This is a genomic window from Pseudomonas allokribbensis (assembly GCF_014863605.1).
Lineage (GTDB): Bacteria > Pseudomonadota > Gammaproteobacteria > Pseudomonadales > Pseudomonadaceae > Aquipseudomonas > Aquipseudomonas allokribbensis.
Map to the genome: position 1 here is coordinate 6,242,505 of NZ_CP062252.1, position 55,354 is coordinate 6,297,858.

The following is a 55,354-nucleotide window of genomic DNA, read 5'->3' on the forward strand; positions in this document are numbered from 1 at the left end:
GGGTTGCCGGTGGACATGGAGCGCCTGTACGCCATCGCCAAAAAACACAACCTGCGCATCGTCGAAGACGCCGCGCAGGCACTCGGTTCGAGCTGGAACGGCCAGCGCATCGGTGCCACCGGTGATTTCGTGTCGTTCAGCTTCCAGGCCAACAAGAACGTGACCTGCTCCGAAGGCGGATGCCTGGTGCTGAATACGCCGGAAGAAGTGCGTCTGGCAGAGAAATATCGCCTGCAAGGCGTCACCCGCACCGGGTTCGACGGTCTGGATGTCGATGTGCTGGGTGGCAAGTTCAACATGACCGATGTGGCGGCCGTCATCGGCCTCGGGCAGTTCGCCCACATCGAAGCGCTGACCGCCCATCGTCAGGAACTGGCTCGCCACTACTTCAAATGCTTTGGCGACGACTTCGAAGCCACGTATGGCGCGCAACTGCCACCTGCCGACTTCACCAACAGCAACTGGCACCTGTTCCAGCTGGTGTTGCCGGAGCGCAAGGACGGCTTGCCGGCGCGGGCCACGTTCATGGAGCAGATGCAGGCGCTGGGCGTCGGCATCGGCTATCACTACCCGCCGATCCACCTGCTGAGCCTGTACCGCGAGCGCGGTTTCAAGGAAGGGATGTTGCCGGTGGCCGAGCGCGTCGGGCGGCTGATTGTGTCGTTGCCGATGTTCACCACCATGACCAAGGCAGATGTCGAGCGCTCGGTGGCGGCGGTCAAAGCGGTACTGGGCAACGCCTGAGCCGCGCAATAGAAAGCTGCGGCCACAAAAAAGCCCCGACGGATCGGGGCTTTGCGGTGTTGCGTGAAGCTTATTCGCCGATGGCGGCTTTGTAGCCGGCAGCGTCGAGCAGCTTTTCCAGGTCCGCAGCGTTATCTGGCTTGAGTTTGAAGATCCACGCGCCGTAAGGGTCGGAGTTCAGCAGTTCCGGCGAGGCGCTCAGTTCTTCGTTGACAGCGATCACTTCACCGGCAATCGGCGAATAAATGTCGGAAGCGGCTTTCACCGACTCCACCACACCGGCCTGATCTTCAGCTGCAAACTTGTTACCCACTTCCGTCAGCTCGACGAACACCACATCACCCAGCGCTTCCTGCGCGTGATCGCTGATGCCCACGGTGACGGTGCCATCGGCTTCCAGGCGCGCCCATTCATGACTTTCGGCAAAACGCAGTTCGGCTGGGATGTTGCTCATGCTCGGTGTCCTCAAGAAATTGTCAGCGGTCGTGCCCGCCGGAAAAGGTTAGATCAAGGTTTTGCCGTGACGGACGAAGGTCGGTTTGACCACTCGTACCGGATACCACTTGCCACGGATTTCCACTTCGGCGCGGTCGGCAGTCGCCATCGGCACACGCGCCAGGGCAATCGACTTGCTAAGCGTAGGAGAGAAACTACCACTGGTGATCTCTCCTTCGCCAACATCAGCGATACGAACCACCTGATGCGCACGCAAAACCCCGCGTTCCTCGAGCACCAGACCCACCAGTTTGTGCTGCACGCCGGCGGTTTTTTCCGCTTCCAGCGCATCGCGACCGATGAACCGACGCGTGGCCGGTTCCCAGGCGATGCTCCAGGCCATGTTCGAAGCCAGTGGCGAAACGTCTTGATGGATGTCTTGGCCGTAGAGGTTCATCCCGGCCTCCACCCGCAAGGTGTCGCGGGCACCGAGGCCGATGGGAGAAATGCCGGCGCCCACCAGATCGTTGAAAAATCCGGGGGCCTGATCGGCCGGCAGGGCGATTTCCAGACCGTCCTCACCGGTGTAGCCGGTCCGCGCAATGAACCAGTCGCCGTCGACGTGGCCTTCGAAAGGCTTGAGCATCTGGATCAGATTGGCGCGGGACTGGGTCACCAGCTCGGCAATCTTGTGCCGGGCATGGGGGCCTTGAATGGCGAGCATCGCCAGATCCGTACGCTCGTGCAGTTGCACGTCGTAGCCGGTGAGATGAGCCTGCATCCACGCCAGGTCCTGATCGCGGGTCGAGGCGTTGACCACCAGTCGGTAACCGTCCTCGAGACGGTAGACGATCATGTCGTCGACGATACCGCCGCGCTCGTTGAGCATGGTGCTGTACAACGCACGGCCGGGGCTGTGCAGGCGGTCGACGTCATTGGCCAGCAAATGCTGGAGCCAGGCCTTGGCCTGGTGGCCGGCGACATCGATCACGGTCATGTGGGATACATCGAACACCCCGCAATCGCGACGCACCTCGTGGTGCTCCTCGACCTGCGAGCCGTAATGCAGTGGCATGTCCCAACCGCCAAAATCGACCATCTTCGCGCCGAGGGCGAGATGCAGGTCATACAGAGGCGTACGCTGTCCCATGGGTTTCTCCTTCCGGGCGTGGCGAAGGTGCGGAGCGCTGCTGCACGGTTTGAAAGCCCCGTGGAAGAAGGCTTTCAGCCGATTTCAGCGACAGGGTCTGTCAGACGGACCGCACCGAATGCCGCGCATTGTAGCCGCATGATTCAGGACTGACGACTAAGTGTTTCTGTGGGCCGAGCGCCGGATCAGGCCGATGACCGGCAACAGGCCGACCAGAACCAGGGTCAGCGCCGGCAACGACGCCCTCGCCCATTCGCCTTCGCTGGTCATTTCGAAGATCCGCACGGCCAGCGTGTCCCAGCCAAACGGGCGCATCAGCAGGGTCGCGGGCATTTCCTTGAGTACATCGACGAACACCAGCAGCGCGGCGCTGAGCGTGCCGGGCAGCAGCAACGGCAGATACACTTTGAAAAACAGTCGCGGCCCACTGACACCCAGGCTACGTGCCGCTTCAGGCAAAGAGGGCCGTATACGCGCCAAGCTGTTTTCCAGCGGCCCGTAGGCCACCGCCACGAACCGCACCAGATAAGCCATCAGCAACGCCGCCAGACTGCCCAGCAGCAGCGGTTTGCCCGCACCGCCGAGCGAGCCGGAGAGTGGAATCACCAGCTCACGATCCAGATAACTGAATGCCAGCATGATCGACACCGCCAGCACCGAGCCCGGCAACGCGTAGCCGAGATTGGCCAGACTGACGCCGGAACGGATCGCCCGGGTCGGTGCCAGACGTCGGGCGAACGCCAGCAACATCGCCACGCTGACCGTAATCAACGCCGCCATGCCGCCCAGATACAGGGTGTGCAGAATCAGCCCGGCATAACGCTCATCCAGATCGAAACGACCGCGCTGCCAGAACCACACCAGCAGTTGCAGCACTGGGATGACAAACGCACAGGCGAACACCAGACCGCACCAGCCGGTCGCCGCCCAGGCCTTGGGCCCGCGCAGGTGATACAGCGCTTTGACCCGTGGCCGTTCATTACTTGCCCGGTTCGCGCCACGGGCGCGCCGCTCGCCGTACAGCACCAGCATCACCACCAGCAACAACAGGCTGGCCAGTTGCGCGGCGCTCGACAGGCTGAAGAAGCCATACCAGGTCTTGTAGATCGCCGTGGTGAACGTGTCGAAGTTGAACACCGACACTGCGCCGAAATCCGCCAGCGTTTCCATCAGTGCCAGCGCCACGCCAGCGCCGATGGCCGGTCGTGCCATCGGCAACGCTACGCGCCAGAATGCTTGCCACGGCGACTGGCCGAGCACTCGCGCGGCTTCCATCAATCCCTTGCCCTGCGCGAGAAACGCAGTGCGCGCCAGCAGGTAGACGTAGGGATAAAACACCAGCACCAACACCAGAATCACCCCACCGGTGGAGCGTACTCGCGGCAGACGCAGGCCGGTTCCGAACCATTCGCGCAACAGGCTTTGCACGGGACCGGCGAAGTCCAGCAGGCCGACGAACACGAACGCCAGCACATAGGCCGGGATCGCAAAGGGCAGCATCAACGCCCAGTCGAGCCAGCGCCGACCGGGGAATTCACAGAGGCTGGTGAGCCAGGCGAGGCTTACGCCCAACAGGGTCACACCGATGCCGACACCGAGCACCAGCGTCAGGGTGTTGCCCAGCAGGCGTGGCATCTGGGTTTCCCACAGGTGCGACCAGATCTGTTGGTCGATGGTCTGCCACGACAGCAGGAGGACGCTGAGGGGCAGCAGCACCAACGCGGCGATGGCGAAGACGATGGGGTACCAGCGACGCTGGGCGGGGTGGGCCAAGGAAAGACTCTCGTTAAATGATTGTGCCCACGCGTTGCGTGGGCACGTATCGTGTGACGCTGCGCGTCACGCTTGCGGCGATTCGACTCGCGACGTCAGTTCCAACCCGCCCGATCCATCATCCGGATCGCTTCAGCCTGACGCTTGCCCGCCACCTCAACCGGCAACGTATCGGCCACAAACTGCCCCCACGCCGCCACTTCTTCCGAAGGTTTCACCGCCGGATTCGCCGGGAACTCCTGGTTCACGTCAGCGAAGATCTTCTGCGCCTCAGGCGTGGTCATCCACTCGACCAGAGCCTTGGCCGCTTCCGGGTGTGGTGCATGTTTGGTCAGGCCGATGCCCGACAGGTTGACGTGCACACCGCGATCCGCCTGGTTCGGCCAGAACAGTTTCACCGGCAGATCCGGTTTCTGCTTGTGCAGGCGACCGTAGTAGTAGGTGTTGACGATGCCGACGTCGCACTGGCCGGCGTTGATCGCTTCCAGCACCGCAACGTCGTCGGAGAACACGTCGGTGGACAGGTTGTTGACCCAGCCCTTGAGGATCTTCTCGGTTTTCTCGGCACCGTGGACTTCGATCATGGTGGCGGTCAGCGACTGGTTGTAGACCTTCTTCGCCGTACGCAGGCACAGGCGGCCTTCCCAGTTCTTGTCGGCCAGTGCTTCGTAGGTGGTCAGCTCGCCCGGTTTCACCCGTGCGGTGGAATAGGCGATGGTTCGCGCACGCAGGCTCAGACCTGTCCAGGCGTGGGTGGACGAGCGGTATTGCAGGGGAATGTTGGCGTCGATGGTTTTCGAGGTGAACGGCTGGAGAATGCCCATCTGCTCGGCCTGCCAGAGGTTGCCGGCATCGACGGTCAGCAGCAGGTCGGCGGTGGCGTTCTCGCCTTCGGCCTTGATCCGCTGCATCAGCGGCGCTTCCTTGTCGGTGATGAACTTGATCTTCACCCCGGTCTTGGCGGTGTAGGCATCGAACACCGGCTTGATCAGTTCATCGATACGCGACGAGTAGACCACCACCTCATCGGCGGCCTGGGCGGCGGTGCTGCCAATCAGGGTCAGGGCCAGTGCGGTCAGAAGACGCTTGGGTGCCAACATGGGAGTGATCTCTCGGTCGGGAAAAGTGGCCCAAATGATAAGGACTCACATTTACCAGCTCAATCGAACACTTTCCCAAGGAGTTACCAGATGTTGCACGACATTCGTCAGGCCTTGGCGAGGGCCGGCAAGTCCCCGGTCAGCCCCAACGCTTCACGCACAAACAGCGCTTTGGCCTCGGGCATCTGCTCGACGATTTTCAGTCCGGTGTTGCGCAACCAGCGCAGCGGCAGCGGATCGGCCTGGAACAAGCGCTCGAAGCCTTCCATCGCGGCCATCAGCGCCAGGTTATGCGGCATGCGCCGGCGCTCGTAGCGGCTCAGCACTTTCACGTCCGCCAGGCGTTCGCCGCGCTCGTTCGCTTGCAGCAGCACTTCGGCCAGTACAGCGGCGTCGAGGAAACCGAGGTTCACGCCCTGCCCCGCCAACGGGTGGATGGTGTGCGCGGCATCGCCGATCAACGCTAGGCCTTCGGCCACGTAGCGCTTGGCGTGGCGCTGTCGCAGCGGCACGCACAGACGCGGGTCGGCGCTGATGACGTCGCCGAGGCAACCTTCGAAGGCGCGCTCCAGCTCACGGCAGAAATCCGCTTCATCCAGCGCCATCAACCGTTCGGCTTCGCTCGGCGTGGTCGACCAGACGATCGAGCACCAGTCCTGCTGACCATCACGCTCCAGCGGCAGAAACGCCAGCGGTCCGTGATCGGTGAAACGCTGCCACGCCGTCATGCGGTGCGGTTTGCTGCTGCGCACGCTGGTGACGATAGCGTGGTGCAGATAATCCCACTCGCGGGTGGCGACACCGGTCAGACGGCGCACGGCAGAGTTGGCGCCGTCCGCCGCGATCACCAGCGGCGCGCGCAGGGTGCGGCCGTCGGCCAGGGTCAGCAGCCAGTCGTCACCGGAGCGGCGCATCTGCTCCAGCCGCGCATTGGGCAGCAGGCCCAGGTCGCAATCGTGCAAACGGTCGAGCAAGGCATCCTGCACCACGCGGTTTTCGACAATGTGGCCGAGTACATCGGCGTGCACGCTGCTGGCTGAGAAGTGAATCTGCCCGGTGCCACTGCCGTCCCAGACATGCATGTCGGTGTACGGGCTGCTGCGTCGGTTGACGATGCCGTCCCACACGCCGAGGCGATCGAGGATCCGCTGGCTGGCTGCCGACAACGCGCTGACTCGCGGCTCGAACGGCGCGTCGCCATTGAAGGGTTTGACGCTCAACGGGCTGCCGTCGAGCAGCAGGACTTCCAGCCCGCTGTTCTGCAACGCCAGCGCCAGGGCGCTGCCGACCATTCCGGCTCCGACAATCAGCAGATCTGCGCGCATTTCCATGCTTTAAGCCTGTCTCGCTTGCGGCTTGAGCCGCACGTAAAGGGTTTTACCGACCCGCGCCACCAGGTTGCCGGCGCCGTCATGAATGTCGACCTGCAGCTGCGGCAGGTATTTCTCGCCACTGGCGGTTTGCCGACGGATCTCGTCGAGCAGGGTGTCGTCGATGTTGAACCGGGCGAACACCGGGCCTTTGCCCGGCGCAATGAAGTCAATGTCGGCAGCCTTGTCCCAGACGATGTACCGCGAGCCGAGGTTTTCCATGAGCATCAACATGAAGAACGGGTCGACCATCGAATACAGACTGCCGCCAAACTGGGTGCCGACGTAATTGCGGTTGTACCAGCCCAGGCCCATCGAGACCTGGATGTCACGAAAGTCATCGCTGATGTGCTTCACCCGGACACCGGCGCCGAAATACGGAGGGTAGAACGTCATGATCCAGCGCATCAGTCGCGCCTTGCCAAACTGTTTGATCAGCCACTCACGCATCCGGCCGCGTCCCCAGCCCCATGGCCTGACGGGCGAACCAGCGTTTGGCCGGTGGCAGCAGATCGAGGCCGAGCAGGCCGATGTTGCGGCCCAGCGACACCAATGGCTGGGTGCTGCCGAACAGGCGCGTGACCTGATCGGAGAAACCGACGGTGAGGTCCTGATCGAGGCGCTGGCGCTCGCGATAGGCCTGCAACGTGGCGAAATCCCCCAGCGGTTTGTCGCTGGCCAGCAGCGCGGCGGCCAACGCATCGGCATCGCGCAGGGACAGGTTGAAACCCTGCCCGGCAATCGGGTGCAGGCTGTGGGCGGCGTTGCCGAGGACGGCCAGATGCGAGCGCACCTGCTCTTCGGCCTCCACCAGCGACAGCGGATACAGATGTCGCGCGCCAACTTGTTTCAACGTACCGAGACGGTAGCCGAACACACCTTGCAGCTCGCTGAGGAAATCACGTTCGCTCAGGTCGGCCAGCCGTTGCGCGTCCATACCCAGACGGGTCCAGACCAGCGCGCAGCGGTTTTCCGGCAGCGGCAGCAGCGCCATTGGGCCTTCGTCGGTGAAGCGCTCGAACGCCATGCCGTTGTGCGCTTCGCTCGGCGTGATGTTGGCGATCAGCGCGCTCTGGTTGTACGGGCGCTTGCGCACGTTGATGCCCAGTTGCTCGCGCAGACCGGAACGACCGCCATCGGCGAGCACCGCCAGATCGCACTCGACCGTGGTTTCATCGTTGAGGGTCAGGCGATAGCCGTCGGGCAACGGTTCCATGTGGGTGACTTCTGCCGGACAACGCCAGCTGATCACCTCTTTGTCGAGGTGCTGCCACAGGCACTGGCCGAGCCAGGCGTTTTCCACCACGTAACCGAGCGCCGGGACGCCCTCTTCCATCGCCGACAGTCGGGCGGTGGAGAAACGACCACGGTCGGACACGTGAATCTGCTTGATCGGCTCGGCGCGGCGGGAGATTTCCTGCCACACGCCCAGCCGTTGATAGATCTGCCGCGAGCCGAAAGACAGCGCCGACGAACGGGCGTCGTAACTTGGCTGCCATGTGTCGCCGGGGGCGAACGGTTCGATCAGCACGATCTTCCAGCCACGGGCCTTGGCCCCGGCCTGCAAGGCCAACGCCAGACTGGCGCCGACCAGACCGCCACCGATGATTGCCAGATTGACCCGACTCATGCCGCGCAGGTCCGTGCTTGCGCCATCAGGGCTTCGATCTCGGCGACGGTTTTCGGCACGCCGTGGGTCAAAATTTCACAACCGCTCTTGGTCACTACCACGTCGTCCTCGATGCGCACGCCAATGCCGCGCCATTTCTTCGCTACGTTCTGATTGTCCGGGGCGATGTAGATGCCCGGCTCCACGGTCAGCGCCATGCCGACTTCCAGCACCCGCCATTCGCCGCCGACCTTGTATTCGCCGACGTCATGCACATCCATCCCGAGCCAGTGGCCGGCGCGGTGCATGTAAAACGCCTTGTAGGCCTCGGACGCGATCAACTCGTCCACCTCACCTTGCAACAGCCCCAGCTTCACCAGCCCGGTGGTGATGACCCGAACCGTCGCTTCGTGCGCCTGGTTCCAGTGCTTGTTCGGGGCGATTTCGGCGAACGCCGCTTCCTGCGAGGCCAACACCAATTCGTAGATCGCTTTCTGCTCGGCCGAAAACTTGCCGTTGACCGGCCAGGTGCGGGTGATGTCGCTGGCGTAGCAGTCGATTTCGCAACCGGCGTCGATCAGCACCAGGTCACCGTCCTTGAGCAACGCGTCATTCTGCTGGTAATGCAGGATGCAACTGTTGCGCCCGGCGGCGACGATCGAACCATAGGCCGGCATCTTCGCCCCGCCCTTGCGGAACTCGTAATCGAGTTCGGCTTCGAGGCTGTACTCGTACAGCCCGGCGCGGCTGGCCTGCATCGCCCGGATGTGGGCCTGGGCGGAAATCCGCGCCGCTTCGCGCATCACTTTCACTTCTGCCGCCGATTTATACAGGCGCATGTCGTGCAGCAGGTGATCCAGGGCAACGAATTCGTTCGGCGGCTGGGCGCCGAGGTGCGCCTTGGAGCGGATCACGTTGATCCAGTCCATCAGGTGGCGGTCGAATTCCGGGTTGCTGCCCATGGCCGAATACACCCGGTCGCGGCCCTCGATCAGGCCCGGCAGGATGTCGTCGATGTCAGTGATGGGGAAGGCGTCGTCGGCGCCAAAATCGCGAATCGCGCCTTCCTGGCCGGCGCGCAGGCCATCCCAGAGTTCCCGTTCGGCATTGCGTTCACGGCAGAACAGCACGTATTCGCCATGTTCGCGACCAGGCATCAAGACGATGACCGCCTGTGGCTCGGGGAAACCGCTCAGGTACTGGAAGTCGCTGTCCTGACGGTAGACGTGCTCGACGTCACGGTTGCGAATGGCAACCGCAGCGGCGGGCAGGATGGCGATGCTGTTGGGTTCCATCTGCGCCATCAGCGCCTTGCGGCGACGGCTGTATTCCGCTTTCGGGATATGGATCATGGGCAGATGGCTTTCCCTGGCACGCGATCAGTGCAGCGACGGCTTGGCGGCTGGCGGCACGTCGGTTTTCTTGGTTTCGGAGAACAGCAGCAGCGGCGCTACACGCAGGTACTCCATGACTTCCATGTAGTCGCTTTCGCCGTCTTCGGACTCTTCCAGGGCGTCTTGCACCTGGGAGATCGCCGCCAGATCCTGCAACACTTCGGTGGCCTCGGTGCTCAGCATGCTGCTGTCGCGGCAGTTCAGGCCGAAACCGGTGAGGAAGCCCTGGCACCATTCACCCAGCGCGGCAGCGCGCTCGGCCAGTGGCGCGTCATCGTTCGGCAGCAGCAGAACCACGGTGACGTCGTCGCCGGTGAGCTCGCTCTTGACCATTTCCTGAAGACCGATCAGCGCGGCACGAACGTTGTCCTGCGGCTCGCCTTCGAGCAGCTCGGCGGCATCGATCAGCCATTCGTCTGCATTGAAGCCGGCGCCGGCGCAACTGCGGCCCAGCAACAGGCCGTGCAGTTCGGCAGGCGAAACGGAGTGACCGCTGGAATTCAGCAGGGTGGCAAAGCCTTGGTACGGGGAATTCTGAATGGGCATGGGCAGCTAGGCGCCAGACGGCGCTATGTCTAGAATGAAGGCCTTGTATCCTACATCGACAGACTCGCCAAGACCATTAAAGGCTGTCCGCCAGCCAAACCCATCAGACCGAATCAGTGGACACAATGGAAGACACCGACCTGCAAGCGCTGATGGCCAGACTCGAACTGCTGATTACTCGGGTCGAGCAACTAAAGAGTCAAAACGCACTCTTACAAGCTCAGGAAAAGACCTGGCGCGAGGAACGCGCTCACCTCATTGAAAAAAACGAAATCGCCCGGCGTAAGGTCGAATCGATGATTTCGCGCCTCAAGGCCCTGGAGCAAGACTCATGAGTTCAAGCAATAGCGTTACCGTGCAGATCCTCGACAAAGAATATTCGATCATCTGCCCGCAGGAAGAACGCAGCAATCTGGTCAGTGCCGCGCGTTACCTGGACGGCAAGATGCGCGAGATCCGCAGCAGCGGCAAAGTCATCGGCGCCGATCGCATCGCCGTGATGGCCGCGCTGAACATCACCCACGATCTCTTGCACAAAGAAGAGCGTCCGGACATCCAGGCCAGCGGCTCGACCCGTGAACAGGTGCGAGACTTGCTCGATCGTGTCGATCTGGCGCTGGCCGACGATCCGGACATCAGCAAGGGCTGATTCGCCAGGCGGCTTGAGGTATACTCGCCGCACTCCCTGGGGTGCTTGCCAGTTGACGATGTCCCTGAGCCGATTTGCACTACCCTGGGGGTTGCACGTTGGGCTGGTGTGCATGTCCGCCAGACGGAAAGCCTTAAAGCCTACTGCATCCTCCACCTTGAACTCTCGGGTTCAAGGGCTAAGTCGACAGCGGCTCATCCGGGGAGCCTGATTCGAATCCGATGCCGGTGCATGCCGGCATCGGATTTTTTATGCGTACGTTTTCGTCCCCATCCTGCCGAAGCCGAACCATGACCGAACCCGCGCTGCTGCCCCGCCCCCAACTGCGCCGCCTGCTGCGCAAGGCCCGCCGCTCCCTGACGCCGAGCCAGCAACGCCAGGCCGCCGAAGGTCTGTACAAACAGCTCGCGCAGGACCCGCAATTTCGCCGGGCCAAACACATTTCTCTGTACCTGCCCACCGACGGTGAAATCGACCCGCGCCTGTTGCTGCGCGCCGCCCAGCGTCGAGGCAAGAAAACCTATCTGCCGGTGCTGAGCGCCTGGCCGCGGACGAAAATGGTCTTTCAGCAGATTCGGCCCGGCGAAAAGCTGCGGCCCAATCGCTTCCGTATTCTTGAGCCCCGGGTCAATGTCGCCCGTCAGCGCAAGATCTGGGCACTGGATCTGGTGTTGTTGCCACTGGTGGGGTTTGACGATGTCGGCGGGCGCCTGGGGATGGGCGGCGGATTCTACGACCGCAGCCTGGCTTATCTGGCCCGACGCCAGAACTGGCGCAAGCCGACGCTGTTGGGCCTGGCCCATGAATGTCAGAAAGTCGAACGATTGGCGCAGGCCAGTTGGGATGTACCGTTGCAGGGAACGGTGACCGACAAGGCGTGGTATTTCGCAGGGTAGACGCCGCGAGGGATTCAGCGGCGTCGGAAAAACGGTGTCAGCGTTTGAACGCTGTCGACTGCTGTACTTGTTGCGCCACTTCAATCGGAGCATCGGCCTTGTTGGCCCACAGACTTTGCGCATAACCGGTGGTCACGACGCCAAGACCGAACAAAATCACCAAAGTCCACAGCAAATCCGGTTTGCGTTTCATCGATTGCCCCCCTCAAGGCACATCATCACGATGACAGCAGCGGTTTCCATTCGTAGGCCGTGCAGCAGCGTCAAGCTTTAAAGGCCGGCATTTTGCGACAACGTGAACCTCTGCGCAAATGCTGGCGTCAACCGACTGTCGGTTTGTCATAAAATTGCCCGACAACCTGCCCAATGACCGTTTCAGGAGCACACACCATGGCCTATTGGCTGATGAAATCCGAGCCCGACGAACTTTCGATCAAGGGTCTGGAAAAACTCGGCAAAGCGCGCTGGGACGGGGTGCGCAACTATCAGGCGCGCAATTTCCTGCGGGCCATGACGGTGGGGGATGAGTTCTTTTTCTATCACTCCAGCTGCCCGGAGCCGGGCATTGCCGGAATCGGCAAGATTATCGAGGCGGCCTACCCCGACCCGACGGCACTCGAGCCCGAGAGCCACTACTACGATCCGAAAGCCACGCCGGAGAAAAACGCCTGGAGTGCGATCGATGTCGCCCATGTCGAGACGTTTGCCCGGGTATTGAAGCTGGATTACCTGAAACAGCAGACCGCCCTGGCCGAAATGCCACTGGTGCAGAAGGGTTCGCGGCTGTCGGTGATGCCGGTGACGGCCGAGCAGTGGGCGGCGGTCATCGCGTTGCGCTAATGCGCCTGTGCAGGAGCCGGCAAACCGGCTCATGCACATTCCAGTCTTATTGAATGATCAGGTTGTTGAACAACAGATCCTCGACCACCGGCTTGCCGGTCTCGTCATTCATCACTTGCTGGGTCTGCTTCAAGGCTTCCTGACGCAGTTTTTCCTTGCCTTCGATGCTGCCCATCGCATCGGTGGTCTGCTGGGTGAACAGCGCCACCAACTGATTGCGGATCAGCGGCTCGTTGGCCTTGACCAGTTTGGTCGCCTCGTCACCGGTCACCCGCAACGCCACGTCGGCCTTGTAGACCTTGAGCTTCGGCGTGCCGTCCAGCCCGTAGTTGCCCACGAACGGCGGGCTCAAGGTGATGTAGTTGACCTTCGGCGCCTCGCCTTCTTTGGCTTCTTCGGCCAGCGCTGCCACAGGCAGAGACAGGGCCAGCAACAACATGATCCACGCTTTCACAATTCGCTCCTTATCCGGTTTGCGGCCTAGCATAACGACCCGCCGCGCAAGCACAAGCTTATGGCGGACTATCAGGGCCGGGCATGCTCGTTGACCCGTTGACTGCCACACCTACACTTATCGGCCATCACTCCCAAAGGAATAGCCCTGATGAAAGCCGTGCTGTGCAAAGCCTTCGGCCCTGCCGAATCGCTGGTGCTGGAAGACGTCGCCAGTCCTGTCGCCAAGAAGAATGAAATCCTGCTGGACGTGCACGCCGCCGGGGTCAACTTCCCGGACACGCTGATCATCGAGGGCAAGTACCAGTTCAAGCCGCCCTTCCCGTTTTCCCCGGGTGGTGAAGCCTCCGGCGTGGTCAGTTCGGTAGGTGAGAAAGTCAGTCACTTGAAGGTCGGTGACCGGGTCATGGCCCTGACCGGTTGGGGCAGCTTCGCCGAGCAGGTCGCCGTGCCGGGCTATAACGTGTTGCCGATTCCGCCGTCGATGGACTTCAACACCGCCGCCGCGTTCAGCATGACCTACGGCACTTCGATGCACGCGCTCAAGCAACGCGGCAACCTGCAACCGGGTGAAACACTGCTGGTACTCGGCGCTTCCGGCGGCGTTGGCCTGGCTGCCGTGGAGATCGGCAAAGCCATGGGCGCCCGGGTGATCGCGGCCGCCAGCAGCGCCGAGAAGCTTGCCGTGGCCAAGGCCGCCGGTGCCGACGAATTGATCAACTACAGCGAAACCAGCCTCAAGGACGAAATCAAGCGCCTGACCGACGGCCAGGGCGCCGACGTGATCTACGACCCGGTCGGCGGCGACCTGTTCGACCAGGCCATCCGCGCCATCGCCTGGAATGGCCGCCTGCTGGTGGTCGGCTTCGCCAGCGGACGCATCCCCGAACTGCCGGTCAACCTTGCGTTACTCAAGGGCGCGGCCGTGCTCGGCGTGTTCTGGGGCTCCTTCGCCCAGCGCCAGCCACAGGATAACGCAGCGAACTTCCAGCAACTGTTCGGCTGGTTTGCCGAGGGTAAGTTGAAACCGCTGGTGTCGCAGGTGTATCCGCTGAGCGAGGCGGCGCAGGCGATCAATGATCTCGGGCAGCGCAAGGCTGTTGGCAAGGTTGTGGTGCAGGTGCGCTGAAGCACCTCAGAGCCGTCATCTGTTGCCGGGAGGATCCTCAGCATCGCCCGGCAACAGATGCTCCTGAACCTTCCGGCTGCGGGCCTTGATGAGGTGGCCCTCTTCATCGAAGCGCAGAACGATCAACCAGTCGTAGACTTCGTCCGGCCATTTTTTCTGACCCATCAGGGCAGTGCTGTCGCCGCCGAACGCTTGAATCAGGTGGTTGATATGGCCGTGATGCCAGGCGATCAGGATCGTCGGCGCCTGATTGCTCTTGCGCAGCAGCTTGACCAGTTCGTGGGCATCGTTATTGATGTAAGGCTGTTCGACAGACAGACCCAGGCGTTCGGCCAGCGGGGTCAACGTCAGGCGTGACCGGGAACTCACCGGGCTGTCGCCAGCGGCAATCAGTCGCTCCGGAGTCAGTGTCTGGCCATCCAGCTTCAACGGATTGAAATAGTCCACATAGGCTTGAGCCCGTTGCTCGCCACGGGCATTGAGTACTGTCCCCTCAGTCGGCTTTTCCGCATGGCGGATAATCAGCACCGTGGCATTGCGCAAACCGGACTGGGCAGGGTGATCGGCGTAAATCAATGTCAGCACCGCAACGACAATGACCGTCGCTGCCAATAATCGGCGCATCAGCATGCGAACCTTCAAAGCCATCATTCATCTCTGTTGATCAGTCGGGCGACGGATCGCGAGTCTAAGCCACCCCATGTTCACAAGTGGTGAAAACGCCCTGTTCTTACAGCAGAGCGACAGGTTCGTAAAAGAACGTGCGACTTCCAACATTTTCCGCTGTTTTGCCGATGCGAACCGGTGCTATTTTCGGTAACGAAACTGTAACATTCGCATCCGCAGTCAAAACAAGAAATTTGGAGCTCTTGAATGTTTGCTTTCTTTCGACCTGCCGCACATCAGGCTCCATTGCCTGAAGAAAAAATAGACAGTACTTACCGACGCCTGCGTTGGCAGATCTTCGCCGGTATCTTCTTTGGCTACGCGGGTTACTACCTGCTGCGCAAAAACTTCTCCCTGGCCATGCCGTACCTGATCGACGAGGGTTATACCCGTGGCGAGCTGGGTCTGGCGATGTCGGCCATCGCAATCGCCTACGGTCTTTCCAAGTTCCTGATGGGCCTGGTCTCCGACCGCTCCAACCCGCGCTACTTCCTGCCATTCGGCCTGCTGGTTTCGGCGGGGGTGATGTTCATTTTCGGTTTCGCGCCATGGGCAACGTCCAGCGTGACCATGATGTTCATCCTGCTGTTCATCAACGGCTGGGCCCAGGGCATGGGCTGGCCGCCGAGCGGACGGACCATGGTGCACTGGTGGTCACAGAAGGAACGCGGTGGCGTGGTGTCCGTGTGGAACGTGGCGCACAACGTCGGTGGCGGTCTGATCGGCCCGCTGTTCCTGATCGGCATGGGCCTGTTCAACGACTGGCATTCGGCATTCTACGTGCCGGCGGCGGTAGCCCTGGCGGTGGCGGCGTTTGCCTTCATCACCATGCGTGACACCCCGCAATCGGTCGGCCTGCCGCCGATCGAGAAGTACAAGAACGATTACCCGGAAGGCTACGACGCCAGCCACGAAGACGAATTCAGCGCCAAGGAAATCTTCGTCAAATACGTGCTGCGCAACAAAATGCTCTGGTACATCGCCCTGGCCAACGTCTTCGTCTACCTGTTGCGCTACGGCGTACTGGACTGGGCGCCGACCTACCTCAAGGAAGCCAAGCACTTCGACGTCGACAAGACTTCGTGGGCCTACTTCTTCTACGAGTGGGCGGGTATTCCGGGCACGCTACTGTGCGGCTGGATGTCGGACAAGATCTTCCGTGGCAACCGCGGCCTGACCGGCATGGTGTTCATGGCCCTGGTGACCGTGGCGACCCTGGTTTACTGGCTGAACCCGGCCGGCAACCCGACCGTCGACATGATCGCGCTGTTCTCGATCGGCTTCCTGATCTACGGCCCGGTAATGCTGATCGGCCTGCAGGCGCTGGAGCTGGCACCGAAGAAAGCCGCCGGCACTGCGGCGGGCTTCACCGGCCTGTTCGGTTATCTGGGTGGTTCGGTCGCGGCCAGTGCAGCGATGGGCTACACCGTGGACCACTTCGGTTGGGATGGCGGTTTCGTGCTGCTGGTGGGCGCTTGCCTGCTGTCGATGGCCTTCCTGGCGCCGACCCTGTGGCACAAGCAAGTCGCCAGTCAGAGCCGCGAAGCAGTCGCCTGATCGGCTTTTGACTTACAGCGCTTGAGCCGCGCCTCCAGATTCCGGTCTGGCATGGCGTGGCTGCGCAGGGCGTGAGCGGTCTGCTCGACATAATCGCGAGTCGTGCCGTAACGCCCGCAAGCGCTTTCGAACACCTGGCTCAGCACATGATCCGGCAGATTGCCGGCATAGCTGGGCAGGTGTCGTTCCAAGACAAATCCCAACGCCTGTACCTGGCTGCCATCTTCAAGACGGCAGTTGAGCCAGTGTGGGCGATAGGACGGGAACGGCATCTCGCGTTTCCACAGCGCATACAGCGCACTGTCGAGGTTGTCTTCCGGCAACCGATAGGCGAAACCGCTGCACGAGCCGCCGCGATCCAGACCGAACACCAGCCCCGGCATTTCCGGTGTGCCGCGATGTTCGTGAGACCACAAGTACAAACCGCGATGGTAGCCATGCACCCGCCCGCGCACCCGCTCCACCGCCGAACATTCCGGCCGCCAGATCAACGAACCATACGCGAACAACCACACCGGCCCACCCTTGTGGCGTGCCATGGTCGATTGCATGGAAGCGAGAAGTTGTTCGTGAGTCAGCTGCGGCCCCAGGTCGAGCCGCGGAGGGTAAGCCAGATTCAGAAAAGCAGATTCAATGGCTGTCATGACGGAAGTATTCGGCCCCGCAAGTATTACAAGATGTAAGCACAATTCGCTTGATAGAACATATAGCAGTAACTGTAAAACGAAAAGTGCTAAAGGATGTATGACACCTTTGATAGCGCTAATTCGCGGTTATCCGCGAGGGCTACCTTGTTTGATATAGCCTAATACCATTGCGCAGATATCTTAAATACCCGAATGAAATATCGATAAGCCTTCGCTTCGTTCAGGTTTCGTTCATGAAGTCCCGGGATTTTTCCTACTAAAATTTCGGACTTCCCATATTTACCGTCGCTGAACGCCTACGTACAACGGCTTTCCTCTGGCGCAAGCCAACCCGTTCAACCGAGGCTGCACGATGAACACACCAAGGCTTTTGGCCGCACTTTTATTGATTCAGACCGGCCAGGCACTGGCCGCCGATGATTCGCAAGAGGACAAGGGTTTCTGGCATGCACAGACCAGTGTCTATACCAAACATTACTCACCCGACCCCGAACACAATAATCATCAGGACTTGATCGGCATTGAACGCAATCAGGCTTCCGGCTGGGTATTTGGCGGGGCAACTTTCCGCAACTCGTTCCGCCAGCGCTCCAATTACGCCTATGCCGGCAAACGCTTCGACAGTGCCGATTATCCGGTGTACGTGAAACTCACCGGCGGATTACTGCAGGGTTATCGGGGTGACTACAAGGACAAGATCCCGCTCAATCACTTCGGCGTTGCACCGGTGATCATCCCGTCCGTCGGCACCCATTACGGCCCGCTGGCCGCCGAGCTGGTCTTTCTCGGCGCCAACGCGGCCATGGTGACGACGGGCGTGCGGTTCTAGGAAGGCTCAGCCGAGGGCTCAGTCGCGCGGCTCAAGAGCGCGGCGCATATGCAAACACATCGGCGCGCATCTGGTGGGCGTCCATCCCGGCTTCCACCAGCGCATCCAGCGTGCCGTAGACCATCGCCGGCGAACCACTGGCATAGACGTGCAAGGGTTTCAGATCCGGAAAGTCCTCGCACACCGCCTCATGCAACATCCCGCAGCGCCCTTCCCAGCCGCACTGGTCGCTGACGACTTTGTGCAGGAACAGGTTGGGCAGCTTCAGCCATTCGTCCCAATGTTCGATTTCATAGAAATCTTCCGGACGACGCACGCCCCAGTACAAATGCACCGGATGTTTGAAGCCGTTGGCCCGGCAATGTTCGATCAGGCTGTGAATCTGGCCCATGCCGGTGCCGGCGGCGATCAGCACCAGCGGCCCGTCCGGCAATTCCGCGAGGTGGGTGTCACCGAACGGCAGCTCGACCCGCACCATCGAATTGCGCTGCAGTTGCTCGATCAGGCTCAGGGCACTGGCTTCACGCGCCAGTACGTGGATTTCCAGGTCTCGCCCGCCGTGGGGCGCCGAGGCCATGGAAAAGGCTGACTTCTCGCCGCTCTCGCGCTCGATCATCAGGTACTGGCCCGCGTGATAACGCGGCGGCTTGCCGGCCGGCGCCCGCAGGCGCACGCGCCAGGTATCGCCACCGACGTCCCGGCATTCGATGACCTGACACGACAGGCTGCGCACCGGCAGTTCTCCCAGCGCGAGCACGCCATCCCACAGCAGGATGCAGTCTTCCAGCGGCTCCGCTATGCAAGTGTAGAACTCGCCGTGGTCATGCACCTTGCCGGCCTGTTCGACCCGGCCTTCCACCAGCAGCGCTGCGCACACGTGACAATTGCCGTTGCGGCAGCTTTGCGGGCATTCGTAGCCCAGGCGCCGCGCACCATCGAGAATCCGCTCTCCGGGCCGTATCTCGAGCACCGCTCCGGAGGGCTGCAGGGTTACACGCATCAATCTATTCCTAACTGATTCCAGATGGCATCGATCCGTTGGGTGACGGCATCATCCTTGACGATGACGCGGCCCCACTCGCGAGTGGTTTCGCCCGGCCACTTGTGAGTGGCATCCAGGCCCATCTTCGAGCCGAGCCCCGACACCGGTGAGGCGAAGTCGAGGTAGTCGATCGGCGTGTTGTCGATCATCACCGTGTCGCGCTTGGGGTCCATGCGCGTGGTGATGGCCCAGATCACGTCGTTCCAGTCCCGCGCGTTGATATCGTCGTCGGTGACGATAACGAACTTGGTGTACATGAACTGTCGCAAAAACGACCAGACACCCAGCATCACGCGCTTGGCGTGGCCCGGATACGACTTCTTCATCGTCACCACGGCCATGCGGTACGAGCAGCCTTCCGGCGGCAGGTAGAAGTCGGTGATCTCCGGGAACTGCTTCTGCAGGATCGGCACGAACACTTCGTTCAACGCCACGCCGAGGATCGCCGGCTCATCCGGTGGACGGCCGGTGTAGGTGCTGTGGTAGATCGGTCTGATCCGGTGGGTGATGCGCTCGACGGTAAACACCGGGAAGCTGTCGACTTCGTTGTAGTAACCGGTGTGGTCGCCGTACGGGCCTTCGTCGGCCATCTCGCCCGGATGGATCACGCCTTCAAGGATGATTTCGGCCGTGGCCGGCACTTGCAGGTCGTTGCCACGGCACTTCACCAATTCCGTGCGGCTATCGCGCAACAGGCCGGCGAAGGCGTATTCGGAGAGGCTGTCCGGCACCGGGGTGACGGCGCCGAGAATGGTTGCAGGATCCGCGCCGAGGGCCACGGACACCGGGAATGGCTGGCCCGGATGCTTCTCGCACCACTCACGGAAGTCCAGCGCGCCGCCACGGTGGCTGAGCCAGCGCATGATGACCTTGTTGCGGCCGATCACTTGCTGACGGTAGATGCCGAGGTTCTGCCGATCCTTGTTAGGACCTTTGGTGACGGTCAGGCCCCAGGTAATCAGCGGCGCCACGTCGCCCGGCCAGCAGGTCTGCACCGGCAGCATCGCCAAGTCGACGTCATCACCTTCGATGACCACTTCCTGGCACGGGGCGTCTTTGACGACTTTCGGCGCCATCGCGATGATCTTGCGGAAGATCGGCAGCTTCGACCACGCGTCCTTCAAGCCCTTCGGCGGCTCCGGCTCCTTGAGGAACGCCAGCAGCTTGCCGATTTCGCGCAGCTCGCTGACCGACTCGGCGCCCATGCCCATGGCGACCCGCTCGGGCGTGCCGAACAGGTTGCCGAGCACCGGAATGTCATAGCCGGTCGGTTTCTCGAACAGCAGCGCCGGGCCCTTGGCCCGCAGTGTGCGGTCGCACACTTCGGTCATCTCCAGCACCGGCGAGACGGGAATCTGGATGCGTTTCAACTCTCCGCGCTGCTCAAGCTGCTGCACGAAATCCCGAAGATCCTTGAATTTCATTGACGATGGCACCCTCAAAATAGGCGTACATCCTACCTGCTATGCCGGTCGCTGGCAGCCCGTCACTGCTTACTTGGCTGCATTCACCTGGCCGTTACCCGGATTTTTACCGGCCTGCAGACTGACAAACAGCGGTTCAAGGATCGGCGCCACGAATCGCGCGCCGACTTCCGACAGGTGATTGTCATCCTTGTACAGCGAATAGCCGTCGAGTTCGGCGCGACACAGACCGTGTTCATCACACAGCCGTGGCGCCGGATCGACCACCCGCACCATCGGATCCTGCGCCAATTGGGCGAACAACCGGCTGATGAATGCCTGGCGCTTGTCATGCTCGCCGATGGCCAGGCCGACCTCATCCACCGAATGGCCCAGCATCGCAAGGCGTGTCAGGCGATACGGCGGGTTGAACGCCTGCAACGGCGCCTCTTTCACCAGCCAGACCCGATGCCCGCCCTCACGCAATTGAGCAAGCCGTGCGCGCAGCCCATCGGCCAGACGTTGTTCAGCGACGGCACTGTCGTACTTACCATCCGGCTGTCTGAGCGCATGGTCGAGATCCCCTTTGGCGTCGCCATACAGATAGAGGCTCCAACGCGCGACCAGCACCACATCGCTGATACGTTGCGCGCTCAACCCCTGCTCGACACGCCGATTGAAACGCGTACAGGCTGCGTCATGCTCCAGCCCTTCAACCGGAATACAACCGGCAGAGCTGGCGAGGATCACGTTGACGCCATGGGCTTGCGCAGCGTCCTCCAGCACCGGAATCAGTGCCGTAGCGTGGCTGTCACCCCAGACCATCGCCTGGGCCGGCAGGCTTTCCACACCGTAATGGCAGAACAGCTTGTCATCCGGGGCCTTGTCGTCCGTCAGGCACGCCATCAGCTCCGGCCGCCACTCGTGGCCCTTGGCATATTGCAGCGCCTGTTCTGACAGACGCGACGGCAAGCCATCGGTCCAGCGCAGGGCTTGTCCTGCCAGGCCGAGCACCAGGATGCCGCAGAAACCGGCCAGCAGAACCTGCCGGCGCCCGGCAAGCAGGCGACGCTCGCGGAACGGTGTTTCGACGAACTTCCATGACAGGTAACCCAGCACCAGCGTCAGCAGGATCAATCCTGCGATGTCCAGCGCCCCCGGTTCCTCGACGCTGGCATAGCTGGAAAACACGAACACCGGCCAGTGCCACAAGTACCAGGAATAGGAAATCAGGCCGAGGCCGACCATCACCCGACTGCTCAGCAATTGACCCATCAACGTTTCACGATGACCGTTGGCCAGGATCAGCGCCACCACGCCCAGCACCGGCAGCAGCGCCGCGGCGCCGGGGAATGGCGTGCTTTTGTCGTACCCGAAGACGGCCAGCAGGATCAGCGCCATGCCGAGCAGGCTCAGCCCCTGCGCTGCCATCGGTTTGAGGCGCCACGAATGCCGGGGCGCCACGGCGAGCATCGCACCGGCCAGCAGCTCCCACGCCCGCATCGGCAACAGGAAGAACGCCTTCTCCGGATAATGATGGACCGCCCACACGCTCAGCCCGAAGGACAGCAGCAATACGCCGAACAGCGCCAGCCGCCAGTGTTTCAGGCGGCTCGACAGCAAGGTCAGCAACAGTGGGAAGAGAATGTAGAACTGTTCCTCCACCGCCAGCGACCAAGTGTGCAGCAGCGGCTTGAGATCTGAAGCGACGTCGAAATAGCCATCCTGACGCATGAACAGAATGTTCGAGACGAAGGTCACCTGGTAGCGCACCGAGCGCCCGAGTTCTTCGTAGTCCTTGGGTGCCAGCAGGAACCAGCCCACCGCCAGCACCGCGATGATCATCGCAAACAGCGCCGGCAGGATCCGCCGGGCGCGTCGGGCCCAGAACTCGACGAAGCTGAAACGCCCGGCCTGGCGCTGGTTCCAGATGATCGAGGTAATCAGGTAGCCGGAAATCACGAAAAACACGTCCACGCCGACAAAACCACCGGTGAACCCCGGGACGCCAAAGTGGAACAGCACCACGGCAATCACAGCGACTGCGCGCAAGCCGTCGATATCCCTTCGATAAGCGAGTGTGCTCATAAATCTTTAATGCCAATCAGGTGGTTGTTTTTTGTACAGCCCAAGGCGCTGCTTCTTGTTTTTCCGGCACACGGACCTTAACAGATCGCACACCTGCGATCGCCCAGACAAAAATCAGGCAAAAAAATGGCGCCCCTGAAGGGCGCCATCTTCCGGACTCAACCGACGATGTTACTTGCGCTTCATCGACAGGAAGAACTCGTCGTTGGTCTTGGTCGTTTTCAGCTTGTCGACCAGGAACTCGATGGCAGCTACTTCGTCCATCGGGTGCAGCAGCTTGCGCAGAATCCACATGCGCTGCAGTTCGTCGTCGGCGGTCAGCAACTCTTCGCGGCGGGTGCCGGAGCGGTTGATGTTGATGGCCGGGAACACACGCTTCTCGGCGATCTTGCGATCCAGAGGCAGTTCCATGTTGCCGGTACCCTTGAACTCTTCGTAGATCACTTCGTCCATCTTCGAGCCGGTTTCAACCAGCGCGGTGGCGATAATGGTCAGCGAGCCGCCTTCTTCGATGTTACGCGCGGCACCGAAGAAACGCTTCGGCTTCTCCAGGGCGTGAGCATCGACACCACCGGTCAGCACCTTGCCGGAGCTCGGGATCACGGTGTTGTAGGCACGGGCCAGACGGGTGATGGAGTCGAGCAGGATCACCACGTCCTTCTTGTGTTCGACCAGGCGCTTGGCCTTCTCGATCACCATTTCAGCCACTTGTACGTGACGGGTCGGCGGCTCGTCGAAGGTCGAGGCAACCACTTCGCCGCGCACGGTGCGCTGCATTTCGGTCACTTCTTCCGGACGTTCGTCGATCAACAGCACGATCAGGTGAACTTCAGGGTTGTTACGGGCGATGTTGGCCGCGATGTTCTGCAGCATGATCGTTTTACCGGCTTTCGGCGGTGCAACGATCAGACCGCGCTGGCCTTTGCCGATCGGGGCGCACAGGTCGATCACACGACCGGTCAGGTCTTCGGTGGAACCGTTGCCGGCTTCCATCTTCATGCGCACGGTCGGGAACAGCGGGGTCAGGTTCTCGAAGAGAATCTTGTTTTTCGCGTTCTCTGGACGATCGAAGTTGATCGTGTCGACCTTGAGCAGGGCGAAGTAACGCTCGCCTTCCTTTGGCGGCCGGATCTTGCCAACGATGGTGTCACCGGTGCGCAGGTTGAAACGGCGGATCTGGCTCGGCGAGACGTAGATGTCGTCAGGGCCGGCGAGGTAGGAAGCGTCAGCGGAGCGCAGGAAGCCGAAGCCGTCCTGGAGAATCTCCAGCACGCCATCACCGGAGATTTCCTCACCGCTTTTCGCGTGCTTTTTCAGCAGGGAGAAAATCACGTCCTGCTTGCGCGAACGGGCCATATTTTCTATGCCCATCTGTTCGGCCAATTCGAGCAGTTCGGTAATCGGCTTTTGCTTGAGTTCAGTCAGATTCATATAGGAATGACGTAATCATTTATGGAGGGGGGGAAATTAAGCTTTTGGCTTAATGAGGCCGCGCCGCGGAGAAGGCGACAGGATCGCGTACTTGTTCGAAAAGGAGTGCGTCGGCGACGGCTAGCAGGGGGCAGTGGAGAAACCAGTGCGGGGCCGAATGTATCACCTGAGTTTCGGAGCGTCTAGCCCTGAATACGCAAAAAGCCCCGCAATTTGCGGGGCTTTTTGAGGACAATCTTTACCGCGACGCTTAGATGTTGGCGTCGAGGAAAGCAGCCAGTTGCGACTTCGACAGAGCGCCAACCTTGGTCGCTTCCACGTTGCCGTTCTTGAACAGCATCAGGGTCGGAATACCACGTACGCCGTGCTTGGCCGGGGTTTCCTGGTTTTCGTCGATGTTCAGCTTGGCAACGGTCAGCTTGCCTTTGTAAGTCTCTGCAATCTCGTCCAGAACCGGAGCGATCATTTTGCAAGGGCCGCACCATTCAGCCCAGTAGTCGACCAGGACAGCGCCTTCGGCCTTGAGTACGTCGGCTTCGAAGCTAGCGTCGCTAACGTGTTTGATCAGATCGCTGCTCATGGAATTCTCCAGGTTGTAAGCAAAAAAACGTGGCCCATCATAGCCGCCCTTCCCTTGTTCAGGAAGCCGCAGATGATTGAGTCTTGCTATGGCACTCGATGAGTTTGGGTATAGCTCAAGTCACGCGCCGGCGGGGGCGATGAAGGCAATTCCAGTGCGCAACGCCGCGTTGCGCACGTGCTCCTGCATGGCTTTCTGGGCGGCAGCGGACGCCCGACGAGCCAGGGCGCGGAGGATCTTGCGGTGTTCCTGCCAGGTTTCCATGGCCCGCTCGGCGCGGATGAACGGTAGCTTCTGGCTCTCCAGAAAGATGTCGGCGCTGGCGGTGAGGATGCTCAGCATCGCCTGATTGCCGCTGGCCCGCAGGATCCGCCGGTGGAATTCGAAATCCAGTTTCGCCGCGGCCTCGAAGTCGCCGGCGCGCAGTTGCTCACGCATGGCGGCGACGTTGTCTTCCAGTTCATCCAGATCAAACGTGCTCAGCGTCACCGCCGCCAGCCCGGCCGCGAACCCCTCCAGTGCATAGCGCAACTGGAAGATCTCCAGCGGCGAGGCCTGGGCTGCAAACGGCCAGGCCGGCGCGCCCTCCCCGCGCGGCAACTCCACCGGCGACTGCACGAACACGCCCTTGCCCGGCTGGATGCTGACCACCCCCAGCGCACTCAAGGACGACAACGCCTCGCGCAACGACGCCCGACTGACCCCCAACTGCACCGCCAGATCCCGCTGCGAGGGCAGCGCATCACCGGGGCCGAAACCCTGCTCGGTAATCAGTTTGCGGATCGCTTGCAGCGCCACTTCGGGTACGGCGCGGGAGATCGAGTTCATGGTTTTCCAGTCGGACCAGGCCAAGGTGCGGCCAGTTGTAAAGCTATTCGAGGCGTCAGGCAAGTCATGCCCCAGCGGGGTTCGACGGCGCACGCCGATGCGCTATCGCAGTGCGAAATCCAACCTGACTGTTCAGACCAGTAAGACCGAACAAACCCGCTAAACCCGTGGCTTTGCGCAGCCAAACCGCTGTCTTGGCACGGCCCATGCTCTGTCCGATCGCAGAATTCACTTCCCGCCGATCCGGAGATTGTCCATGACGAAGCGTTACAGCGCCCTCCTCGCCGCCCTGTTTGCCGGTCTGATGCTGAGCCAGGCCCCCGCCCATGCCGACGGTCTGGACGACGTGGTCAAACGCGGCACCTTGAAAGTCGCCGTGCCTCAGGACTTCCCGCCCTTCGGCTCGGTTGGCCCGGACATGAAGCCGCGCGGTCTGGACATCGATACTGCGAAACTGCTGGCCGACCAGCTCAAGGTCAAACTCGAACTGACCCCGGTCAACAGCACCAACCGCATCCCGTTCCTGACCACCGGCAAGGTCGACCTGGTGATTTCCAGCCTCGGCAAGAACCCCGAACGCGAGAAGGTCATCGATTTCTCCCGCGCCTATGCGCCGTTCTACCTCGCCGTGTTCGGCCCGCCGGACGCAGCCGTCAGCACCCTGGACGACCTCAAGGGCAAGACCATCAGCGTCACCCGTGGCGCCATCGAAGACATCGAGCTGACCAAGGTCGCCCCCGAAGGCGTGACCATCAAGCGCTTCGAAGACAACAACTCGACCATCGCCGCCTACCTCGCCGGCCAGGTCGACCTGATCGCCAGCGGCAACGTGGTGATGGTGGCGATCAGCGAAAAGAGCCCGAAACGCGTGCCGGCGCTGAAAGTGAAGCTCAAGGATTCGCCGGTCTACGTCGGCGTGAACAAGAACGAGCCGGCGCTGCTGGGCAAGGTCAACGAGATCCTGGCCACCGCCAAGGCTGACGGCGCGCTGGAAAAGAACGCGCAGACCTGGCTCAAAGAGCCGCTGCCGGCCGACCTCTGACCGGCGGCGCGGGAGACTTTCATGGCCTATCAGTTCGATTTCTTGCCGGTGGTGGAAAACACCGACCTGCTGCTGCGCGGGGCGCTGTTCACCCTTGAGCTGACAGCCATCGGCGCGCTGTTCGGGGTTGGTGTGGGTATTGTCGGAGCGCTGGTGCGGGCGTGGAACATCCGTCCGTTCTCGACAATCTTCGGCGTGTACGTCGAGTTGATCCGCAACACGCCGTTCCTGGTGCAGCTGTTCTTCATCTTCTTCGGTCTGCCGTCCCTTGGCGTGCAGATCTCCGAGTGGCAGGCGGCGGTGCTGGCGATGGTGATCAACCTCGGTGCGTACTCGACCGAGATCATCCGTGCCGGCATCCAGGCGATCCCGCGCGGGCAACTGGAGGCCGCTGCTGCGCTGGCGATGAGCCGTTTCGAAGCGTTCCGCCACGTGGTGCTGCTGCCGGCGCTGGGCAAGGTCTGGCCGGCCCTGAGCAGCCAGATCATCATCGTCATGCTCGGCTCGGCGGTGTGTTCGCAGATTGCCACCGAAGAGTTGAGCTTCGCCGCCAACTTCATTCAGTCGCGCAACTTCCGCGCCTTTGAAACCTATGCCCTGACCACCCTCATTTATCTGTGCATGGCGCTGCTGATCCGTCAGTTACTGAACTGGCTCGGTCGGCGCTACCTGTCGAAAAGCAGCGCAAGGAGCAGCCAATGAGCGACTTCACGTTCTGGGACATCCTGCGCAACCTGCTCACCGGCCTGCAATGGACGCTGGCGTTGTCGCTGGTGGCGTTCATTGGCGGCGGGATCGTCGGGTTGCTGATCCTGATCATGCGCATCTCGAAAAAACCGCTGCCCAGCAGCATCGCCCGCACCTGGATCGAACTGTTCCAGGGCACGCCGTTGCTGATGCAGCTGTTTCTGGTGTTCTTCGGCGTGGCGCTGGCCGGCGTAGAGATTTCACCGTGGATGGCGGCAGCCATTGCCCTGACGCTGTTCACCAGCGCCTATCTGGCGGAGATCTGGCGCGGTTGCGTCGAGGCGATTCCCAACGGCCAATGGGAAGCTTCGTCGAGCCTGGCGCTGAATCCGCTGGAGCAATTGCGCTACGTGATTCTGCCGCAAGCGCTGCGCATCGCCGTGGCGCCGACCGTGGGCTTCTCGGTGCAAGTGGTCAAAGGCACCGCCGTGACCTCGATCATCGGCTTCACCGAACTGACCAAGACCGGCGGCATGCTCGCCAACGCCACCTTCGAACCGTTCATGGTCTACGGCCTCGTCGCCGCCGGCTACTTCCTGCTCTGCTACCCCTTGTCCCTCAGTGCGCGCTACCTGGAAAGGAGACTGCATGCCTCTGCTTAGAATTTCCGCCCTGCATAAATACTACGGCGATCACCACGTACTCAAAGGCATCGACCTGAGCGTCGAGGAAGGTCAGGTCGTGGCGATCATCGGCCGCAGCGGCTCGGGCAAATCCACCCTGCTGCGCACCCTCAACGGCCTGGAATCGATCAACGACGGCGTGATCGAAGTCGATGGCGAATACCTCGACGCCGCCCGCGCCGATCTGCGCAGCCTGCGGCAGAAAGTCGGGATGGTGTTCCAGCAGTTCAACCTGTTCCCGCACCTGACGGTGGGCGAAAACGTGATGCTCGCGCCGCAAGTGGTGCAGAAGGTGCCCAAGGCCAAGGCTGCGGAACTGGCGCGGCAGATGCTTGAGCGCGTCGGCCTCGGCGAAAAGTTCGACGCCTTCCCGGATCGCCTCTCAGGCGGCCAGCAACAACGCGTGGCGATTGCCCGGGCGCTGGCGATGTCGCCCAAGGTGCTGCTGTGCGACGAGATCACCTCGGCGCTGGACCCGGAACTGGTCAACGAAGTGCTCAGCGTGGTCCGCCAGCTCGCGAAGGAAGGCATGACGCTGATCATGGTCACCCACGAAATGCGCTTCGCCCGGGAGGTCGGGGACAAACTGGTGTTCATGCACCAGGGCAAGGTGCATGAGGTGGGCGACCCGAAGGTGTTGTTTGCCGATCCGCAGACGCCGGAACTGGCGAATTTCATCGGAACCGTGGAAGTCGCAGGCTGAAAGCAGGCCGTCAGTGCGCTAAATCAAGGGTTTGTACCATGCGCGTTGGCGGCAGCGTTTGATCGTGGCACGATGTCGAGGTTATCGACCGAGACCCCCAGACCATGCCGCAATCCCAAGCCAAGAATCTGTCCCTGATCGCCGCGATCGACCTGGGCTCCAACAGCTTCCACATGGTCGTGGCCAAGGCCCAGAACGGCGAAATCCGTATTCTCGAACGTCTCGGGGAGAAGGTTCAGCTGGCCGCCGGCATAGACGATGAGCGCCATCTCAACGAAGAATCCATGCAGCGCGGGCTTGATTGCCTCAAGCGTTTTGCCCAACTGATCAACGGTATGCCGCTGGGCGCCGTGCGGATCGTCGGCACCAACGCTCTGCGCGAGGCGCGCAACCGTGGCGAATTCATCCGTCGTGCCGAAGAAATCCTCGGCCACCCGGTGGAAGTCATCTCCGGCCGCGAAGAGGCGCGCCTGATCTACCTCGGCGTCTCTCACACCCTCGCCGACACTCCGGGCAAACGCCTGGTCGCCGACATCGGCGGCGGCAGTACCGAATTCATCATCGGCCAGCGCTTCGAGCCGTTGTTGCGCGAAAGCCTGCAAATGGGCTGCGTGAGTTTCACCCAGCGCTACTTCAAGGACGGCAAGATCACCCCGGCCCGCTACGCCCAGGCCTACACGGCGGCGCGGCTGGAAATCATGAGCATCGAACACGCCCTGCACCGCCTGACCTGGGATGAAGCCATCGGCTCCTCGGGCACCATCCGCGCCATCGGCCTGGCGCTGAAGGCCGGCGGACATGGCACCGGCGAAGTGAACGCCGAAGGCCTGGCGTGGCTCAAGCGTCGCCTGTTCAAGCTCGGCGATGTCGACAAGATCGATTTCGAAGGCATCAAGCCGGATCGCCGCGCGATCTTCCCGGCCGGCCTGGCGATTCTTGAAGCGATCTTCGACGCCCTCGAACTGCAACGTATGGATCACTGCGAAGGCGCGCTGCGTGAAGGCGTGCTGTATGACCTGCTTGGCCGCCATCATCACGAAGACGTGCGCGAACGCACCCTGACCTCGCTGATGGAGCGCTACCACGTCGACCTGGAACAGGCCGTACGCGTCGAGCGCAAAGCCCTGCACGCCTTCGATCAAGTGGCTGTCGATTGGCAGCTGGACGATGGTATCTGGCGCGAACTGCTGGGCTGGGCGGCGAAAGTGCACGAAGTCGGGCTCGACATCGCTCACTACCAATACCACAAGCACGGCGCCTACCTGATCGAGCACTCGGACCTGGCCGGTTTCTCCCGCGAAGACCAGCAAATGCTCGCCCTGCTGGTGCGCGGCCACCGCCGCAACATCCCCAAGGACAAGTTTGCCGAATTCGGCGACGACGGCGACAAGCTGATCCGCCTGTGCGTGCTGCTGCGCTTTGCGATCCTGTTCCACCACATTCGCGGCACCCAGACCATGCCGCAGGTCGCGCTGCACGCCAATGGCGACAACCTCGATGTGGAATTCCCGGAGAACTGGCTGGATGAAAACCAGCTGACTCAGGCGGATTTCGCACTTGAGGCCGAGTGGCTGACGCGGGTTGGGATTGTTCTGACCGTGCACTGAGTAACCGGCAGGCACAAAAAAGGCGATCCGGATGGATCGCCTTTTTTATTGCTTTGAGACCTGCGGTCAGCTGCTGACCGGCAGAATCGGGCTGCCCAACCGCTCCAGCAACGTCGCCTGCGCACTGCGCGGGTTCTGGTTGCCGGTCGGCGTGTTGCGGATGTAGCGGCCGTCCGACTGCAGGCTCCAGCTGTGGGTGTTGTCGGTCAGGTACAACTCCAGCTCTTTCTTGACCCGAGTCAGCAGCTTCTTGCCTTCCACCGGGAAGCAAGTCTCGACGCGCTTGTCGAGGTTGCGCTCCATCCAGTCGGCGCTGGACAGGAACATCTGCTCCTCGCCACCGTTGAGGAAGTAGAACACGCGGGTGTGTTCAAGGAAGCGACCGATGATCGAGCGCACGTGAATGTTGTGCGAAACCCCGGCGATGCCCGGACGCAGGCAGCACATGCCGCGCACCACTAGGTCGATGCGCACGCCGGACTGGCTGGCCTTGTACAGCGCGCGGATGATCTTCGGATCGGTCAGCGAGTTGAACTTGGCGATGATGTGCGCAGGTTTGCCGTCGAGCGCGAATTGCGTCTCGCGCAGAATCATGTCGAGCATGCCCTTCTTCAGGGTGAACGGCGCGTGCAGCAGCTTCTTCATGCGCAGCGTCTTACCCATGCCGATCAACTGGCTGAACAGTTTGCCGACGTCTTCGCACAAGGCGTCGTCGGAGGTCAGCAGGCTGTAGTCGGTGTACAGACGGGCGTTGCCGGCGTGGTAGTTACCGGTGCCGAGGTGCGCGTAACGCACGATCTCGCCGGCTTCGCGGCGCAGGATCAGCATCATCTTGGCGTGGGTCTTGAAGCCGACCACGCCATAGATCACCACCGCACCGGCCGCTTGCAGACGGCTGGCCAGTTGCAGGTTGGACTCTTCGTCGAAGCGCGCACGCAGCTCGATGACCGCCGTCACTTCCTTGCCGTTACGCGCGGCGTCCACCAGCGCATCGACGATTTCCGAGTTGGCGCCGGAGCGGTACAGGGTCTGGCGTACAGCCAGAACGTGCGGGTCTTTCGCAGCCTGGCGCAGCAGGTCGACCACCGGGGTGAACGACTCGAACGGGTGCAGCAGCAGGATGTCCTGTTTGCTGACAACGCTGAAAATGTTCTCGCTGTTTTGCAGCAGTTTCGGGATCTGCGGCGTGAACGGCGTGTATTGCAGCTCCGGATGACTGTCCAGACCGGTGATGCTGAACAGACGCGTCAGGTTGACCGGACCGTTGACCTGATACAGCTCGGTCTCGCTCAGGTTGAACTGCTTGAGCAGGTAGTCCGACAGGTGTTTCGGGCAGGTGTCGGCGACTTCCAGGCGCACGGCATCACCGTAACGACGGGAGAACAACTCGCCACGCAGGGCGCGGGCCAGGTCTTCAACATCTTCGGAGTCGAGCGCCAGGTCAGCGTTTCGGGTCAGACGGAACTGGTAGCAGCCTTTTACCTTCATGCCCTGGAACAGGTCATCGGCGTGGGCGTGGATCATCGACGACAGGAACACATAGTTGTCGCCAGGGCCGCCGACTTCTTCCGGCACCTTGATGATCCGCGGCAGCAAGCGTGGCGCCGGGATGATTGCCAGACCGGAATCGCGACCGAAGGCGTCGATGCCTTCGAGCTCGACGATGAAGTTCAGGCTCTTGTTCACCAGCAACGGGAACGGGTGCGTCGGGTCGAGGCCGATCGGGGTGATGATCGGCGCGATCTCGTCGCGGAAGTAACGGCGCACCCAGGTCTTGAGCTTGGTCGTCCAGTAGCGGCGACGGATGAAGCGCACCTGATGCTTTTCCAGCTCCGGCAGCAGGATGTCGTTGAGGATCGCGTACTGACGGTCTACATGACCGTGCACCAGCTCGCTGATCCGCGCCAATGCCTGATGCGGTTGCAGGCCGTCGGCGCCGGCCTGTTCACGGGCGAAGGTGATCTGCTTCTTGAGGCCGGCGACGCGGATCTCGAAGAACTCGTCGAGGTTGCTGGAGAAGATCAGCAGGAACTTCAGCCGCTCCAGCAACGGATAGGACTCGTCCAGCGCCTGTTCCAGCACGCGGATGTTGAACTGCAGTTGCGACAATTCCCGGTGGATATACAGGCTGCTGTCATCCAGGCCGGGAATCGCGATCGCCGGGGCCGCCGGAGCGGGTTCAGTTGCCGGCGCGGGTGGCGCGGGCTCCAGTTCCGGCGGGGTTTCGGTAATCTGCTCGACCACGGGTTGAGCTTCTTTTACGGCAACTTCAGTGAGTCCTTCGGTATTCATCGAATGTTCCTGGGAGGGCTATTTCTGCTCTCGTAACAATTGAGCGGCACGGACAGCAAAGTAAGTCAGGATGCCATCAGCGCCGGCACGTTTAAAGGCGGTCAGGGATTCGAGGATCACGCCTTCGCTCAACCAGCCATTCTGGATCGCCGCCATGTGCATGGCGTATTCGCCGCTAACCTGATAGACGAAGGTCGGCACTTTGAAGGCATCTTTTACCCGGAACAAAATATCCAGGTACGGCATGCCGGGTTTGACCATGACCATGTCCGCGCCTTCAGACAAGTCCGCGCCCACTTCGTGCAGCGCTTCGTCGCTGTTGGCCGGGTCCATCTGGTAGGAAGCCTTGTTCGCCTTGCCCAGGTTCGCGGCCGAACCCACAGCATCGCGGAACGGGCCGTAATAGGCGCTGGCGTACTTGGCCGAGTAGGCCATGATCCGCACGTTGAAGTGACCGGCCAGCTCCAGCGCCTCACGGATCGCCTGGATGCGGCCGTCCATCATGTCCGACGGGGCAACCACCTGGGCGCCGGCGGCGGCGTGGGACAGCGCCTGTTTGACCAGTGCATCGACGGTGATGTCGTTCTGCACATAGCCTTCTTCGTCGAGAATGCCGTCCTGACCGTGAGTGGTGAACGGATCCAGGGCGACGTCGGTGATCACGCCCAGCTCCGGGAATCGGTCACGCAGGGCGCGGGTGGCGCGCTGGGCGATACCTTCGGGATTCCAGGCTTCGGCGGCATCGAGGGATTTGAGCTCAGGTGGCGTGACCGGGAACAGCGCCAGCGCCGGAATTCCCAGTTCGACCCATTTGGCGGCTTCTTCAAGCAGCAGGTCGATGGTCAGGCGCTCGACACCTGGCATCGAGGCCACGGCTTCGCGGCGGTTTTCACCGTCGAGCACGAACACCGGCAGGATCAGGTCATCGACCGTCAACACGTTCTCACGCACCAGTCGCCGGGAAAAATCATCACGGCGATTGCGACGCAGGCGGGTGGCAGGGAACAGACGGTTGGCTGGGGTAAAGCTCACGGCAGACTCCTGAGCCCGCGCAAACGGGCGAGCGTGACAGTTATAGATGGCCATTATGACCAACGTATTACAGTTATGTGCACCCCTGTGGCAGGTAGTCGCATTCCATTGTCGTTGTAGGAAATGTTCACGTCGAGACACATTTCGACACTTTCCTGAATGTGTCCGAAGGGTTAGGCTGCGCGTTCATTTCGCCAGCACCCAGACAATGCTCCAACAATTTCTGCATGACTTCGGCTACTTTGCCCTGTTTCTCGGCACGTTCTTCGAAGGCGAAACCATCCTGGTGCTCGCGGGCTTCCTCGCGTTCCGTGGATACATGGACATCAACCTGGTGGTGGTCGTGGCGTTCTTCGGCAGCTATGCCGGCGATCAGCTGTGGTACTTCCTGGGCCGCAAACACGGACGCAAGTTGCTGGCGCGCAAACCGCGCTGGCAAATGATGGGCGACCGCGCGCTGGAGCATATCCGCAAGCACCCGGACATCTGGGTCCTGAGCTTCCGCTTCGTTTACGGCCTGCGCACGGTAATGCCGGTGGCGATCGGCCTGTCGGGCTACCCGCCGGGACGCTATCTGCTGCTGAACGGGATTGGCGCTGCGATCTGGGCCGCCGCCCTCGCTGCGGCCGCATACCACTTCGGTGCGGTGCTCGAAGGCATGCTGGGCAGCATCAAGAAATATGAGTTGTGGGTACTCGGTGCGCTGCTGGTGCTGGGTGTCGGCCTGTGGCTGCGCCGCCGGTTCAAGAATGCCCGGCTGGCCAAGAAGGTCTACGAGGACGAGCAGGCCGAACAACTGGCCAAAGCCGAACGGCACAAGGCTGAACTGGCCAAGGCTACCGACCCTAAGACGCCAGCCGAATAAACCGCTGGCGGCAGCAATACAACCCGACGCCGCTGAGCAGGCTGTAACCGAACAGGCCGACCCACATCTGCGGGCCGGCCGGCCATAACCCGACCTGCGGCGCCAGCCATACCAGCGGCAGGCTCGCGGCCAACCGCAGCAGTTCCAGCCTCAGCGCCCACGGGCGATTCTCCAGGGCCACGCCCAATACAAACAAACCGAATGCCACCGCGCCCCAACCCAGAATCAGGGCGCCGGTCGACAGGCTGTGTTCCAGATTCATCAGATAACTGCCCAGCGCCACGTAAACACCGAATTGCAGCACCACGTACCACTGCTGCCGGGTGCCCAACGGTACTTCGAATTTGCGGAACCGGCTCAAGTCCGGCTTGTGCATCGGGTATTTCGCCGCCACGTCTGCCGGACGCCAGCCGGTGCGCATGAACCAGATCCGCAGCTTGTCCCATTTGCTCCCGGCGCGGCGCGCGTCGTCCCACAGCTGCGCGTAAAACTGCACGTTGGCCCACAGCGGATTCCAGCTCGCCAGCGGTGTGGTCACGCCAAAAATCACGGGCTCGTTGTCGTCCTCTTCCTGGTACGAACCGAACAGGCGATCCCAAATAATGAACACCCCGCCGTAGTTGCGATCCATGTAGAGAGCGTTCTGTGCATGGTGGGCCCGATGATTCGACGGTGTGACGAAGCACCATTCAAACCAGCCAAGCTTGGGAATGTGCCGGGTGTGAACCCAGAACTGGTACAGCAGATTCAGCGCCGCAACACTGACGAACACCAGCAACGGCACGCCGAGCACCGCCATCGGCAGGTAGAAGATCCAGCCCAGCAGAAACCCGGTGCTGGTCTGGCGCAACGCGGTGGAAAGGTTGTAGTCCTCACTCTGGTGATGCACCGAGTGAGCCGCCCAGAGAATGTTCCGCTCGTGGCCCATGCGGTGCAGCCAGTAGTAACAGAAGTCGTAGAGGACAAAAGCGAAGACCCACACCCAGACACTGTCCGCCGGCAACTTGACCAGCGCCAGATGCTCCAGGGCAAAGCCGTAGGTCACCAGCCCAACGCCTTTGGTCAGCAGGCCGGTGGTGGTCGACAACACCCCTGTGCTGATGCTGTTCACCGCATCGGCCAGGCGATAGTTGCTCACCCCGCGCCACCGGTCGGCGATGAGCTCTGCCACGATCAATACGAAGAAAAACGGCACCGCATACAGAATGAAGTTCATGACGCGCCCTGATCGAGATCCGTGTGCACAGATCCTAGGTGTAGCCGCGGCTCGACCCTATGGCAACGAACGACAAATTAGTGGACATTTAGCGCCATGAATCTGGAGAGAAACCCATGAGCAAAAAAGTTGCAGTGATCCTGTCCGGTTGCGGCGTGTACGACGGCGCCGAGATCCACGAAAGCGTCATCACCCTGCTGCGCCTCGACCAACGCGGCGCCCAGGTGCAGTGCTTCGCCCCGGACATCGCGCAATTGCATGTGATCAACCACCTCACCGGCAAGGAGATGCCCGAGTCGCGCAATGTGCTGGTGGAATCGGCACGCATCGCCCGGGGCAACGTCAAGGATGTCCGTGAAGCCGATGTCGATGACTTTGATGCGCTGATCGTGCCCGGCGGTTTTGGCGCAGCGAAGAACCTGTCGAACTTCGCCGTCGACGGCGCGGGCTGCTGCGTTCAGCCGGACGTACTGGCGCTGACCGAGGCCTTTGCCGAAGCGGGTAAACCGGTGGGCCTGATGTGCATTTCGCCGGCGCTGGCCGCCAAGATCTACGGCCCGGGCGTGACCTGCACCATCGGCAACGATGCCGACACCGCCACGGCGATCGGCAAGATGGGCGCCACCCACGAAGACTGCGCCGTGACCGACATCATCGAAGACAAGGCGCGCAAACTGGTGACCACCCCGGCCTACATGCTGGCGCAGTCGATCAGTGAAGCGGCTTCGGGGATCAACAAATTGGTGGATCGCGTGCTTGAACTGACCCACGAAAACGACGCCTGACGCGCGACAGTGATCATTCCCACGCGCTGCGTGGGAATGATTGCCTCAGGACTGGCGCGCCAACCGCGTCAGGATCCGGTCCAGCGCATTGGCGAACGCCTGCTTCTCCCGGTCGCCGAACGGCGCCGGGCCGCCGCTGACCTGGCCCTGCTCACGCAGATCGGTGAACAGGTTGCGTGTCGCCAGCCGTTCACCCATGTTCTGCGCGTCGAACTCTTTGCCTCGCGGGTCCAGCGCTGCAACGCCTTTCTTCACCAGCCGGTCGGCCAGCGGGATGTCGCTGCAGATCACCAGTTCGCCCGGCACCGCGTGTTCCACCAGATAATCATCCGCCGCATCCGGGCCGCTCGGCACCACGATCAGCTTGACGATGGCCAGCGCCGGTTTGCTTTGCGGCTGCCCCGCCACCAGCACCACCTCGAAGCGGCGCTTGAGGGCGAACTTCACCACCAACTCCTTGGCCATCTTCGGGCAGGCGTCGGCATCGATCCATACGCGCATCATCTCAAGCCGCCACTCGGCGCTTTTCAGCCACCCAACTGCGGCCATACAGCACGATGATCGCCGCAATCGCCACAGCCTGAGCCGTCAGCGAGTAGGCGTCGGCATGAATCCCCAGCCATTCGAAATCGAAGAACGCCACCGGGCGAGTGCCGAAAATCCCGGCCTCCTGCAGCGCCTTCACACCATGACCGGCAAACACCACCGACAGCGCGCAGAGCAGCGCCGCGTTGATGCTGAAAAACAGTGCCAGCGGCAGTTTCGCCGAGCCGCGCAGGATCACCCACGCCAGACCGAACAGCAGCACCAGCGCCGTCGCCCCACCCGCCAACACCGCGTTGTGCCCGGCAGGCCCCGCCTGCAACCACAGGGTTTCGTAGAACAGGATCACTTCGAACAGCTCGCGGTACACCGAGAAGAACGCCAGTATCGCGAAGCCGAATCGACCACCGCCACCGACCAGGCTCTGCTTGATGTAGTCCTGCCAGGCCGCTGCGTGGCGACGGTCGTGCATCCACACCCCGAGCCACAGCACCATGACACTGGCGAACAGCGCGGTGGCGCCTTCCAGCAGTTCGCGCTGGGAGCCGCTGACATCAATCACATACGCCGCCAGCGCCCAGGTGCCGAGACCGGCCAACAGCGCCAGGCCCCAGCCGACGTTGACGCTGCGCACCGCCGATTGCTGGCCGGTATTGCGCAGGAACGCGAGGATCGCCGCCAGCACCAGAATCGCTTCCAGCCCTTCACGCAACAGAATCAGCAGCCCGGAGATGTAACTCAGCGACCAGCTCAGTCCGTCGCTGCCCAGCAGGCCGGCGGATTCCTTGAGTTTGGCCTTGGCCGCGTCGAGGCGCTGCTCGGCCTGCTCGACCGACAAGCCATCCTGCAGCGATTGCCGGTAGGCCATCAGGGATTTTTCGGTGTCCTTGCGCACGTTGGCGTCGACGTTATCCAGCGAGCTTTCGACCAGTTCGAAGCCTTCCAGGTACGCGGCAACGGACAAGTCATAAGCCTGATCACGCTCGCCGGCGCGGTAAGCGGCAAGGCTCTTGTCCAGCGTCGCGGCGGTGTAGTCGAGCAACTGCGCCGGGCCTCGCTTGACCTGCGGCGGTTGCGCCCGTTGTGCGCGGAAGGTCGCGGCGGCGGCCGGGCCTTCGGCGGCCTGCACTTCGGCCGGCGTCTGACGGGCGAGGTCGGCGATGTTGTAGGTCTTGTCGGTTTTGGCCGTGGCCGGATCGGCGCTGAACTGAGCGATATAGGTCGCCAGATCCCAGCGCTGACGATCGTCCAGTTGATCGGCGAAGGCCGGCATGTCGGTGCCTTCGACGCCCTGGCCGAGGGTGTTGTAGATCGCGTACAGGCTCAGGTGATCCAGGCGCGCCGCATCACGCAGGTTGGCCGGCGCGGGCTCCATGCCGACACCCGCAGGGCCATCGCCGGCACCGTTGGTGCCATGACACACCGAGCAGTGCTGAGTATAGAGCGGCGCGCCACGGGTCGGATCCGGGGTGATGATCGGGGCCTGGCTGACTTCATAGGCCACCGCCAGTTTCGCCCCCAGTTGCCGGGCCTGACGGGCGACGTCCGCGCCGTCCTGCTTGGCGGTGATGGCGGCGAGCAGAGCGTCGATGCCCTGCTCCAGACCAGCCTTCTCCGGTTTGGCCGGCATGCCGGCAATCAAGCCTTGCAGCGCGCGGGTGAACTCCAGTTGTTCACGGTATTCGGCATCGTCGATGACCTTGCCTGCCTCTACCGTTGGCGGGTAATCGGCGCTGATGTAATCGAGCAGGTGCAGCGCTTGCGGCGCGCCTTCCACGGTTTCGGCCAGCAGATTGAAGCTGCTCAGGGCAAACAACGGGAACACCAGCCAGGCCAGGAATCGGGACGAGGCAGTCATGAAGGGGTCTCAATTGGAAATGCGAAGTAACACATTGTTCACGTCGCGGAAGCCTGACTCAAGCTTTCTCTCCAATCTCCGGCACATAGCCATCGCCCGCCCCTATAATCCGACACCTCCCGCCTCACTGTTCAAGGACGAGCTGCACTCCATGCGCCAATGCCTGCTGTTCCCGGTGTTAATCGGCACGATCCTGCAACTGAGCGGGTGCGCCGCCTACCGCAATTACGATCTGGAGATGCAACAGACCAATGCCCAGTTGATGCGCGGCGACTTTCAGGGCGCGCTGGATCTGCTGGAATGGCACAACCCCTGGGAAGACAAGGATCTGCTCTATTACTTCGAAAAGGGCTCGATACTCAGCTTCGCCAACGCCTTGCCGCAGAGTCAGACGGCCTGGCGCAGCGCCGACCGCATGGTGTTTCAACGTGAAGAGGTCGTGCCTTCTGCGCCCATGAAGCTGCTCAATCGGTTCTCCTATGAAATGGGCACGATGCTGGTCAACGACAAGTTGAGCCGCTACGACGGCTACGACTACGAAAAGGTCATGCTGACCACGCAGATGGCTCTCAACCAACTGGCCGTCGGCGATTTCGACGGCGCCCGGGCCGACATCAAGAAAACCCACGAGCGCGAAACGCTGATTGCCCGTCAACGGGAACGTCAGTACGAGGAACTCGAGGAGCAGGCCAAGACTCAAGGCATCTCCGTGCAATACAAGGATCTGCAGGGCTATCCGGTCCAGACCCTGAATGCGCCGGCGGTGATTGAACTGAAAAACGGCTACCAGAGTGCCTTCAGCCATTACCTGGCCGGCTTCACCTATGAAGCGCTGGGCGAGCGGGGTCTGGCGGCTCCGGGCTATCGCCAGGCAATCGAGTTGCGCCCGAATACACCGTTCCTCGAACAGGCGCTGCGCAACCTCGACAAGCCACCGGCCAACAATGATGAAAGCGACGTGCTGATCGTCGTCCAGAGCGGTCTGGCCCCGGCTCGCAGTTCCGTCAGCGTGCCGATCCCGGTGCGGCTCAATGAAAACCTGGTCATTACCGCGCCGATCTCCTTTCCCATCCTGGTGCCGGACACTGTCACACCGGCGTTCGACCACATCATGGTGGATGGCCGCAAACGGCCGCTGACCGCGATCAACAGCGTCACCGACATGGCATTTCGCACGTTGCGCGACGATATGCCGGCGATCATTTCCCGGGCGATGTTCCGCGCCAACATGGCGGCCATTTCCCAGGCCCATGAAAATGAACGCAACCCGGCCAAGGCCTCGCTGGTCGTCACTGAGCACGACCCCTTTGAAGAAGCGGATACGCGAACCTGGCGCACCCTGCCAGACAAGACACTGGTGGCACGGCTGCGGCTGAAAAAGGGCAATCATCAGTTCGGCGCCCCCAATTTGCCGGGTGCGGCACCGGTCACCCTGCGGATCGACCGCGATCATCAATTGGTCAACTTGAGACTTTTGAGCGATATCGGCAATGCGATCGGCAATGCCGGGCTGCCTGATAAGTAGTGGCACAGAACTAACCGGTGCGATTAAAAAGCTATTACATAGCCAGCATCGGCCGCCTATAATGCCGCGCCCTCGTTATCGCGATGCGGCATTAAAGCTCCTCTGATTATGAGGAATTGGCAGGAGGCCAACGCCACTGCCGATCGGTCCCAGCAGCCCGACCCGCACCCGAGGCTGTCGCTACTCATGGAAGAAGTACCCCATGGCATTCCGCGCTCCCACTCTGATCGCGCTTGGCGCAGTCACCCTGCTGTCCGGCTGTTCGGCGTTTCGCAACTACGATTCCGAACTGGCCCAGACCAACCAGCAACTGGCCACCGGCAACGTCGACGCCGCCCTGACCCTGCTGGAAAAGAACAACACCGGTCCAGACAAGGACCTGCTCTACTACTTCGAAAAAGGCGAACTGCTACGCGCCAAGGGTGATCTGTCCGGCAGCCAGAACGCCTGGACCAGCGCCGACCAGGTAGTGGCCAAGTGGGAAGACTCGGTCAAGCTCGACACCGACAAATACCTGGCCCAGTTCGGCAGCTTCCTGGTCAACGACAAGGTTCGTCGCTACGAAGGCTACGACTACGAAAAAGTCATGCTGACCACGCAGATGGCCCTGAACCTGCTGGCGGTCAACGATTTCGACGGCGCCCGCACCGCGATCAAGAAGACCCACGAACGTGAAGCCGTGATCGCCGACCTGCGCGACAAGGAATACCTCAAGAGCGAAGAGGAAGCCGAGAAAGAAGGCATCAAGACCCAGTACAAGGACCTGCAAGGCTACCCGGTCGCCAGCCTCGACGCCCCGGAAGTGGTCGGTCTGAAGAACAGCTACCAGAGCGCGTTCAGCCACTACCTGGCCGGCTTCGTCTACGAAGCCCTGGACGAAAAAGACCTGGCCGCACCGGGTTATCGCAAGGCCGCCGAGCTGCGCCCGAACACGCCGCTGCTGGAACAGGCGCTGGTCAACCTGGACAAACCGGTCAAGAGCGATGACAGCGACATCCTGATCGTGGTGCAAAGCGGTCTGGCACCGGCCCGCGACTCGATCCGCGTCCCGCTGCCGCTGCCGATCTCCAACAGCGTGGTGATCACCCCGTTGTCGTTCCCGATCATCAAGCCTGACACCTCGACCGCGCCGTTCGCGCAGATCGGTGTCGACGGCCAGCAACTGAACCTGACCGCCCTCAACAGCACCACTGCCATGTCCCGCCGCGCCCTGCGCGATGACATGCCGGGGATCATCGTACGCACCATGGTGCGCGCGATCACCAAAGGCGTGGCGCAGAAGAAGATCAACGAAACCAACCCGCTGGCGGGCCTGGCGGTCGGTATCTCTTCAGCTGTGCTCGAAGGTGCCGATACCCGTACGTGGCGTACCTTGCCGGACACCACCCAGGTGGTGCGTCTGCGCCTGAAAAAGGGTGAGCATCAGGTTACCCTGCCGAACGCCGTGGGTGGTTCGGTGGTCAAGATCACCGTCGATCAGCGTTATCAGGTGATCACCCTGCGCGCCGTGGGCAACCAGGTGTTTGCCGCCGGGCTCGCCGCCCACGTGATCCCGAGCGCCAACGCCACTGCTGTGGCCAGCCTCAAACAACCTTAAGAACGGAGTCTTTGCATGCGTTTCAAACTCTTCGCCGTCGCCGCCCTCGCCTTGCTGGCCAGCGGCTGCGCCACCCCGCCACCACCGGAGCCGGGCAGCGCCGCGAGCAAGGTCGTGGCCATGGGCCCGCAGAAACACATCGCGGTCGGCGCCATGCGCGTCGCCCGCGAGAACGGCTTCATGACCGTCAATGTGCAGTTGACCAACACCCTCAACAGCAACAAGACGTTCTACTACCGCTTCGCCTGGCTCGGCCCGGAAGGTTTCCCGATTGCCGAAGAAGAAGTCTGGAAGAGCCAGATGATGTACGGCGCCCAGACCAGCTTCATCCAGGGCATCGCCCCGACACCGAAAGCCGTGGACTTCCGTCTGGAACTCAAGACGCCTTAAGCCCGACACCCTATTCCCGATTCAGAGAGCATTCCCATGTTTGCACGCTTTTCCTTCATCGCCGTCATCGCCCTGCTGGCCAGCGGTTGCGCCAACACTTCGCCGACCCTGGGCAGCAAGAACATCAGCTACGGCGACACCAAGGCCGTTGAAACCGTAACCAACGAGTTCGGTTCGACCGACCTGCAGATGATCGCCGAGTCGATGACCCGTTCCCTCGCCCAGTCCGGCATTCTGCAGGGCCGCCCTGTGGTGCAGGTCTACGACGTGAAGAACAAGACCAGCGAATACATCGACACCCGTGAAATCACCACCAGCATCAAGACTCAGCTGATGAAGTCCGGCGCCGCCCGTTTCGCCAGCGACAACACCGCCATGCAGAGCCAGGTCGACCAGCTCAAGCTGCAAAACCAGAGCGGCCTGTACAAGAAGAACACCGTGGCCAAGACCGGCAACATGATTGCGGCCAAATACCGTCTTGAAGGTTCGATCAGCTCGATCGTCAAGCGCAGCAGCGACTACAAGGACGTCTTCTACAAATTCAGCCTGCAACTGATCGACGTTGAAAGCGGTCTGGCCGAGTGGATGGACGAGAAAGAGATCCGCAAAACCACGGAGCGTTAATTGATGCGCGCATGGATTGGCATGATGGCCCTGGCTTGCGCGTTCAGCGCGCAAGCGGCCCCAAAAGTCGCGGTAACGGATCTGGCGTACCAGGAACGTGTGGAGCAATACATCCACATCGTTTCGTCGAAGAACAATTACCGCGAGGGCTACTACAGCTCCAGCGGTTCTTCGAGCTACGACGAGTTCGAAGCCAACACCAGTTACATCGAGCAGGCCGAGCTGCGCAAATTCACCGGCGACATCAAGGGTGAAATCCTGCGCACCGGCATGTTCCAGTTGATCCAGGGCACGCCATACACTGCCTCGTCCAAGGGTGACATCTACGATGTGATCAAACGGATCAAGGCCGGCAACTTCAAGGGCGCCGACTACGTGCTGTTCGGCACGGTGTCCGACATCGACTTCACCCAGGACATGAACGAGCTGGCGAACACCGACAGCTATTCGGCCGTACTGGGCCTGACGCTGGTGGCGGATTTCAGCCTGATCAACACCAAGACCTACGAAATCACCTCGGCCTTCACGGCGATGGGTGAAGCGCAGGACACCAAACTGGTGAACCACCGCGACATCAAGATCTCACTCAACCGCCCACGGGTGGTGCGTGATGTCTCGAAAGCGCTGGGCGAAGACGTCGCCGGACAGCTGAGCATGCAGCTCGGCGGCAACGGTTACGAGCAACCGCGCGAACCGCAGCAGCGCAACAATCTGCCGCGTGATACGGCGCCGGTGATTCTTCACTGACCGACTGCCGAAAACGAAAAAGGTGACCTGAAAAGGTCGCCTTTTTTATGCCCGCCCGCTTTACGCGGCGGCTTTGCGCAACGTCGCCATGAACGCCGCCGCACCGATGAACAGCCCGGCAAACGTGCGGTTCATGCGCTTCTGCTGGGTCGGTGTACGCAGCAGACGCAGCACCTTCGACGCCAGCCCGGTGTAGCCGGCCATGACGATCAGGTCGACGCAGATCATGGTCACGCCGATCACCACGTACTGGATCAGCAACGGCGCGTGAGGATTGATGAACTGTGGCAGCACCGCCAGCATGAACACCAGAGCCTTGGGGTTGCTGATGTTCACCAGGAACCCACGGAACACCAGCGCCATCGGCCGACCGATCGGGCGTACCGCCGCGTCATCGCTCATGTCCATCGGCAGTGCGCGCCATTGCTTGATCGCCAGATAAACCAGGTACGCGACACCGAACCATTTGATCGCATGGAACGCGGTGGCCGAAGCGGTGAGGATCGCGCCGACACCGGCGCCGACGATGGCAATCTGCAGGGCCAGGCCCAGCTGCAGGCCCAGGGCGTTCCAGTAACCACGCCAGAAACCGTATTGCAGACCGCTGGACATCGACGCAATCGCGCCGGCACCAGGAGAAAGGCTGATCACCCAGCAGGCGGCAAAAAACGCCAGCCATGTTTGAAGCTCCATCGCACACCTCGACTCGGACTCGTGACAAACGTCCAAGCTAATGCGATTCAGGCTGGATGACTACCGATTTTTTTCAGGATGTTGCGGCTGCCGACCAACGTGGCCGGCGCCCGATCACTTTTCGAAACCGCTGGACGGGAACACGTCCGACCCGCGCCAGCGTCGCACGGAGCGTTGGAAGAACAGGCTGTTGGGCACCTGCACCATGGCGCTGCCGGTGCCGAGTTCTTCGGCTTCGATCAGCGTGGTGTAGAGCAGATTGATCGCCACCACCCGGCCTTTGACGCCGGGCTTGTCGGTGGTGTCCACCAGTTCGACCACATCGCCGAGACGGAACGGGCCGACGGTGAAAATCAGAATCGCACAGAGCAGGTTCGACAGCACACTCCACATGGCGAAGAACGCCACCGCCGCGACGGCGACGAAGCCGGACAACGCCGTCCACAGCACCGTGGCGGAGACTCCGAGGCGTTCCAGCACGAAGATCAGCGCGCTGCCCATGATCAGCCAGCGCAGCCCCCCGCGCAGCGGCATCAGCAGCTGCGGCGGGAACGGATACTTCTCGCCCAGGCGGGTCAGGAATCGGGCGACGACGCGCTGGGCGAAGTATCCGGCCAGCAAGATCAGCAGAATCTGCACGCCCAGCCAGATCGGCTCGATCCACACCGCTGGCAGCGGCAGCTTGAACGCGTCCATCAGGACAGCGCCTCCAGCTCCGACTGCATGCTTTCCAGGGTTTCCAGCGCTTGCATCCACGCCTCTTCAAGTTCGCCTTCGCGCACTTTCAGTTTGGCCTGTTCGGCCAGCAGGTCGCGCAATTCGTTCTTGCGCGCCGGCTCGTAGATGTCGCTGTCGCCAAGGCTGGCATCGACCTTGGCGAGTTTCTCGTGCAGCTTGCCCAACTCGGCTTCGAGCTTGTCGGCCTCGCGCTTGTGCGGCGCCAGTTGCTGACGCAACGCGGCGGCGGCCTGACGCTGAGCCTTCTTGTCGGTCTTGTCCGGGTTGACCGGCGTGTTGCTGACCGGCGCGTTGCGCTGGCGGTATTCCACCAGCCAACGGGCGTAGTCTTCGAGGTCGCCATCGAACTCTTCAACCTTGCCGTCCGCGACCAGGTAGAAGTTGTCGGTGGTGCTCTTGAGCAGATGCCGATCGTGGGAAACCACCAGTACCGCGCCACTGAATTCCTGCAACGCCATGGTCAGCGCCAGGCGCATTTCCAGATCGAGGTGGTTGGTCGGTTCGTCGAGCAGCAACAGGTTCGGCCGTTCCCAGGCGATCAACGCCAGGGCCAGGCGCGCTTTTTCACCACCGGAGAAATTCAGCACCGGCTCGTCGAGACGCGCACCACGGAAGTCGAAACCACCGAGGAAATCACGCAACGTCTGCTCGCGCTCGGTCGGTGCCAGGCGCTGCAAGTGCAGCAACGGGCTGGCCTTGGCGTCCAGCGAGTCGAGCTGATGCTGGGCGAAGTAGCCGACCACGGTGTTTTCGCCACGGGTCAGGCGCCCGGCCAGCGGTTCGAGTTCGCCGGCGAGGTTCTTGATCAGGGTCGACTTGCCCGCGCCGTTGGGGCCGAGCAAGCCGATCCGCGCGCCGGGGGTCAGTTGCAGCTTGACCTTCTCCAGCACGGTTCTGTCGCCGTAGCCCAGGTTGGCATCGGACAGGTCGATCAGCGTGCTGGAAATCTTGGTCGATTCACGGAACACGAAGTCGAACGGCGAATCGACGTGGGCCGCCGACAGCTCTTCCATCCGCTCCAGCGCCTTGATCCGGCTCTGGGCCTGACGGGCCTTGGTGGCCTGGGCCTTGAAGCGGGCGATGTAGCTTTCCATGTGCGCACGTTGCGCCTGCTGCTTCTCGTAGGCCTGTTGCTGCTGGGCCAGACGTTCGGCACGGGCGCGTTCGAACGCGGTGTAGCCGCCACGGTAGAGGGTCAGCTTGCGCTGATCGACGTGGGCCACATGATCGACGACTTCATCGAGGAAATCCCGGTCGTGGGAGATCAGCAATAACGTGCCGGGGTAACTTTTCAGCCACTCTTCGAGCCAGATGATGGCATCGAGGTCCAAGTGGTTGGTCGGTTCGTCGAGCAGCAGCAGGTCCGATGGGCACATCAAAGCCTGCGCAAGGTTCAGACGCATCCGCCAGCCGCCGGAGAAATCTCCTACCTGACGATCCATCTGCTCATTGGTGAAACCGAGACCGGCCAGCAACTTGCGCGCACGCGCATCGGCGGTGTAGCCGTCGGCGCTGTCGAGTTCGATGTGCAGGCGGGCCAGTGCGGTGCCGTCGTGAGCCTCTTCGGCTGCCGCGAGCTCACGCTGCACTTTGCGCAGACGCAGGTCGCCGTCGAGCACATAGTCGACCGCCAGGCGCTCGAGGGTGTCGACCTCCTGGCGCATGTGGGCGATACGCCAGTCGGCCGGCAGCAGGCAATCGCCCGAGTCCGGGTGCAACTCACCGCGCAGCAAGGCGAACAGGCTGGATTTGCCGGCGCCGTTGGCACCGATGAGGCCGGCTTTGTGGCCGGCGTGCAGGGTCAGCTCGGCGTCTTCTAGCAGACGTTGCGGGCCACGCTGTAAAGTCAGGTTCTGAAGTCGGATCATAATGGCGGCGGAGTCTACCAGCTTCCCTCACAACTGGCGCGAGTAGCACGATGTCCTCTGACCTGTGGAGCTTTGCCCTGACCATCTACGCCCGTCCCGGCGTGGAAGATGCCTGCCTGCGCCTGCAATCGGCGGGGGCCAATGTGTGCCTGATGTTGTGCGGCTTGTGGCTGGAACAGCGCGATGCGACCTGCGACGAGGTGCGGGCGAAACAGCTTCAAGAGCTGACCGCCCCCTGGGACAAAGACGTGATTCAACCGCTGCGCGCGATGCGCATGCAGTGGAAAACGCTGGCCGACACGGATCCGGTGCTCAAGGGTATGCGCGAGCAGATCAAGGGGCTGGAACTGGAGGCGGAGCGCGCGTTGCTGTCGCGACTTGAAGGCGCGGCGCAGGGCTGGAGGCGCAACTCGAAGGAATCGAGTGACTGGCTGGAGGCTCTGGCCGGCAGTGCGGCCAACCTGAACCGCGACGCGCTGCAAGTGCTGCGCGTCGCGGCGACCGGTGCTTAGGAAGCGCTGGTCGGGTTGCTGGCGACGCTCGACACCGGTGCCGACGATGGCGCGGTGGTGGTGGTCGAGGTAGTGGCGGCGGATGCAGGTGCTGCGGTCGATGCCGGGGTTGCCGGCGCGGCTGGCTTGGCAGCAGGTGCAGTAGCCGGTTTCGCTGCAGCTGGCTTGGCAGCGGCAGGTTTTTTCACGGCAGGTTTTGCGGCGAGTTTCGCTGCTGGCTTGGCGGCAGCCGCTGCTGGTTTAGCGGTAGCTGCTGGCTTGGCCGCAGTAGTTGCAGGCTTGGCGGCGGTGGCCGGTTTTGCAGCAGGTTTAGTCACGGCTTTTACCGCAGGCTTGGCGGCTGGTTTCGCTGCAGGTTTAGCGGCAACCGGTTTGGCCGCGGTTTTGGTTGCTGGCTTGGCAGCAGCCGTTCTGGCCGCAGGTTTTGCTGCCGGTTTAGCAGCGGTTTTGGCGGCTGGTTTTGCAGCCGGTTTGGCAACTGCGGTTTTCGCCGGAGCAGCTTTTGCAGCAGCGGTTCTCGCGGCAGGCTTGGCAGCTGGTTTGGCAGCGGCTGGTTTGGCAGCAGCCGGCTTGGCGGCAGCAGGTTTTGCCGCGACGGTTTTAGCCGCAGGTTTTGCAGCGCTGGCGGCTGCGGGTTTCTTCGCTGCAGGTTTTGCGGCGGCTTTCACTGGCGCTTTTGCCGGGGCTTTGGCAGGCGCCTTGGCCGGGGCTTTTGCAGCAGGTTTGGCGGCCGCTTTTTTCGCAGGCGCCGCTGCCGGCTTGGCCGAACGCAGGGACAACGCCTTGCCGACGGCTTCTTGAACACGACCGACACCCTGGGCCAGTTTCAGGCTTTCCTGGGCATCACGCTTGAGTTGCAGAATGTAGCTGCGGGTGTCGGACTGACGATCCTTCAGCGCATCCAGCAGGTCTTCGAGCTCCTTCACGGCACCCTTGGCCTTGGTCTGCGCCTTGGCTTTACCGGCTGCGGCTGCGTCCTGCAATTTGGTGCGGGATTTGTGCAGTTTTTCTTGCGCCTTGCCGCGTTGCTTTTCCAGTTTGGCGAGCAGTTTTTCAGCATCAGCCAAGGCTTGGGAGCAAGCGTTTTCCAAATGTTCGAGCAGGCTGCCCGAGAGCTGTTGGAGTAAGTGCAACGGAGTATTTACAGGCTTCTTGGTGGCCGACATGGTTTACCTCCTGGCTGACGTGAGTGCGGCTCATACTAGACCTCTGCTGCTACCGCCGCTAGGGCATGTTGACAGTATCGAATGCACTCGGTTGCAGGCTTGCGAAAAACTTCTGCACATTGCTCAAAGCAGTTCACCGGTGCAGACGTTCGCGCTGGCATAATCCACCGCAATTCAGGACGGAGAGTGCCCATGTCGCGCTACTTTTTTTTATCCCTCTGCATGATCTTTTCGGCGGTTCAGGCCGACGAAAAAAACACCGCGAACGATGCTCATGATCTGGCCTACAGTCTCGGCGCGAGCCTCGGTGAACGACTGCGTCAAGAAGTGCCGCAGCTACAGATCCAGGCATTGATCGAAGGTCTGCAACAGGCCTATCAAGGCAAGCCGCTGGCCCTGAGCGAGGCACGTATCGAGCAGATCCTGGCCGATCACGAATCGCAGACGGCCGAGCATGCCGCCATGCCGTCGACTGAGGCTGCGATGGAAAACGAGCGACGTTTTCTCACCGCCGAAAAAGCCAAACCGGGAGTGAAAGAGTTGGCTGACGGCATCCTGCTGACCGAGCTGGCGCCGGGGAATGGCACCAAGGCCGGCCCGGATGGAAAAGTACAGGTGCTGTATGTCGGTCGACTGCCGGACGGTACCGTGTTCGATCAGAACACTCAGCCTCAGTGGTTCAATCTCGACAGCGTGATCGCCGGATGGCGCACCGCGCTGCAAAACATGCCGGTGGGTGCGAAGTGGCGATTGGTGATTCCATCGGATCAGGCTTACGGCGCCGACGGTGCCGGCGACTTGATCGCGCCGTTCACACCGCTGGTGTTCGAAGTCGAATTGCGCGGCGCGACCAGTTGATCGCCCAATAAAAAACGGTGCGCTGTTGGCGCACCGTTTTTGTGTCTTGCAGGGTCGGTTCAGGCCTGAACCGAATCCTCTTCCTTATGAGCGGTGTGCAGCACTTCGATCAGGCAGTCTTCCAGTTCGAAGCGCTCGTGGAGCAGCCCACCCAGCTCCTTGAATTTTTCGGCAACGCATTTGCCTTCATCGCAAAGGTCATTGAAGGCCAGCAGTTTTTCCGTGATGACATCGATGCGTGGATAAATCGTCTCGGCCAGTTCCAGGCCGCGCTTGTCGTTGAAGGCCTTGGCCTCGCCCGTCAGCTGTTCGTAGATTTCGAAATGCCCGGCCGACACGTAATCGACCAGCACGCCGCAGAATTCCTGCAAGGGCTTTCGATCCACGGAGAGTGACTGAGGCTCTGCGCCCAGCTTGTCGTAAGCAGCGATCAGCTCCTCACGCTCCTGGAGCCAGCGGTCGATCAGCAGATGAACTCCACCCCAACGTTCCTGAGCATTCTGACAACTTTCGAGCATGGCGATCTCTCTTCCCTTGTGGGTCATGCTGCCCTACTCCCGCGCCCCTTCTTGTGGGTATTGCTTTGAGAGGCGGCCAGGCAGAGCGTCATCGAGCAACACAAATCCAATGACACGTGCGGGCCAGATTATGCCCGCACGCCTATGGCTTCAAGGTACGCAGGAGAGAAAGTTCATACAAGTGTTTAATCCCCGAGCAGCGCCCGGTGCGACGCTTCGCCGCTGAGCGGTCGTTGCAGAGCGCTCCAGGCCAGCCGCAGCATCTGGTAAACCGCCAGGATCGACAGCGCGACGAAGAACAGCAGGCTCCACTCCGGAATGCTCAGGTCAAACAATGTCCAGGACAATTGCGCACAATCCTCGCTGTCGTTGAACATCCGCGCCAGGGCGCAGAGCCAGGGCAGAGAACTGAAAAGCTCTTCCGGGTTGGGTGCGCATTGCGCCAGGTGATGCATCGAATCACTCTGCAGCAGCACCTGCCGCCAGGCCGCCATCGTTCCACCCAGAGCGGCTGACAACGCGCCAGACCAGTAGAGCGACAGACCGAAACGACCGGGCCCATGCACAGCCGCCACGCCACAGCAAACGGTGAGAATACTCAGGAAAAGCCGTTGCACCAGGCACAGGCTGCAAGGCACCAGGCCGACCGCGTACTCGAGGTAATAGGAAGCTCCCAGCGCCAGTGTTCCCGCCGTGAAAGCCATAAATAACAGGGAGCGTGAGCAGGTCAACGACATGGGTTATCCGTAACAATAAAGACAGGCAGTTACGGTAGAGGAAAGGGACGCGGCCTTTCAAGGCGGGCCGCTGACGACACTTCACCAGAAGTGTAGGGAAATCCCGACAGGCTTGAGAGGAAAGAATGTAGGCCTCTGTAGGACTTTGCCTCAGAAGCGAATTAGCGGTAACTATTCAGTCGAGAACATGAGCGAGGGAGCGCACTCCCTCGTCCATTCAGGCGTGAGCCTGTACCGGTAAAGGCGCGGCCAGCAGACGCTCATCCAACAAACCCAGACCTTCCTGGAACAGCTGGTTGCTGCGTTCGGTATCGCCGAGTCGGGCCAGCAATCGAGCCAGTTCCGCACAGGCTTCCGGGTTGCGCTGCGTACGCAGGCTGCTTTCCAGATAGTCCCTCGCCTTGCCCCACAGACTCGCTTGCAGGCACAGTCGACCGAGTGTCAGCAGCAGGCTCGGGTCGGCGGGATGATCCTTGAGCCAGCCCTCGGCCGCTTGCAATTGACGCGTCGGATCACTGCCGCGCACCAGGCCATAGAGGCGCGCCAGGTGACTGTCGTACTTGCGCTTGAGGGCGTTGCGCAGCACCTCTTCCGCTTCGACCTGAGCACCGAGCTGGCGCAGTTGCTCAGCGTAAGCCAACACCAGCGGAGGCTCCTGACGCTGCGACGAGGTCAGTTGCTGCCAGGCACGATTGAGCGACTGCAGACCCACCGCGCCATCTTCCTCGCGGTGCGCCGCCAGCGACAGGTTCTCACCCCAGGCACGACGCTCCAACTCGGCCAGTTCGGCAGGAGGCAGGACCTTGTCCTTGCGCAGTTCGGGCAGCATGCGGATCACCGCCGACCAGTCACCACGCTGTTGATGCAGGCGCTGCAACTGACGCAGGGTCTGAACGTTATGCGGATGACGCTCGCGCATCGCCTGCAAGGTCACCAGCGCACCTTCAGTATCGCCACGGTCGGTTTGCAGTTGCGCATGACTCAAGGCGATCGCCAGCTCAGCCTGAGGCTGACGTTCGAGGGCGCGCTCCAGCAGACGATCACTTTCCTCGTAATTGCCTTGCTCGTTGGCGGCACGGGCGGCGCCAAGGTAATACAGCAACGGTTGACGCTCGGCCTCGGCGGCCCGGTAAAGATGGCGCTGGGCACTGGCCCAGCGACCTTCGGCCAGATCCAGTTGACCGTGCTCGATCGCCACTTGTACGCGTCGACTGCGGTTGCGGCGCGACCACGGATTGACTACGCCACCCGAAGTCAGCACCAGCTCGACCAGCGCCTTGATGCCCCAGATGAGCAGCCATAACACCGCCACCAGCGCCAGCGTTGCCCACAGACTCGACTCATAGCGGAAGCTTTTGTAGGCAACCAGCACGTAACCGGAATGCTCGGCGATCGCCAGACCGAGCGCCGCCGTCGCAGCAATCACCAGAAACACGATGACATACAGACGCTTCATGGCGTGGCCTCCTGCGCGGTGCTGGCAGCAGGTTTGGCGAAGGGTTTCACCGAGTCTTCAGCGTTGACGTTACGTCGCTCAAGATAGGCCTGCACAGCGCTGAGGGTGCCCGCCAGATCCGGGGTGACGACCGTGACCGGTTGCTTGCTCAGCTCCGCCACTTGCTCGATCATGATTTTGCTCTGCGGATTGTCCGGGTTGAAATTGCCCTTGAGCACATCCCGCGCCTCAACCAATGCCTGGGTGTACACCGGCGCCTGGCCGTTGAGGGCGGCCCATTGAGCCTGCTCGAGCGAAAGGCTCAAGGCCAGACGCACCTGGCTCAGGCTCTGACCGGCGAGCAGCGGCCGGACTTTTTTGTCCGCGTTGAAATCGATACGGATGTATCGCGAGATCTGATCCCACCACTGCGACCAGCGACTGGCACCGTCGCCATCGGCAGTCAGACCCAGCAGGGAATCACCGCGATCCTTGTACTCAGGTGCCAGCTCAGTGAGCTCGATGACCTGATCGCGCAACGCACCCAGTCTCAGAAACAGACCGGTACGATCAGGCTGCGCGGTGCTGCGCAGCGCCACCAGGGTTTTCGCCACTTGCTCGCGCGCGGCAAACGAACCCGGGTCGTTCTGCTCGCGCAGGATTTCATCGGCGCCCTGCACCAGCGCCTGAGCGCTGCTGATGTCCTGCAAGGCAGAAAGACGCAGACTGGCCAGACGCAACAAGTGCTCGGCCTCGGCCAGGCGCCAGTCCTTGCGGCTGGCACCGAGAACCGTTTCCAGACGTTGATTGAGGCGCTGCTGATCACCTTGAAGCTGCGTCACCAGACGCTGGCGGTCGGCGAGTTCGTCAGCGCCCGGCAACTGCCCGAGGCGCTCGGTCAGACGCTGGTCGTTGAGTTTCAGGGTCTGTGCCTGATCACTCAACGCCTGTACCTGACTCAATTGCTCCTGAGTGTTGGCTTGCAGGTGTCGCACCTGCCAGACACCCCAGCCACCCACTGCGATACCGGCAGCGCCGAGCAGCAGCGCGACAATGGCCAATCCGTTGCCTCGGCGCGGTTCAGCGGCCGGTGGCGGTACTTCAACCGGTGCATCGATCACAGGTTGAACGTCATCTTTAGGCAAGGCTGTTTCGCTCACGTATCCATCCTTTGCATTAGAGAACGGGCACGGGATGCTCCCGTAACGCCGTCAGCAAGGCCGCGGCACTGGCGCCGCGACAATCCACAACTGTTCGGGCCCCGGCGGCACGTGCCTGCTCGGCGACCCTTGGGCTTGGAACAAACAACGGCATCTGCGCAAGCACTGGCCAAGTGTCGCCGGCCAATTGGCGCAGGTGCTCAAAACCCTGTCCACTGCTGACCACCAGCCCGTTCAGGCGTTCCGCCTCAATCCGTCGGGGCAGTTCCCGCGGCGGATAGTCCGGCAGGTCACGGCGGTACAGTTCCAGATACTCGACACTAGCACCAAGCGCGCGCAGGCGCTCGGCCAGCAGCTCGCGACCGCCCTCTCCGCGCAGGATCAACACCGGCGCGCCGGGCTGTGCGACGGCGTCGAGCAGACGCGGCAATTGCAGCAAGGCTTCGCTGTCATCACCCTCGTCCGGGCAGTGCGCATCCAGGCCCCGATCCCGAAGAATCTGCGCCGTCGCCGCGCCAACGCTGAACCAGGGCATGGCCGGCAGCGACGCCTCATCGGCATCCATCAATTGCACAGCGATACGCGCCGCCGGTTTGCTGACCACGATCACCGCGCTGTAGCGCGACAACCGGGCAAACGTCTGGCGAATTGTGTCAGAGACCGGCAGCGGCGCGATTTCCAAAAGCGGCAGGCAGCTGCTGAAAATCCCCTGTCCGGCCAGCACCTCGGCCAGCGCCTCGCAATCGTCAGCGGGACGCGTCAGCAGCAGGCGCCAGGCAGTCACTCGTGACCTGCCTCGCCGTAGACAGCCTTGAGAATGTCGGCGGCACCCTGGCGGAGTAAATCTTCAGCGACTTGCACGCCCAGCGTTTCAGCGGCAGCGCGCGGCGCACGGGCTTCGGCGCTGAGCAGCTTGCCGCCGCTCGGCTCGCCGACCAGACCACGCAGCCACAACTGCTCGCCTTCAAGCACGGCGTAGCAGGCGATCGGCACCTGGCAGCCGCCATTCAAGTGTTTGTTGAGTGCACGTTCGGCGCTCACACGGTCAGCCGTATCGGCGTGATGCAAAGGCGCGAGCAAGGCATGGATTTCGGTATCGGCACTGCGGCATTCGATACCGACGGCGCCCTGGCCACCGGCCGGCAGGCTGTCATCGACGCTGATCGCCGAGGTGATGCGATCTTCGAAACCGAGACGGATCAGACCGGCCGCCGCGAGAATGATCGCGTCGTACTCGCCGGCATCGAGTTTGGCCAGACGGGTATTGACGTTACCGCGCAGGAAACGGATTTCCAGGTCGGGACGGCGGGTCAGCAACTGCGCCTGGCGACGCAGACTGGAGGTGCCCACGATGCTGCCGGCAGGCAATGCATCGAGGCTGGAATAGTTATTGGAGACAAAGGCGTCACGCGGGTCTTCGCGCTCGCAGATGCAGAACAGTCCGAGGCCTTCGGGGAAGTCCATCGGCACGTCTTTCATCGAATGGACGGCGATGTCGGCTTCGTTTTCCAGCAGCGCGGTTTCCAGTTCCTTGACGAACAGACCCTTGCCGCCGATTTTCGACAGGGGGGAATCGAGCAGCTTGTCGCCGCGACTGACCATGGGCACCAGTGTCACCAGCAGTCCCGGGTGGGCTGCTTCCAGACGGGCTTTGACGTATTCGGCCTGCCAGAGGGCCAGTGCACTTTTGCGGGTGGCGATGCGGATTTCGCGAGAGGACATGGATCAATCCGTACTGAATAGATACGGCGGATAATAACAGCTCAGCCAAATCCACTTTGACTTGAATCAGAAACGGCGTGGCCTCCCTGGCCGGCAATGCCTGGTGAAGAGAATGGAAAGCCGCCCGACGCCTGCGGACTAAAGCCCTTGCATCATTTTGCGTACGCCCGCCACATGTCGGCGACTGACGATCAGCGCGTCACCGTTCAGTCCCTTGAGGAACAACTGGAAATGGCCCAGCGGAGTGCGTTGCAGTCGCTCGATGCGGTCGCGGGCGACCAGCGCATTGCGGTGGATCCGCACGAAGCGCTCGCCGAATTCGTCTTCCAGGGCCTTGAGGGGCTCGTCCAGCAGGACTTCACCGGTTTCATGGCGCAAGGTCACGTATTTGTGGTCGGCAATGAAGTACACCACCTGATCCAGCGGGATCAGCTCGATGCCTTTTCGGGTTCGGGCGCTGATGTGGCTGCGCGGGCCGGTGCCGCTTTCGGCGGCGGGACGCGTCAGGGCTGAAAGCTGAGCCCGATTCGGACGTTCGGCCCTTTTCAGGGCTTCCTGCAGATGTTCGGTTCGCACGGGTTTCACCACATGG

Annotated in this window: 57 protein-coding genes and 1 other RNA gene (2 of these 58 only partly in view); 23 read left to right on the plus strand and 35 right to left on the minus strand. The window is 61.7% G+C overall.

What is annotated here, in order from left to right:
• Positions 1-744: the 3' portion of a DegT/DnrJ/EryC1/StrS family aminotransferase gene (locus tag IF199_RS28750; protein ID WP_192559249.1), read on the plus strand. The gene continues 399 nt to the left of window position 1, outside the view; only the last 744 of its 1,143 coding nucleotides appear in the window; its start codon lies off the left edge, out of view; the stop codon is at positions 742-744.
• Positions 745-814: 70 nt separating this feature from the next.
• Here IF199_RS28750 and gcvH read toward each other — a convergent pair whose 3' ends face one another.
• The 9 genes from gcvH to IF199_RS28795 form a co-directional block, all read right to left on the minus strand.
• Positions 815-1,198: a glycine cleavage system protein GcvH gene (gcvH, locus tag IF199_RS28755; RefSeq protein WP_192559250.1), complete on the minus strand. Its 384-nt coding sequence runs from the start codon at positions 1,196-1,198 to the stop codon at positions 815-817.
• Between the two features lie 48 nt (positions 1,199-1,246).
• Positions 1,247-2,329 carry a glycine cleavage system aminomethyltransferase GcvT gene (gene gcvT, locus IF199_RS28760; protein ID WP_192559251.1) on the minus strand — a complete coding sequence of 361 codons (1,083 nt, stop codon included), beginning with the start codon at positions 2,327-2,329 and terminating at the stop codon, positions 1,247-1,249.
• A gap of 156 nt (positions 2,330-2,485) precedes the next feature.
• Complete coding sequence (locus IF199_RS28765) at positions 2,486-4,102, minus strand: ABC transporter permease (RefSeq protein ID WP_192559252.1); 1,617 nt, start codon at positions 4,100-4,102, stop codon at positions 2,486-2,488.
• Positions 4,103-4,197: 95 nt separating this feature from the next.
• Entirely contained in the window at positions 4,198-5,202 is a 1,005-nt protein-coding gene (locus IF199_RS28770) for an extracellular solute-binding protein (RefSeq protein ID WP_192559253.1), read from the minus strand.
• Between the two features lie 107 nt (positions 5,203-5,309).
• On the minus strand, positions 5,310-6,527 hold the full coding sequence (locus tag IF199_RS28775) for a 2-octaprenyl-3-methyl-6-methoxy-1,4-benzoquinol hydroxylase (protein ID WP_176504800.1): 1,218 nt from the start codon (positions 6,525-6,527) through the stop codon (positions 5,310-5,312).
• Between the two features lie 9 nt (positions 6,528-6,536).
• Entirely contained in the window at positions 6,537-7,022 is a 486-nt protein-coding gene (locus IF199_RS28780; RefSeq protein ID WP_119429272.1) for a DUF4442 domain-containing protein, read from the minus strand.
• The gene (gene ubiH, locus IF199_RS28785) at positions 7,015-8,202 is read right to left on the minus strand and encodes a 2-octaprenyl-6-methoxyphenyl hydroxylase (protein ID WP_192559254.1); all 1,188 of its coding nucleotides are present in this window, start codon (positions 8,200-8,202) and stop codon (positions 7,015-7,017) included. Before ubiH ends, IF199_RS28780 begins: the two co-directional genes overlap by 8 nt.
• Positions 8,199-9,533 (minus strand): Xaa-Pro aminopeptidase, encoded by a 1,335-nt coding sequence (pepP, locus tag IF199_RS28790; RefSeq protein WP_192559255.1) that lies wholly within the window; start codon positions 9,531-9,533, stop codon positions 8,199-8,201. Before pepP ends, ubiH begins: the two co-directional genes overlap by 4 nt.
• A 27-nt stretch (positions 9,534-9,560) precedes the next feature.
• Positions 9,561-10,121, minus strand: coding sequence for a YecA/YgfB family protein (locus IF199_RS28795; RefSeq protein WP_192559256.1), 561 nt, complete (start codon positions 10,119-10,121; stop codon positions 9,561-9,563).
• A 125-nt stretch (positions 10,122-10,246) separates the two neighbouring features.
• On the opposite strand from IF199_RS28795, the gene IF199_RS28800 reads away from it, so the two are divergent.
• The 4 genes from IF199_RS28800 to IF199_RS28815 all read left to right on the plus strand — a co-directional run bounded on the left by IF199_RS28800 (position 10,247) and on the right by IF199_RS28815 (position 11,666).
• Complete coding sequence (locus tag IF199_RS28800) at positions 10,247-10,456, plus strand: TIGR02449 family protein (RefSeq protein WP_096817418.1); 210 nt, start codon at positions 10,247-10,249, stop codon at positions 10,454-10,456.
• Entirely contained in the window at positions 10,453-10,770 is a 318-nt protein-coding gene (locus IF199_RS28805; RefSeq protein ID WP_096817416.1) for a cell division protein ZapA, read from the plus strand. The genes IF199_RS28800 and IF199_RS28805 overlap by 4 nt, the downstream gene beginning before the upstream one ends.
• A 30-nt stretch (positions 10,771-10,800) precedes the next feature.
• Positions 10,801-10,979, plus strand: a non-coding RNA gene (ssrS, locus tag IF199_RS28810) — 6S RNA.
• An 81-nt stretch (positions 10,980-11,060) separates the two neighbouring features.
• Positions 11,061-11,666, plus strand: coding sequence for a 5-formyltetrahydrofolate cyclo-ligase (locus IF199_RS28815; RefSeq protein ID WP_192559257.1), 606 nt, complete (start codon positions 11,061-11,063; stop codon positions 11,664-11,666).
• A gap of 37 nt (positions 11,667-11,703) precedes the next feature.
• Here IF199_RS28815 and IF199_RS28820 read toward each other — a convergent pair whose 3' ends face one another.
• Entirely contained in the window at positions 11,704-11,859 is a 156-nt protein-coding gene (locus tag IF199_RS28820) for a hypothetical protein (protein WP_007911192.1), read from the minus strand.
• A 197-nt stretch (positions 11,860-12,056) separates the two neighbouring features.
• Between IF199_RS28820 and IF199_RS28825 the strand changes: the two genes are divergently transcribed.
• On the plus strand, positions 12,057-12,506 hold the full coding sequence (locus tag IF199_RS28825; RefSeq protein WP_192559258.1) for an EVE domain-containing protein: 450 nt from the start codon (positions 12,057-12,059) through the stop codon (positions 12,504-12,506).
• Between the two features lie 46 nt (positions 12,507-12,552).
• On the opposite strand, the gene IF199_RS28830 is transcribed toward IF199_RS28825, so the two are convergent.
• Positions 12,553-12,960 (minus strand): flagellar basal body-associated protein FliL, encoded by a 408-nt coding sequence (locus tag IF199_RS28830; RefSeq protein ID WP_065259922.1) that lies wholly within the window; start codon positions 12,958-12,960, stop codon positions 12,553-12,555.
• Between the two features lie 150 nt (positions 12,961-13,110).
• Here IF199_RS28830 and IF199_RS28835 point away from each other — a divergent pair, with 150 nt between their 5' ends.
• Positions 13,111-14,088: an NADPH:quinone oxidoreductase family protein gene (locus IF199_RS28835; RefSeq protein WP_096817411.1), complete on the plus strand. Its 978-nt coding sequence runs from the start codon at positions 13,111-13,113 to the stop codon at positions 14,086-14,088.
• Between the two features lie 15 nt (positions 14,089-14,103).
• On the opposite strand, the gene IF199_RS28840 is transcribed toward IF199_RS28835, so the two are convergent.
• Positions 14,104-14,736, minus strand: a complete 633-nt coding sequence (locus IF199_RS28840; protein ID WP_192561017.1) for a flagellar basal body-associated protein FliL — start codon at positions 14,734-14,736, stop codon at positions 14,104-14,106.
• Positions 14,737-14,961: 225 nt separating this feature from the next.
• Between IF199_RS28840 and glpT the strand changes: the two genes are divergently transcribed.
• On the plus strand, positions 14,962-16,311 hold the full coding sequence (glpT, locus tag IF199_RS28845; protein WP_096817403.1) for a glycerol-3-phosphate transporter: 1,350 nt from the start codon (positions 14,962-14,964) through the stop codon (positions 16,309-16,311).
• Here glpT and IF199_RS28850 read toward each other — a convergent pair.
• Positions 16,287-16,955 carry a gamma-glutamylcyclotransferase gene (locus IF199_RS28850; protein WP_085708964.1) on the minus strand — a complete coding sequence of 223 codons (669 nt, stop codon included), beginning with the start codon at positions 16,953-16,955 and terminating at the stop codon, positions 16,287-16,289. The genes glpT and IF199_RS28850 overlap by 25 nt on opposite strands.
• Before the next feature lie 355 nt (positions 16,956-17,310).
• Here IF199_RS28850 and IF199_RS28855 point away from each other — a divergent pair, with 355 nt between their 5' ends.
• Entirely contained in the window at positions 17,311-17,787 is a 477-nt protein-coding gene (locus IF199_RS28855; protein ID WP_192559259.1) for a sn-glycerol-3-phosphate transporter, read from the plus strand.
• Positions 17,788-17,818: 31 nt separating this feature from the next.
• Here the strand turns inward: IF199_RS28855 and IF199_RS28860 are convergent, their stop codons facing one another.
• The 6 genes from IF199_RS28860 to IF199_RS28885 all read right to left on the minus strand — a co-directional run bounded on the left by IF199_RS28860 (position 17,819) and on the right by IF199_RS28885 (position 25,159).
• The gene (locus IF199_RS28860) at positions 17,819-18,787 is read right to left on the minus strand and encodes a CDP-6-deoxy-delta-3,4-glucoseen reductase (protein WP_192559260.1); all 969 of its coding nucleotides are present in this window, start codon (positions 18,785-18,787) and stop codon (positions 17,819-17,821) included.
• The gene (gene ubiD / locus IF199_RS28865; RefSeq protein WP_192559261.1) at positions 18,787-20,253 is read right to left on the minus strand and encodes a 4-hydroxy-3-polyprenylbenzoate decarboxylase; all 1,467 of its coding nucleotides are present in this window, start codon (positions 20,251-20,253) and stop codon (positions 18,787-18,789) included. Before ubiD ends, IF199_RS28860 begins: the two co-directional genes overlap by 1 nt.
• 69 nt (positions 20,254-20,322) lie before the next feature.
• A complete protein-coding gene (locus IF199_RS28870) occupies positions 20,323-22,320 on the minus strand; it encodes an acyltransferase family protein (RefSeq protein ID WP_192559262.1) in 1,998 nt (665 codons plus the stop codon).
• Positions 22,321-22,491: 171 nt separating this feature from the next.
• A complete protein-coding gene (rho, locus tag IF199_RS28875) occupies positions 22,492-23,751 on the minus strand; it encodes a transcription termination factor Rho (RefSeq protein WP_003229334.1) in 1,260 nt (419 codons plus the stop codon).
• Positions 23,752-24,001: 250 nt separating this feature from the next.
• The gene (gene trxA, locus IF199_RS28880) at positions 24,002-24,331 is read right to left on the minus strand and encodes a thioredoxin TrxA (RefSeq protein ID WP_003206727.1); all 330 of its coding nucleotides are present in this window, start codon (positions 24,329-24,331) and stop codon (positions 24,002-24,004) included.
• A gap of 120 nt (positions 24,332-24,451) precedes the next feature.
• Positions 24,452-25,159 (minus strand): FadR/GntR family transcriptional regulator, encoded by a 708-nt coding sequence (locus tag IF199_RS28885; RefSeq protein WP_192559263.1) that lies wholly within the window; start codon positions 25,157-25,159, stop codon positions 24,452-24,454.
• A 256-nt stretch (positions 25,160-25,415) separates the two neighbouring features.
• Here IF199_RS28885 and IF199_RS28890 point away from each other — a divergent pair, with 256 nt between their 5' ends.
• The 5 genes from IF199_RS28890 (at position 25,416) to ppx (ending at position 29,881) form a co-directional block, all read left to right on the plus strand.
• The gene (locus IF199_RS28890; RefSeq protein ID WP_192559264.1) at positions 25,416-26,201 is read left to right on the plus strand and encodes a transporter substrate-binding domain-containing protein; all 786 of its coding nucleotides are present in this window, start codon (positions 25,416-25,418) and stop codon (positions 26,199-26,201) included.
• 21 nt (positions 26,202-26,222) lie between these two features.
• Positions 26,223-26,903, plus strand: a complete 681-nt coding sequence (locus IF199_RS28895; protein WP_011336489.1) for an amino acid ABC transporter permease — start codon at positions 26,223-26,225, stop codon at positions 26,901-26,903.
• On the plus strand, positions 26,900-27,550 hold the full coding sequence (locus tag IF199_RS28900; protein WP_102619629.1) for an amino acid ABC transporter permease: 651 nt from the start codon (positions 26,900-26,902) through the stop codon (positions 27,548-27,550). Before IF199_RS28895 ends, IF199_RS28900 begins: the two co-directional genes overlap by 4 nt.
• Positions 27,537-28,274: an amino acid ABC transporter ATP-binding protein gene (locus IF199_RS28905; protein WP_096817391.1), complete on the plus strand. Its 738-nt coding sequence runs from the start codon at positions 27,537-27,539 to the stop codon at positions 28,272-28,274. The genes IF199_RS28900 and IF199_RS28905 overlap by 14 nt, the downstream gene beginning before the upstream one ends.
• Positions 28,275-28,378: 104 nt before the next feature.
• Positions 28,379-29,881 (plus strand): exopolyphosphatase, encoded by a 1,503-nt coding sequence (gene ppx / locus IF199_RS28910; protein WP_096817389.1) that lies wholly within the window; start codon positions 28,379-28,381, stop codon positions 29,879-29,881.
• 66 nt (positions 29,882-29,947) lie between these two features.
• Here ppx and ppk1 read toward each other — a convergent pair whose 3' ends face one another.
• Positions 29,948-32,173, minus strand: a complete 2,226-nt coding sequence (ppk1, locus tag IF199_RS28915; protein ID WP_096817387.1) for a polyphosphate kinase 1 — start codon at positions 32,171-32,173, stop codon at positions 29,948-29,950.
• A gap of 18 nt (positions 32,174-32,191) precedes the next feature.
• Complete coding sequence (gene hemB, locus IF199_RS28920; protein ID WP_192559265.1) at positions 32,192-33,205, minus strand: porphobilinogen synthase; 1,014 nt, start codon at positions 33,203-33,205, stop codon at positions 32,192-32,194.
• Positions 33,206-33,413: 208 nt separating this feature from the next.
• Between hemB and IF199_RS28925 the strand changes: the two genes are divergently transcribed.
• Positions 33,414-34,070: a DedA family protein gene (locus IF199_RS28925; protein ID WP_096817385.1), complete on the plus strand. Its 657-nt coding sequence runs from the start codon at positions 33,414-33,416 to the stop codon at positions 34,068-34,070.
• Here the strand turns inward: IF199_RS28925 and IF199_RS28930 are convergent.
• Complete coding sequence (locus IF199_RS28930; protein WP_192559266.1) at positions 34,051-35,286, minus strand: sterol desaturase family protein; 1,236 nt, start codon at positions 35,284-35,286, stop codon at positions 34,051-34,053. The two genes, IF199_RS28925 and IF199_RS28930, sit on opposite strands and share 20 nt — an antisense overlap.
• A 116-nt stretch (positions 35,287-35,402) precedes the next feature.
• Here IF199_RS28930 and elbB point away from each other — a divergent pair, with 116 nt between their 5' ends.
• A complete protein-coding gene (gene elbB, locus IF199_RS28935) occupies positions 35,403-36,071 on the plus strand; it encodes an isoprenoid biosynthesis glyoxalase ElbB (protein ID WP_096817382.1) in 669 nt (222 codons plus the stop codon).
• Positions 36,072-36,116: 45 nt separating this feature from the next.
• Here the strand turns inward: elbB and IF199_RS28940 are convergent, their stop codons facing one another.
• Both IF199_RS28940 and IF199_RS28945 read right to left on the minus strand, forming a co-directional pair.
• On the minus strand, positions 36,117-36,572 hold the full coding sequence (locus IF199_RS28940; RefSeq protein WP_085746828.1) for a YaiI/YqxD family protein: 456 nt from the start codon (positions 36,570-36,572) through the stop codon (positions 36,117-36,119).
• Between the two features lie 4 nt (positions 36,573-36,576).
• The gene (locus IF199_RS28945) at positions 36,577-38,472 is read right to left on the minus strand and encodes an FTR1 family protein (RefSeq protein ID WP_192559267.1); all 1,896 of its coding nucleotides are present in this window, start codon (positions 38,470-38,472) and stop codon (positions 36,577-36,579) included.
• Positions 38,473-38,623: 151 nt separating this feature from the next.
• Here IF199_RS28945 and IF199_RS28950 point away from each other — a divergent pair, with 151 nt between their 5' ends.
• The 5 genes from IF199_RS28950 (at position 38,624) to IF199_RS28970 (ending at position 43,355) form a co-directional block, all read left to right on the plus strand.
• Positions 38,624-39,997, plus strand: coding sequence for a COG3014 family protein (locus tag IF199_RS28950; protein WP_192559268.1), 1,374 nt, complete (start codon positions 38,624-38,626; stop codon positions 39,995-39,997).
• A 202-nt stretch (positions 39,998-40,199) separates the two neighbouring features.
• Entirely contained in the window at positions 40,200-41,594 is a 1,395-nt protein-coding gene (locus tag IF199_RS28955; RefSeq protein ID WP_192559269.1) for a COG3014 family protein, read from the plus strand.
• Positions 41,595-41,609: 15 nt separating this feature from the next.
• Positions 41,610-41,984, plus strand: coding sequence for a YcfL family putative periplasmic lipoprotein (locus IF199_RS28960; protein WP_192559270.1), 375 nt, complete (start codon positions 41,610-41,612; stop codon positions 41,982-41,984).
• Between the two features lie 36 nt (positions 41,985-42,020).
• Entirely contained in the window at positions 42,021-42,608 is a 588-nt protein-coding gene (gene lpoB / locus IF199_RS28965) for a penicillin-binding protein activator LpoB (RefSeq protein ID WP_096817372.1), read from the plus strand.
• Positions 42,609-42,611: 3 nt separating this feature from the next.
• The gene (locus IF199_RS28970; protein ID WP_096817370.1) at positions 42,612-43,355 is read left to right on the plus strand and encodes a penicillin-binding protein activator LpoB; all 744 of its coding nucleotides are present in this window, start codon (positions 42,612-42,614) and stop codon (positions 43,353-43,355) included.
• Positions 43,356-43,415: 60 nt separating this feature from the next.
• On the opposite strand, the gene IF199_RS28975 is transcribed toward IF199_RS28970, so the two are convergent.
• The 3 genes from IF199_RS28975 to IF199_RS28985 form a co-directional block, all read right to left on the minus strand.
• Positions 43,416-44,048, minus strand: coding sequence for a LysE family transporter (locus IF199_RS28975; protein ID WP_085708946.1), 633 nt, complete (start codon positions 44,046-44,048; stop codon positions 43,416-43,418).
• A 114-nt stretch (positions 44,049-44,162) separates the two neighbouring features.
• A complete protein-coding gene (locus IF199_RS28980; protein WP_096817368.1) occupies positions 44,163-44,744 on the minus strand; it encodes a mechanosensitive ion channel family protein in 582 nt (193 codons plus the stop codon).
• Positions 44,744-46,654: an ATP-binding cassette domain-containing protein gene (locus IF199_RS28985; protein ID WP_096817366.1), complete on the minus strand. Its 1,911-nt coding sequence runs from the start codon at positions 46,652-46,654 to the stop codon at positions 44,744-44,746. The genes IF199_RS28980 and IF199_RS28985 overlap by 1 nt, the downstream gene beginning before the upstream one ends.
• Before the next feature lie 50 nt (positions 46,655-46,704).
• On the opposite strand from IF199_RS28985, the gene IF199_RS28990 reads away from it, so the two are divergent.
• Positions 46,705-47,166, plus strand: a complete 462-nt coding sequence (locus tag IF199_RS28990) for a TIGR02444 family protein (RefSeq protein ID WP_192559271.1) — start codon at positions 46,705-46,707, stop codon at positions 47,164-47,166.
• Here IF199_RS28990 and IF199_RS28995 read toward each other — a convergent pair.
• The gene (locus IF199_RS28995; RefSeq protein ID WP_192559272.1) at positions 47,163-48,332 is read right to left on the minus strand and encodes an AlgP family protein; all 1,170 of its coding nucleotides are present in this window, start codon (positions 48,330-48,332) and stop codon (positions 47,163-47,165) included. The two genes, IF199_RS28990 and IF199_RS28995, sit on opposite strands and share 4 nt — an antisense overlap.
• A 192-nt stretch (positions 48,333-48,524) precedes the next feature.
• Here IF199_RS28995 and IF199_RS29000 point away from each other — a divergent pair, with 192 nt between their 5' ends.
• The gene (locus IF199_RS29000) at positions 48,525-49,190 is read left to right on the plus strand and encodes an FKBP-type peptidyl-prolyl cis-trans isomerase (RefSeq protein ID WP_096817361.1); all 666 of its coding nucleotides are present in this window, start codon (positions 48,525-48,527) and stop codon (positions 49,188-49,190) included.
• Positions 49,191-49,249: 59 nt separating this feature from the next.
• Here IF199_RS29000 and rsd read toward each other — a convergent pair whose 3' ends face one another.
• The 7 genes from rsd to IF199_RS29035 form a co-directional block, all read right to left on the minus strand.
• Positions 49,250-49,708: a sigma D regulator gene (gene rsd, locus IF199_RS29005; protein WP_085731442.1), complete on the minus strand. Its 459-nt coding sequence runs from the start codon at positions 49,706-49,708 to the stop codon at positions 49,250-49,252.
• Positions 49,709-49,893: 185 nt separating this feature from the next.
• Positions 49,894-50,445: a disulfide bond formation protein B gene (locus IF199_RS29010; RefSeq protein WP_192559273.1), complete on the minus strand. Its 552-nt coding sequence runs from the start codon at positions 50,443-50,445 to the stop codon at positions 49,894-49,896.
• 217 nt (positions 50,446-50,662) lie between these two features.
• Complete coding sequence (locus IF199_RS29015; protein WP_192559274.1) at positions 50,663-51,901, minus strand: heme biosynthesis protein HemY; 1,239 nt, start codon at positions 51,899-51,901, stop codon at positions 50,663-50,665.
• Positions 51,898-53,040 carry a uroporphyrinogen-III C-methyltransferase gene (locus IF199_RS29020; protein ID WP_192559275.1) on the minus strand — a complete coding sequence of 381 codons (1,143 nt, stop codon included), beginning with the start codon at positions 53,038-53,040 and terminating at the stop codon, positions 51,898-51,900. The genes IF199_RS29015 and IF199_RS29020 overlap by 4 nt, the downstream gene beginning before the upstream one ends.
• A gap of 16 nt (positions 53,041-53,056) precedes the next feature.
• Complete coding sequence (locus IF199_RS29025; protein WP_192559276.1) at positions 53,057-53,824, minus strand: uroporphyrinogen-III synthase; 768 nt, start codon at positions 53,822-53,824, stop codon at positions 53,057-53,059.
• The gene (gene hemC / locus IF199_RS29030; protein ID WP_096817351.1) at positions 53,821-54,762 is read right to left on the minus strand and encodes a hydroxymethylbilane synthase; all 942 of its coding nucleotides are present in this window, start codon (positions 54,760-54,762) and stop codon (positions 53,821-53,823) included. The genes IF199_RS29025 and hemC overlap by 4 nt, the downstream gene beginning before the upstream one ends.
• A gap of 138 nt (positions 54,763-54,900) precedes the next feature.
• Positions 54,901-55,354, minus strand: partial view of a LytR/AlgR family response regulator transcription factor gene (locus tag IF199_RS29035; RefSeq protein WP_096817349.1) — the 3' portion only. The gene runs 293 nt beyond the window's last position; the window shows 454 of its 747 coding nt (coding positions 294-747); its start codon lies beyond the right edge, outside the window; it ends in the stop codon at positions 54,901-54,903.

What these genes read in the sequence shown, in the direction of transcription:
- gcvH (WP_192559250.1), bottom strand. Translation starts at nt 1,198, where the DNA reads ATGAGCAACATCCCAGCCGAACTGCGTTTTGCCGAAAGTCATGAATGG.
- gcvT (WP_192559251.1), bottom strand. Translation starts at nt 2,329, where the DNA reads ATGGGACAGCGTACGCCTCTGTATGACCTGCATCTCGCCCTCGGCGCG.
- IF199_RS28770 (WP_192559253.1), bottom strand. Translation starts at nt 5,202, where the DNA reads ATGTTGGCACCCAAGCGTCTTCTGACCGCACTGGCCCTGACCCTGATT.
- IF199_RS28775 (WP_176504800.1), bottom strand. Translation starts at nt 6,527, where the DNA reads ATGCGCGCAGATCTGCTGATTGTCGGAGCCGGAATGGTCGGCAGCGCC.
- IF199_RS28780 (WP_119429272.1), bottom strand. Translation starts at nt 7,022, where the DNA reads ATGCGTGAGTGGCTGATCAAACAGTTTGGCAAGGCGCGACTGATGCGC.
- ubiH (WP_192559254.1), bottom strand. Translation starts at nt 8,202, where the DNA reads ATGAGTCGGGTCAATCTGGCAATCATCGGTGGCGGTCTGGTCGGCGCC.
- pepP (WP_192559255.1), bottom strand. Translation starts at nt 9,533, where the DNA reads ATGATCCATATCCCGAAAGCGGAATACAGCCGTCGCCGCAAGGCGCTG.
- IF199_RS28795 (WP_192559256.1), bottom strand. Translation starts at nt 10,121, where the DNA reads ATGCCCATTCAGAATTCCCCGTACCAAGGCTTTGCCACCCTGCTGAAT.
- IF199_RS28800 (WP_096817418.1), top strand. Translation starts at nt 10,247, where the DNA reads ATGGAAGACACCGACCTGCAAGCGCTGATGGCCAGACTCGAACTGCTG.
- IF199_RS28805 (WP_096817416.1), top strand. Translation starts at nt 10,453, where the DNA reads ATGAGTTCAAGCAATAGCGTTACCGTGCAGATCCTCGACAAAGAATAT.
- IF199_RS28815 (WP_192559257.1), top strand. Translation starts at nt 11,061, where the DNA reads ATGACCGAACCCGCGCTGCTGCCCCGCCCCCAACTGCGCCGCCTGCTG.
- IF199_RS28820 (WP_007911192.1), bottom strand. Translation starts at nt 11,859, where the DNA reads ATGAAACGCAAACCGGATTTGCTGTGGACTTTGGTGATTTTGTTCGGT.
- IF199_RS28825 (WP_192559258.1), top strand. Translation starts at nt 12,057, where the DNA reads ATGGCCTATTGGCTGATGAAATCCGAGCCCGACGAACTTTCGATCAAG.
- IF199_RS28835 (WP_096817411.1), top strand. Translation starts at nt 13,111, where the DNA reads ATGAAAGCCGTGCTGTGCAAAGCCTTCGGCCCTGCCGAATCGCTGGTG.
- IF199_RS28840 (WP_192561017.1), bottom strand. Translation starts at nt 14,736, where the DNA reads ATGGCTTTGAAGGTTCGCATGCTGATGCGCCGATTATTGGCAGCGACG.
- glpT (WP_096817403.1), top strand. Translation starts at nt 14,962, where the DNA reads ATGTTTGCTTTCTTTCGACCTGCCGCACATCAGGCTCCATTGCCTGAA.
- IF199_RS28850 (WP_085708964.1), bottom strand. Translation starts at nt 16,955, where the DNA reads ATGACAGCCATTGAATCTGCTTTTCTGAATCTGGCTTACCCTCCGCGG.
- IF199_RS28855 (WP_192559259.1), top strand. Translation starts at nt 17,311, where the DNA reads ATGAACACACCAAGGCTTTTGGCCGCACTTTTATTGATTCAGACCGGC.
- IF199_RS28860 (WP_192559260.1), bottom strand. Translation starts at nt 18,787, where the DNA reads ATGCGTGTAACCCTGCAGCCCTCCGGAGCGGTGCTCGAGATACGGCCC.
- ubiD (WP_192559261.1), bottom strand. Translation starts at nt 20,253, where the DNA reads ATGAAATTCAAGGATCTTCGGGATTTCGTGCAGCAGCTTGAGCAGCGC.
- IF199_RS28870 (WP_192559262.1), bottom strand. Translation starts at nt 22,320, where the DNA reads ATGAGCACACTCGCTTATCGAAGGGATATCGACGGCTTGCGCGCAGTC.
- rho (WP_003229334.1), bottom strand. Translation starts at nt 23,751, where the DNA reads ATGAATCTGACTGAACTCAAGCAAAAGCCGATTACCGAACTGCTCGAA.
- trxA (WP_003206727.1), bottom strand. Translation starts at nt 24,331, where the DNA reads ATGAGCAGCGATCTGATCAAACACGTTAGCGACGCTAGCTTCGAAGCC.
- IF199_RS28885 (WP_192559263.1), bottom strand. Translation starts at nt 25,159, where the DNA reads ATGAACTCGATCTCCCGCGCCGTACCCGAAGTGGCGCTGCAAGCGATC.
- IF199_RS28890 (WP_192559264.1), top strand. Translation starts at nt 25,416, where the DNA reads ATGACGAAGCGTTACAGCGCCCTCCTCGCCGCCCTGTTTGCCGGTCTG.
- IF199_RS28895 (WP_011336489.1), top strand. Translation starts at nt 26,223, where the DNA reads ATGGCCTATCAGTTCGATTTCTTGCCGGTGGTGGAAAACACCGACCTG.
- IF199_RS28900 (WP_102619629.1), top strand. Translation starts at nt 26,900, where the DNA reads ATGAGCGACTTCACGTTCTGGGACATCCTGCGCAACCTGCTCACCGGC.
- IF199_RS28905 (WP_096817391.1), top strand. Translation starts at nt 27,537, where the DNA reads ATGCCTCTGCTTAGAATTTCCGCCCTGCATAAATACTACGGCGATCAC.
- ppx (WP_096817389.1), top strand. Translation starts at nt 28,379, where the DNA reads ATGCCGCAATCCCAAGCCAAGAATCTGTCCCTGATCGCCGCGATCGAC.
- ppk1 (WP_096817387.1), bottom strand. Translation starts at nt 32,173, where the DNA reads ATGAATACCGAAGGACTCACTGAAGTTGCCGTAAAAGAAGCTCAACCC.
- IF199_RS28925 (WP_096817385.1), top strand. Translation starts at nt 33,414, where the DNA reads ATGCTCCAACAATTTCTGCATGACTTCGGCTACTTTGCCCTGTTTCTC.
- IF199_RS28930 (WP_192559266.1), bottom strand. Translation starts at nt 35,286, where the DNA reads ATGAACTTCATTCTGTATGCGGTGCCGTTTTTCTTCGTATTGATCGTG.
- elbB (WP_096817382.1), top strand. Translation starts at nt 35,403, where the DNA reads ATGAGCAAAAAAGTTGCAGTGATCCTGTCCGGTTGCGGCGTGTACGAC.
- IF199_RS28940 (WP_085746828.1), bottom strand. Translation starts at nt 36,572, where the DNA reads ATGCGCGTATGGATCGATGCCGACGCCTGCCCGAAGATGGCCAAGGAG.
- IF199_RS28945 (WP_192559267.1), bottom strand. Translation starts at nt 38,472, where the DNA reads ATGACTGCCTCGTCCCGATTCCTGGCCTGGCTGGTGTTCCCGTTGTTT.
- IF199_RS28950 (WP_192559268.1), top strand. Translation starts at nt 38,624, where the DNA reads ATGCGCCAATGCCTGCTGTTCCCGGTGTTAATCGGCACGATCCTGCAA.
- IF199_RS28955 (WP_192559269.1), top strand. Translation starts at nt 40,200, where the DNA reads ATGGCATTCCGCGCTCCCACTCTGATCGCGCTTGGCGCAGTCACCCTG.
- IF199_RS28960 (WP_192559270.1), top strand. Translation starts at nt 41,610, where the DNA reads ATGCGTTTCAAACTCTTCGCCGTCGCCGCCCTCGCCTTGCTGGCCAGC.
- lpoB (WP_096817372.1), top strand. Translation starts at nt 42,021, where the DNA reads ATGTTTGCACGCTTTTCCTTCATCGCCGTCATCGCCCTGCTGGCCAGC.
- IF199_RS28970 (WP_096817370.1), top strand. Translation starts at nt 42,612, where the DNA reads ATGCGCGCATGGATTGGCATGATGGCCCTGGCTTGCGCGTTCAGCGCG.
- IF199_RS28975 (WP_085708946.1), bottom strand. Translation starts at nt 44,048, where the DNA reads ATGGAGCTTCAAACATGGCTGGCGTTTTTTGCCGCCTGCTGGGTGATC.
- IF199_RS28980 (WP_096817368.1), bottom strand. Translation starts at nt 44,744, where the DNA reads ATGGACGCGTTCAAGCTGCCGCTGCCAGCGGTGTGGATCGAGCCGATC.
- IF199_RS28985 (WP_096817366.1), bottom strand. Translation starts at nt 46,654, where the DNA reads ATGATCCGACTTCAGAACCTGACTTTACAGCGTGGCCCGCAACGTCTG.
- IF199_RS28990 (WP_192559271.1), top strand. Translation starts at nt 46,705, where the DNA reads ATGTCCTCTGACCTGTGGAGCTTTGCCCTGACCATCTACGCCCGTCCC.
- IF199_RS28995 (WP_192559272.1), bottom strand. Translation starts at nt 48,332, where the DNA reads ATGTCGGCCACCAAGAAGCCTGTAAATACTCCGTTGCACTTACTCCAA.
- IF199_RS29000 (WP_096817361.1), top strand. Translation starts at nt 48,525, where the DNA reads ATGTCGCGCTACTTTTTTTTATCCCTCTGCATGATCTTTTCGGCGGTT.
- rsd (WP_085731442.1), bottom strand. Translation starts at nt 49,708, where the DNA reads ATGCTCGAAAGTTGTCAGAATGCTCAGGAACGTTGGGGTGGAGTTCAT.
- IF199_RS29010 (WP_192559273.1), bottom strand. Translation starts at nt 50,445, where the DNA reads ATGTCGTTGACCTGCTCACGCTCCCTGTTATTTATGGCTTTCACGGCG.
- IF199_RS29015 (WP_192559274.1), bottom strand. Translation starts at nt 51,901, where the DNA reads ATGAAGCGTCTGTATGTCATCGTGTTTCTGGTGATTGCTGCGACGGCG.
- hemC (WP_096817351.1), bottom strand. Translation starts at nt 54,762, where the DNA reads ATGTCCTCTCGCGAAATCCGCATCGCCACCCGCAAAAGTGCACTGGCC.